The sequence below is a fragment of the Flexivirga aerilata genome, assembly GCF_013002715.1.
Lineage (GTDB): Bacteria > Actinomycetota > Actinomycetes > Actinomycetales > Dermatophilaceae > Flexivirga > Flexivirga aerilata.
Map to the genome: position 1 here is coordinate 110314 of NZ_JABENB010000003.1, position 55173 is coordinate 165486.

60 protein-coding genes and 2 tRNA genes (2 of these 62 cut by a window edge) are annotated in these 55173 nt (G+C 70.3%); 46 read left to right on the plus strand and 16 right to left on the minus strand.

Annotated features, from left to right (window positions below; genetic code table 11):
- The first annotated feature begins 11 nt into the window (after positions 1-11).
- A complete protein-coding gene (locus tag HJ588_RS19830; RefSeq protein WP_171157535.1) occupies positions 12-1154 on the plus strand; it encodes a protein kinase domain-containing protein in 1143 nt (380 codons plus the stop codon).
- Here the strand turns inward: HJ588_RS19830 and HJ588_RS16065 are convergent.
- On the minus strand, positions 1068-2363 hold the full coding sequence (locus tag HJ588_RS16065) for a DUF4184 family protein (protein ID WP_171157538.1): 1296 nt from the start codon (positions 2361-2363) through the stop codon (positions 1068-1070). The two genes, HJ588_RS19830 and HJ588_RS16065, sit on opposite strands and share 87 nt — an antisense overlap.
- 85 nt (positions 2364-2448) lie before the next feature.
- On the opposite strand from HJ588_RS16065, the gene thrS reads away from it, so the two are divergent.
- Positions 2449-4428, plus strand: coding sequence for a threonine--tRNA ligase (gene thrS, locus HJ588_RS16070; protein ID WP_246242729.1), 1980 nt, complete (start codon positions 2449-2451; stop codon positions 4426-4428).
- A 233-nt stretch (positions 4429-4661) separates the two neighbouring features.
- On the opposite strand, the gene HJ588_RS16075 is transcribed toward thrS, so the two are convergent.
- Both HJ588_RS16075 and HJ588_RS16080 read right to left on the minus strand, forming a co-directional pair.
- The gene (locus tag HJ588_RS16075) at positions 4662-5156 is read right to left on the minus strand and encodes a hypothetical protein (RefSeq protein ID WP_171157542.1); all 495 of its coding nucleotides are present in this window, start codon (positions 5154-5156) and stop codon (positions 4662-4664) included.
- 81 nt (positions 5157-5237) lie between these two features.
- Positions 5238-5654: a VOC family protein gene (locus tag HJ588_RS16080; RefSeq protein ID WP_171157544.1), complete on the minus strand. Its 417-nt coding sequence runs from the start codon at positions 5652-5654 to the stop codon at positions 5238-5240.
- Between the two features lie 80 nt (positions 5655-5734).
- On the opposite strand from HJ588_RS16080, the gene HJ588_RS16085 reads away from it, so the two are divergent.
- Positions 5735-6226, plus strand: coding sequence for a GNAT family N-acetyltransferase (locus HJ588_RS16085; protein ID WP_171157546.1), 492 nt, complete (start codon positions 5735-5737; stop codon positions 6224-6226).
- Here the strand turns inward: HJ588_RS16085 and HJ588_RS16090 are convergent.
- The gene (locus HJ588_RS16090; RefSeq protein ID WP_171157548.1) at positions 6219-6656 is read right to left on the minus strand and encodes a nitroreductase family deazaflavin-dependent oxidoreductase; all 438 of its coding nucleotides are present in this window, start codon (positions 6654-6656) and stop codon (positions 6219-6221) included. The genes HJ588_RS16085 and HJ588_RS16090 overlap by 8 nt on opposite strands.
- Before the next feature lie 62 nt (positions 6657-6718).
- Here HJ588_RS16090 and HJ588_RS16095 point away from each other — a divergent pair, with 62 nt between their 5' ends.
- The 6 genes from HJ588_RS16095 to pdxS all read left to right on the plus strand — a co-directional run bounded on the left by HJ588_RS16095 (position 6719) and on the right by pdxS (position 11640).
- A complete protein-coding gene (locus tag HJ588_RS16095; RefSeq protein ID WP_171157550.1) occupies positions 6719-7264 on the plus strand; it encodes an HIT family protein in 546 nt (181 codons plus the stop codon).
- 28 nt (positions 7265-7292) lie between these two features.
- Positions 7293-7916: a phosphatidylinositol phosphate synthase gene (gene pgsA / locus HJ588_RS16100; RefSeq protein ID WP_171157552.1), complete on the plus strand. Its 624-nt coding sequence runs from the start codon at positions 7293-7295 to the stop codon at positions 7914-7916.
- On the plus strand, positions 7913-8824 hold the full coding sequence (locus HJ588_RS16105) for a phosphatidylinositol mannoside acyltransferase (RefSeq protein WP_171157554.1): 912 nt from the start codon (positions 7913-7915) through the stop codon (positions 8822-8824). The genes pgsA and HJ588_RS16105 overlap by 4 nt, the downstream gene beginning before the upstream one ends.
- The gene (locus tag HJ588_RS16110) at positions 8821-9996 is read left to right on the plus strand and encodes a glycosyltransferase family 4 protein (RefSeq protein ID WP_171157556.1); all 1176 of its coding nucleotides are present in this window, start codon (positions 8821-8823) and stop codon (positions 9994-9996) included. Before HJ588_RS16105 ends, HJ588_RS16110 begins: the two co-directional genes overlap by 4 nt.
- Positions 9996-10571 carry a hypothetical protein gene (locus HJ588_RS16115; RefSeq protein WP_171157558.1) on the plus strand — a complete coding sequence of 192 codons (576 nt, stop codon included), beginning with the start codon at positions 9996-9998 and terminating at the stop codon, positions 10569-10571. Before HJ588_RS16110 ends, HJ588_RS16115 begins: the two co-directional genes overlap by 1 nt.
- A gap of 151 nt (positions 10572-10722) precedes the next feature.
- The gene (gene pdxS, locus HJ588_RS16120; protein WP_171157560.1) at positions 10723-11640 is read left to right on the plus strand and encodes a pyridoxal 5'-phosphate synthase lyase subunit PdxS; all 918 of its coding nucleotides are present in this window, start codon (positions 10723-10725) and stop codon (positions 11638-11640) included.
- 12 nt (positions 11641-11652) lie between these two features.
- Here the strand turns inward: pdxS and HJ588_RS16125 are convergent, their stop codons facing one another.
- From HJ588_RS16125 to HJ588_RS16140, 4 genes are all read right to left on the minus strand, one after another.
- Positions 11653-12603, minus strand: coding sequence for an LLM class F420-dependent oxidoreductase (locus tag HJ588_RS16125; RefSeq protein WP_171157562.1), 951 nt, complete (start codon positions 12601-12603; stop codon positions 11653-11655).
- Between the two features lie 11 nt (positions 12604-12614).
- Positions 12615-13142: a GNAT family N-acetyltransferase gene (locus HJ588_RS16130; RefSeq protein ID WP_171157565.1), complete on the minus strand. Its 528-nt coding sequence runs from the start codon at positions 13140-13142 to the stop codon at positions 12615-12617.
- Between the two features lie 55 nt (positions 13143-13197).
- On the minus strand, positions 13198-13884 hold the full coding sequence (locus HJ588_RS16135) for a hypothetical protein (protein ID WP_171157567.1): 687 nt from the start codon (positions 13882-13884) through the stop codon (positions 13198-13200).
- Between the two features lie 87 nt (positions 13885-13971).
- The gene (locus HJ588_RS16140; RefSeq protein ID WP_171157569.1) at positions 13972-14955 is read right to left on the minus strand and encodes an alpha/beta fold hydrolase; all 984 of its coding nucleotides are present in this window, start codon (positions 14953-14955) and stop codon (positions 13972-13974) included.
- Positions 14956-15057: 102 nt separating this feature from the next.
- On the opposite strand from HJ588_RS16140, the gene HJ588_RS16145 reads away from it, so the two are divergent.
- The 3 genes from HJ588_RS16145 to HJ588_RS19595 are packed head-to-tail and all read left to right on the plus strand — an operon-like array spanning position 15058 to position 16768.
- Positions 15058-15699: a TetR family transcriptional regulator gene (locus HJ588_RS16145; protein WP_171157571.1), complete on the plus strand. Its 642-nt coding sequence runs from the start codon at positions 15058-15060 to the stop codon at positions 15697-15699.
- Between the two features lie 35 nt (positions 15700-15734).
- Positions 15735-16016: a hypothetical protein gene (locus tag HJ588_RS16150; protein WP_171157573.1), complete on the plus strand. Its 282-nt coding sequence runs from the start codon at positions 15735-15737 to the stop codon at positions 16014-16016.
- Complete coding sequence (locus HJ588_RS19595) at positions 16013-16768, plus strand: VOC family protein (RefSeq protein ID WP_246242733.1); 756 nt, start codon at positions 16013-16015, stop codon at positions 16766-16768. The genes HJ588_RS16150 and HJ588_RS19595 overlap by 4 nt, the downstream gene beginning before the upstream one ends.
- Before the next feature lie 9 nt (positions 16769-16777).
- Here the strand turns inward: HJ588_RS19595 and HJ588_RS16165 are convergent, their stop codons facing one another.
- A complete protein-coding gene (locus tag HJ588_RS16165; protein WP_171157575.1) occupies positions 16778-17572 on the minus strand; it encodes a deoxyribonuclease IV in 795 nt (264 codons plus the stop codon).
- Positions 17573-17617: 45 nt separating this feature from the next.
- Between HJ588_RS16165 and HJ588_RS16170 the strand changes: the two genes are divergently transcribed.
- The 10 genes from HJ588_RS16170 to HJ588_RS16210 all read left to right on the plus strand — a co-directional run bounded on the left by HJ588_RS16170 (position 17618) and on the right by HJ588_RS16210 (position 26318).
- Complete coding sequence (locus tag HJ588_RS16170; protein ID WP_171157577.1) at positions 17618-18877, plus strand: sigma-54-dependent transcriptional regulator family protein; 1260 nt, start codon at positions 17618-17620, stop codon at positions 18875-18877.
- Positions 18878-18970: 93 nt separating this feature from the next.
- Positions 18971-20494, plus strand: coding sequence for an aldehyde dehydrogenase (gene adh / locus HJ588_RS16175; RefSeq protein ID WP_171158519.1), 1524 nt, complete (start codon positions 18971-18973; stop codon positions 20492-20494).
- Entirely contained in the window at positions 20494-20883 is a 390-nt protein-coding gene (locus HJ588_RS16180) for a DUF779 domain-containing protein (RefSeq protein WP_171157579.1), read from the plus strand. The genes adh and HJ588_RS16180 overlap by 1 nt, the downstream gene beginning before the upstream one ends.
- 62 nt (positions 20884-20945) lie before the next feature.
- Complete coding sequence (locus tag HJ588_RS16185) at positions 20946-22361, plus strand: sigma 54-interacting transcriptional regulator (RefSeq protein ID WP_171157582.1); 1416 nt, start codon at positions 20946-20948, stop codon at positions 22359-22361.
- 11 nt (positions 22362-22372) lie between these two features.
- Positions 22373-24373, plus strand: a complete 2001-nt coding sequence (locus tag HJ588_RS16190) for a VWA domain-containing protein (protein ID WP_171157584.1) — start codon at positions 22373-22375, stop codon at positions 24371-24373.
- Positions 24374-24376: 3 nt separating this feature from the next.
- On the plus strand, positions 24377-24562 hold the full coding sequence (locus tag HJ588_RS20070; RefSeq protein ID WP_343036761.1) for a hypothetical protein: 186 nt from the start codon (positions 24377-24379) through the stop codon (positions 24560-24562).
- Positions 24559-24867, plus strand: coding sequence for an SRPBCC family protein (locus HJ588_RS20075; protein ID WP_343036762.1), 309 nt, complete (start codon positions 24559-24561; stop codon positions 24865-24867). The genes HJ588_RS20070 and HJ588_RS20075 overlap by 4 nt, the downstream gene beginning before the upstream one ends.
- Positions 24868-24992: 125 nt before the next feature.
- On the plus strand, positions 24993-25430 hold the full coding sequence (locus HJ588_RS16200) for an SRPBCC family protein (protein WP_171157586.1): 438 nt from the start codon (positions 24993-24995) through the stop codon (positions 25428-25430).
- Positions 25427-25732: a metalloregulator ArsR/SmtB family transcription factor gene (locus tag HJ588_RS16205; protein WP_171157588.1), complete on the plus strand. Its 306-nt coding sequence runs from the start codon at positions 25427-25429 to the stop codon at positions 25730-25732. The genes HJ588_RS16200 and HJ588_RS16205 overlap by 4 nt, the downstream gene beginning before the upstream one ends.
- A gap of 115 nt (positions 25733-25847) precedes the next feature.
- The gene (locus HJ588_RS16210; protein ID WP_171157591.1) at positions 25848-26318 is read left to right on the plus strand and encodes a DoxX family protein; all 471 of its coding nucleotides are present in this window, start codon (positions 25848-25850) and stop codon (positions 26316-26318) included.
- 67 nt (positions 26319-26385) lie between these two features.
- Here HJ588_RS16210 and HJ588_RS16215 read toward each other — a convergent pair whose 3' ends face one another.
- Positions 26386-26961 (minus strand): phage tail tip lysozyme, encoded by a 576-nt coding sequence (locus HJ588_RS16215; protein WP_171157593.1) that lies wholly within the window; start codon positions 26959-26961, stop codon positions 26386-26388.
- Between the two features lie 212 nt (positions 26962-27173).
- Between HJ588_RS16215 and pdxT the strand changes: the two genes are divergently transcribed.
- The 11 genes from pdxT (at position 27174) to HJ588_RS16270 (ending at position 38492) form a co-directional block, all read left to right on the plus strand.
- A complete protein-coding gene (gene pdxT / locus HJ588_RS16220) occupies positions 27174-27785 on the plus strand; it encodes a pyridoxal 5'-phosphate synthase glutaminase subunit PdxT (protein WP_343036763.1) in 612 nt (203 codons plus the stop codon).
- A 77-nt stretch (positions 27786-27862) separates the two neighbouring features.
- Positions 27863-28633, plus strand: a complete 771-nt coding sequence (locus tag HJ588_RS16225) for a YebC/PmpR family DNA-binding transcriptional regulator (protein WP_171157598.1) — start codon at positions 27863-27865, stop codon at positions 28631-28633.
- A gap of 286 nt (positions 28634-28919) precedes the next feature.
- On the plus strand, positions 28920-29456 hold the full coding sequence (gene ruvC / locus HJ588_RS16230; protein WP_171157600.1) for a crossover junction endodeoxyribonuclease RuvC: 537 nt from the start codon (positions 28920-28922) through the stop codon (positions 29454-29456).
- On the plus strand, positions 29453-30049 hold the full coding sequence (gene ruvA / locus HJ588_RS16235) for a Holliday junction branch migration protein RuvA (RefSeq protein ID WP_171157602.1): 597 nt from the start codon (positions 29453-29455) through the stop codon (positions 30047-30049). The genes ruvC and ruvA overlap by 4 nt, the downstream gene beginning before the upstream one ends.
- A gap of 3 nt (positions 30050-30052) precedes the next feature.
- Entirely contained in the window at positions 30053-31141 is a 1089-nt protein-coding gene (ruvB, locus tag HJ588_RS16240; RefSeq protein ID WP_171157604.1) for a Holliday junction branch migration DNA helicase RuvB, read from the plus strand.
- Between the two features lie 166 nt (positions 31142-31307).
- The gene (gene yajC, locus HJ588_RS19075) at positions 31308-31742 is read left to right on the plus strand and encodes a preprotein translocase subunit YajC (protein ID WP_212756106.1); all 435 of its coding nucleotides are present in this window, start codon (positions 31308-31310) and stop codon (positions 31740-31742) included.
- A gap of 4 nt (positions 31743-31746) precedes the next feature.
- Positions 31747-33717 carry a protein translocase subunit SecD gene (gene secD / locus HJ588_RS16250; RefSeq protein WP_171157606.1) on the plus strand — a complete coding sequence of 657 codons (1971 nt, stop codon included), beginning with the start codon at positions 31747-31749 and terminating at the stop codon, positions 33715-33717.
- On the plus strand, positions 33717-34868 hold the full coding sequence (gene secF / locus HJ588_RS16255) for a protein translocase subunit SecF (protein ID WP_171157608.1): 1152 nt from the start codon (positions 33717-33719) through the stop codon (positions 34866-34868). Before secD ends, secF begins: the two co-directional genes overlap by 1 nt.
- An 8-nt stretch (positions 34869-34876) precedes the next feature.
- Entirely contained in the window at positions 34877-35401 is a 525-nt protein-coding gene (locus HJ588_RS16260; protein ID WP_171157611.1) for an adenine phosphoribosyltransferase, read from the plus strand.
- A 43-nt stretch (positions 35402-35444) separates the two neighbouring features.
- Entirely contained in the window at positions 35445-37766 is a 2322-nt protein-coding gene (locus HJ588_RS16265) for a RelA/SpoT family protein (RefSeq protein ID WP_171157613.1), read from the plus strand.
- Between the two features lie 297 nt (positions 37767-38063).
- Entirely contained in the window at positions 38064-38492 is a 429-nt protein-coding gene (locus HJ588_RS16270) for a hypothetical protein (protein ID WP_171157615.1), read from the plus strand.
- An 11-nt stretch (positions 38493-38503) separates the two neighbouring features.
- Here the strand turns inward: HJ588_RS16270 and HJ588_RS16275 are convergent, their stop codons facing one another.
- The 3 genes from HJ588_RS16275 to HJ588_RS16285 are packed head-to-tail and all read right to left on the minus strand — an operon-like array spanning position 38504 to position 42071.
- Positions 38504-39826 (minus strand): M18 family aminopeptidase, encoded by a 1323-nt coding sequence (locus tag HJ588_RS16275; protein WP_171157617.1) that lies wholly within the window; start codon positions 39824-39826, stop codon positions 38504-38506.
- Positions 39826-41358, minus strand: coding sequence for a DUF349 domain-containing protein (locus HJ588_RS16280; RefSeq protein ID WP_212756107.1), 1533 nt, complete (start codon positions 41356-41358; stop codon positions 39826-39828). The genes HJ588_RS16275 and HJ588_RS16280 overlap by 1 nt, the downstream gene beginning before the upstream one ends.
- On the minus strand, positions 41355-42071 hold the full coding sequence (locus HJ588_RS16285; protein ID WP_343036764.1) for a peptidylprolyl isomerase: 717 nt from the start codon (positions 42069-42071) through the stop codon (positions 41355-41357). Before HJ588_RS16285 ends, HJ588_RS16280 begins: the two co-directional genes overlap by 4 nt.
- A 94-nt stretch (positions 42072-42165) precedes the next feature.
- Between HJ588_RS16285 and HJ588_RS16290 the strand changes: the two genes are divergently transcribed.
- A complete protein-coding gene (locus HJ588_RS16290) occupies positions 42166-42861 on the plus strand; it encodes an MBL fold metallo-hydrolase (protein WP_171157619.1) in 696 nt (231 codons plus the stop codon).
- Between the two features lie 18 nt (positions 42862-42879).
- Positions 42880-44247: a histidine--tRNA ligase gene (gene hisS, locus HJ588_RS16295; protein ID WP_171157621.1), complete on the plus strand. Its 1368-nt coding sequence runs from the start codon at positions 42880-42882 to the stop codon at positions 44245-44247.
- Here hisS and HJ588_RS16300 read toward each other — a convergent pair.
- Positions 44136-44816: a hypothetical protein gene (locus tag HJ588_RS16300; RefSeq protein ID WP_171157623.1), complete on the minus strand. Its 681-nt coding sequence runs from the start codon at positions 44814-44816 to the stop codon at positions 44136-44138. The two genes, hisS and HJ588_RS16300, sit on opposite strands and share 112 nt — an antisense overlap.
- 81 nt (positions 44817-44897) lie before the next feature.
- Between HJ588_RS16300 and xerD the strand changes: the two genes are divergently transcribed.
- The 11 genes from xerD (at position 44898) to HJ588_RS16355 (ending at position 53742) form a co-directional block, all read left to right on the plus strand.
- Positions 44898-45797 (plus strand): site-specific tyrosine recombinase XerD, encoded by a 900-nt coding sequence (xerD, locus tag HJ588_RS16305; RefSeq protein ID WP_171158525.1) that lies wholly within the window; start codon positions 44898-44900, stop codon positions 45795-45797.
- Positions 45798-45954: 157 nt separating this feature from the next.
- The gene (locus HJ588_RS16310) at positions 45955-46809 is read left to right on the plus strand and encodes a ParA family protein (RefSeq protein ID WP_281358928.1); all 855 of its coding nucleotides are present in this window, start codon (positions 45955-45957) and stop codon (positions 46807-46809) included.
- Position 46810: 1 nt separating this feature from the next.
- Positions 46811-47773: a segregation and condensation protein A gene (locus HJ588_RS16315; protein ID WP_171157626.1), complete on the plus strand. Its 963-nt coding sequence runs from the start codon at positions 46811-46813 to the stop codon at positions 47771-47773.
- A complete protein-coding gene (gene scpB / locus HJ588_RS16320; RefSeq protein WP_171157629.1) occupies positions 47766-48476 on the plus strand; it encodes an SMC-Scp complex subunit ScpB in 711 nt (236 codons plus the stop codon). Before HJ588_RS16315 ends, scpB begins: the two co-directional genes overlap by 8 nt.
- Positions 48473-49357: a pseudouridine synthase gene (locus tag HJ588_RS16325; protein ID WP_171157631.1), complete on the plus strand. Its 885-nt coding sequence runs from the start codon at positions 48473-48475 to the stop codon at positions 49355-49357. The genes scpB and HJ588_RS16325 overlap by 4 nt, the downstream gene beginning before the upstream one ends.
- Positions 49354-50493, plus strand: coding sequence for a prephenate dehydrogenase (locus tag HJ588_RS16330; RefSeq protein ID WP_171157633.1), 1140 nt, complete (start codon positions 49354-49356; stop codon positions 50491-50493). Before HJ588_RS16325 ends, HJ588_RS16330 begins: the two co-directional genes overlap by 4 nt.
- Entirely contained in the window at positions 50486-51187 is a 702-nt protein-coding gene (cmk, locus tag HJ588_RS16335; RefSeq protein WP_171157635.1) for a (d)CMP kinase, read from the plus strand. Before HJ588_RS16330 ends, cmk begins: the two co-directional genes overlap by 8 nt.
- Positions 51153-51824 carry a 1-acyl-sn-glycerol-3-phosphate acyltransferase gene (locus HJ588_RS16340; protein ID WP_171157637.1) on the plus strand — a complete coding sequence of 224 codons (672 nt, stop codon included), beginning with the start codon at positions 51153-51155 and terminating at the stop codon, positions 51822-51824. The genes cmk and HJ588_RS16340 overlap by 35 nt, the downstream gene beginning before the upstream one ends.
- 197 nt (positions 51825-52021) lie before the next feature.
- Complete coding sequence (gene der / locus HJ588_RS16345; RefSeq protein WP_171157639.1) at positions 52022-53488, plus strand: ribosome biogenesis GTPase Der; 1467 nt, start codon at positions 52022-52024, stop codon at positions 53486-53488.
- 89 nt (positions 53489-53577) lie between these two features.
- Positions 53578-53648: transfer RNA gene (locus HJ588_RS16350), tRNA-Pro, on the plus strand.
- 20 nt (positions 53649-53668) lie between these two features.
- A tRNA-Pro gene (locus tag HJ588_RS16355) sits at positions 53669-53742 on the plus strand.
- A gap of 207 nt (positions 53743-53949) precedes the next feature.
- Here the strand turns inward: HJ588_RS16355 and HJ588_RS16360 are convergent.
- Positions 53950-55173, minus strand: the 3' portion of a protein-coding gene (locus HJ588_RS16360; RefSeq protein ID WP_051518614.1) for a tyrosine-type recombinase/integrase. Its footprint extends 6 nt past the window's final position; only the last 1224 of its 1230 coding nucleotides appear in the window; the start codon falls outside the window, past its right edge; the stop codon is at positions 53950-53952.
- On the minus strand, positions 55163-55173 hold the final stretch of the coding sequence (locus HJ588_RS16365; RefSeq protein WP_034718289.1) for a helix-turn-helix transcriptional regulator. Its footprint extends 205 nt past the window's final position; the window shows 11 of its 216 coding nt (coding positions 206-216); the start codon falls outside the window, past its right edge; the stop codon is at positions 55163-55165. Before HJ588_RS16365 ends, HJ588_RS16360 begins: the two co-directional genes overlap by 17 nt.

Genomic DNA, 55173 nt, shown 5'->3' on the forward strand with positions numbered 1-55173 from the left:
GGTGCGGCCCGGTGAGTCCTGGTGATGCCGAGCCGCGCATGGGTGCTCGATTCGGGCACTACACGCTGCGTGAGGTGATCGGCCGCGGCGGCATGGGGCAGGTCGCCCGGGCGACCGACACCCGGCTCGGGCGGGACGTGGCCCTCAAGGTGATGAACCTCGACGTCGCCACCCACGCCGACTACCGCGCCCGCTTCCAGCGCGAGGCCGAGATCGTCGCGCGGCTCACCGACCCGCACGTGATCCCGATCCACGGGTATGGCGAGATCGACGGCCGGCTCTACCTCGACATGCGCCTGGTCGAGGGCCGCAACCTGGCGCAGCTGCTCGCGATGGGGCAACTCGAGGTGTCCCGCGTGCTCGACATCCTCGGTCAGATCGCCGATGCGCTCGAGTCCGCCCATCGTGCGGGTCTGGTGCACCGCGACGTGAAACCCTCCAACATCCTGGTCGACCCGCGCGGGTTCACCTACCTGGTCGACTTCGGCATCGCGGCGACGCCGGGGGAGGGCGACGTCACCGGCGAGGGGGAGGTCGTCGGCAGTGCCGCCTACATGGCGCCCGAGCGCTTCGGGCAGTCGCCGCGGGCCGACGCGCGCAGCGACGTCTACTCACTCGCCTGCGTGCTCTACCAGGCGCTCACCGGCAGCAAGCCGTTCCCGGGGCCGGACACCGCCGCAGTCATCGCGGCGCACCTGCGCACCCCGCCGCCGCCGCTGCGGCGGCGCCGTCCCGACCTGCCGGTGGCGCTCGACCGCGTCGTCGCGCGGGGGATGGCCAAGCGACCGGCCGACCGGCCGGCGACCGCGGGGGAGCTGATGCGGGCGGCGAAGGCCGCGATGGCGGCACCTGCTCCTGCTCCTGCTCCTGTTACTGGTCCGCCCGCCCCGGGCGTCCCACCGGCTCGGCCGGTGCCGCGATCGGCTGCACCGCGACCGTCCGCACGGCCTGCTACTCCGGCCGCACGACCGCATCCGCCGCAGGCGGTGCGGATGCCGCAACCTGCCGGGCCGGCGCCGACCGCCGCATCGCCGGCAGCGTCGTCCGCCGCGTCCTCGGCGGCCCACTCACCGACGTCGACGCGTTGGTTGCTGCTCGGCGCGATCGCCGTCGTCGTCTTCATCGTGCTGCTCATCGCCCTGGTGCTCGGCTGACGCCTGCGGCAGCAGACTCTGCCGCCATACATAGAGGCAGAGGCCCACGGTGACGGCCAGGAGCATGACGTTGCGCACGACGAGCAGCCACACCGACAACGCGGCCGGCGGCGTCGCGATCATCGCGTTGTAGTGCACCGGGTAGAGCTGCTGGGTGGTGAGCGCGATGAGCAGCAGAGCCCCCATCAGCACGCGCGGGGCGAGCACCCGGGGCCAGGTGGCCAGCACGAGCGCCGCCGGCGGGGCGATCCACAGCAGATATTGCGGGCTGAACGTCTTGTCGGTGACCACGATCAGGCAGATCACCGCCAGGCAGAGCCAGGCGGTCAGCTCGGGGCGCTCGTGCCGGACCCGGAAGCAACGCCACCAGAGGAAGGCGATGACGAGGATCGCGACCCCGATCAGGGCGGTCGCGGTGTGCTGCGCGGCGGCGGTCCACGGGCCGTTGATCTCCCACGCGTTGTGCGCGTATTCCACCCGCCAGCGGTCCGGATGCCGCAGCCGGTCGAACATCAGCGGCGTGGCGACCAACGACTCGACCTGCAGGCCACGGTCGCGCTGCCACGTCAGCGGCGAGAGCGTGCGCTCGACACCTGCGAACACCATCGAGACGTCGACCAGCACCACGACCGTCAGCGCTGCCGCGGCGGCCGAGCGACGGAGCTGCTGCCCGCGGGTGGCGAGCATGGGCACCAGCACGATCGGCCACAGTTTGAAGGCGAACCCCAGCGCGGCGGAGATGCCGGCCCGGATCGGGGCACGGGCCGACAGGCCGATGGCGACGGCCGCGAAAACGCCTGGCAACAGATCGAAACGGAAGATCAGCAGCGGACCGAGGCACAGCCCGAAACCGATCCAGGCGAAGGCGCCGAGGTAGTCACGCGAGCGCCGGCCGAGGTGCACCAAGTAGGCGGTGAAGAGCAGGTCGACGAGCAGCATGGTGGCGACGAACAGCTGGCGGAAACGGTCGCCGTCGGTGCCGGCGATCAGGTGCATCGGCCACATCAGGGCGACGACCGGAGTGGGGTACTCGGTGAGCATCCGGGTGATGTCGTGCTGCTGCAGGACGTCGCTGAAATAGCCGATGTCGCCGTCGATGTCGGTCTCCCGGCGATGGATCAGCAGCAACGCGCCGCGGCTCGCCAGCCAGAGCACGGCGATCAGCCCCGCCATCCGCAGCTGCCCGGTGTCGCGCGATCGTTCCCCCATGCCGGGCAACCCTAATCGTCACCCACCGACTAGCCTGAGCCCGCTGCAATTCCCGCCCGCATCAGCTCCCCGAAGGAGAACACCCTTGTCCGCCGAGCAAGACTCGACCACCGCCGCTGGACAGCGGGTCGACACGCCGACGACCGGTACCGAGCTGTTCGGTGGCGACCGTCGCATCGTGGCGATGAGGGTCGACGGTGAGCTGCAGGATCTCTTCCGTGAGGTGCCCGCCGGTGCCAGCGTCGAGCCGGTGCCGGTCGACTCCCCGGACGGCGTCAATGTGTTGCGCCACTCGACCGCACACGTGCTCGCGCAGGCCGTGCAGCAGGTCAACCCGGACGCCAAGCTCGGGATCGGCCCGCCGATCACCGACGGTTTCTACTACGACTTCGACGTCGAGACGCCGTTCACCCCCGAGGACCTCAAGGCCCTCGAGAAGGCGATGCAGAAGATCATCAACGAGGGGCAGACCTTCCACCGGCGTGAGATCTCCGACGCCGACGCCCGGACCGAACTCGCCTCGGAACCCTACAAACTCGAGCTTATCGGGCTGAAGTCGAAGGCCGGCGAAGCCGCGGAGGGCGCCGACGCGGAGGTCGGCGAGGGCGGCCTCACCATCTACGACAACGTGCGCCGCGACGGCACCGTCGCCTGGGGCGACCTGTGCCGCGGGCCGCACCTGCCGTCGACCAAGCTGATCGGCAACGCGTTCAAGGTGATGCGGTCGGCCGCGGCATACTGGCGCGGCTCGGAGAAGAACCCGCAGCTGCAGCGGATCTACGGCACCGCGTGGCCGAGCAAGGAGGAGCTGAAGGCCTACCTCGACCGCCTGGCCGAGGCCGAGAAGCGCGACCACCGCAAGCTGGGTGCCGAGCTCGACCTGTTCAGCTTCCCCGAGGAGCTCGGGTCGGGGCTGCCGGTCTTCCACCCCAAGGGCGGGGTCATCAAGCGGGAGATGGAGGACTACGTCCGCCGCCGGCACATCGAGGAGGGCTTCCAGTATGTCGGCACCCCGCACATCTCCAAGGACGGCCTCTTCCACACCAGTGGACACCTGCCCTACTACGCCGAGACGATGTTCCCGGGCATGGAGCTGGAGGGCGCGCAATATCGCCTCAAGGCGATGAACTGCCCGATGCACAACCTCATCTATTCCTCGCGCGGCCGCTCCTACCGCGAACTGCCTTTGCGTTTCTTCGAATTCGGCTCGGTCTACCGCTACGAGAAGTCGGGCGTGGTGCACGGCCTCACCCGCGTGCGCGGTATGACGCAGGACGACTCGCACTCCTACGTCACCGCCGAGCAGGCACCCGGCGAGATCCGGCACCTGCTGGGCTTCGTGCTGTCGCTGCTGCGCGACTTCGGTCTCGACGACTTCTACCTGGAGCTGTCGACCCGCGACACCGAGGGCGACAAGAAGGACAAGTTCATCGGCACCGACGAGCAGTGGGAGACCGCGACCGCGATCCTGGAGCAGGTCGCCACCGAGTCCGGCCTGGAGCTGGTGCCCGACCCGGGCGGTGCGGCGTTCTACGGCCCGAAGATCTCGGTGCAGGCGCGCGACGCGATCGGGCGCACCTGGCAGATGTCGACCATCCAGTACGACTTCAACCAGCCGCACCGCTTCGGGCTGGAGTTCCAGGCCTCGGACGGCAGCCGGCAGGAGCCGGTGATGATCCACTCGGCGAAGTTCGGGTCCATCGAGCGCTTCCTCGGGGTGCTCGTCGAGCACTACGCGGGCGCCTTCCCGCCCTGGCTGTCGCCGGTGCAGGTCCTCGGGGTGCCGGTCGCGGAGGAGTTTGCGCCATACCTGCAGGACGTGTTGGACACCTTGCAGGAGAAGGGGATTCGCGTCGAGCTGGACGACTCCGACGACCGCTTCCCGAAGAAGATCCGCAACGCCAGCAAGTCCAAGGTGCCGTTCGTGCTGATCGCCGGCGACGAGGACCGCACGGCAGGCGCGGTGTCCTTCCGCTACCGCGACGGCTCGCAGCGCAACGGTGTGCCGGTCGCCGAGGCGGTCGAGGAGATCCAGGCCGCGATCGCCGACAAGCGACAGGTCTGACCCGGAACTCGCCCGCCGTGCCGTGAGTTGGAGCAGGTGCAGCCCCCACCGGACTCGAGGCCCTTGGGGGCTGCACCAGGTCTGCGCGAACTGCACCAACACGCAACAGTCCGGCATCTTCGGGCCCGTCGTCGCCCGGATCTCGGCGAGCCTCAGGGAGTCGTCGGCCTCGATTGCGATGCGTGCGACACCCAGCCTGGTGAGCGCGTCGTCAACCTGAGCGGACGCGAGGATCAGCCGCCGCTGGTGTAGTAGGTGATGTCCCAGTGGCTGCCCTCGTCGCAGTAGAGGTTGCCGGAGGCGGCCTTCCACTGCGGATAGCCGTCACCGCGCAGGCCGATGTAGGTGAACGAGTTCTTGATGTAGCTGTTGATGCAGGTGTTCTTGGAGATGTCGGCCTTGTAGCCGTTGTAGTGGCTGTAGGTGCCCGAGGCGTGACCGACCTCGGTGCCGCCGGTGACGTTGATCGCGCAGCCGCTCGCCCGCTTCAGGGTGATCAGGCCGCTCACCGTCGTCTGGTTGATCTGCTCGAACGAGGTGCAGCTGGAGTTGCTGCGGGTCGTGCAGCCACCGCTGGAGGACCAGGTGATGCCGGCCGATCGCAGCTGCGAGGCCGCGGACGACTGACTGAGTTTGGTGACGGCGGAGGCCGGTCCGGCCGAGATCGCAAGGGTCGCGGCGGCAAGGCCGGCGACCGCCGTCGCGTGCAGAATCGTGGGTGTGCGCATGCCCGGATTGAAGCAGTGCGTTGGTAAACGCCGGGTCGAGTGCAGTACAGGATTCGGCAAAGGTATGGCGCGTGCTCCCGATCAGCGCGGGCCGCTGATGTTCATCAGCCAGTTGACGCCGAACTTGTCGATCAGCATCCCGAACTCGTCGCCCCACGCCTGCTTCGACAGCGGCATCAGCACCTGGGCGTGGTCGGTGAGCTTCTCCCAGTAGCCGCGCAAGTCGTCGGCGCTGTCGCCGGACAGGCTGATGCCGCCGTTGGGCATCGGCTGCATCGCCTGCGGCACGTCGGAGGCCATCAGCGTGAAGCCGGCCGGTGTCTCCAGCTGCGAGTGCATGATCTTGTTCGCGTCGACCGGGTCGATCTTCTCGTCGTTCGGGTTGACCTGCTCGAAGGTCATCGCGGACACCTCGCCGCCGAAGACCGACTTGTAGAAGTCCATCGCCTCCCGGGCCTGGCCGGTGAAGTTGAGGTAGGGATTGAGGACTGCGCTCACGGATCTGCTCCTTCGCGGGATGGTCGTATGGCGAGGGTCTATCGCCATACGACCCACCGAACCATGGAAAACTCCCGCACGTGAGCCAAGTGGACCGGATCCGGATCGAACGTGCGCGCCCGAGGCGGGACGACGCGTTCGCGCTCGCCGCGATGACGTTGCGCTGGGACCTGGCGGGCGGCGCCCCGAACAGGCCGGGCTTCCTCGACGAGTTCGCCGATGCCTGGCTGGACGCCGCGGCGAGCAGGCCGGCGTGGATCGCCCGGCGACCGGACGGCAACCCGGTCGGCTTCGCGATCGGCGCGCTCGTCACCAGCCTGCCGAGCCTGCGCCGGCCGGCCGGCGGGTGGCTGCACCTCAGTGGCTTCTACGTCGACCCGGACCTGCGCGGTCAGGGCCTCGGGCAGCGGCTGATGGACCAGGTCGTCGCCTTCGCCCGGGAGCGTGGCCTCTCCCGGGTGCAGCTGAACGCGACCGACGAGGCGCGGGCGTTCTACCGCCGGGCGGGCTTCGGCGGCCCGCAGGACACGCTGATGCAGCTCGTCCTGTCAGGCCGCCTGCCGGCTACTTGACCGGCTCGATCACGAACACCGGAATCTGCCGGTCGGTCTTGGTCTGGTACTCCGCGTAGGGCGGGTATGCCGCGACTGCACGCTCCCACCACTCGTCCCGCTCGGCGCCGGTGATCTCGCGCGCCACCCCGTCGTGCTTGCTCGTGCCGTCCTGCACCTCAACCTCAGGGTGAGCCACGATGTTGTAGAACCAGGCCGGGTTCTCCGGCGCCCCGCCCTTGGAGGCGACCGCGGCATACGTCCCGTCGTGCTCGACCCGCATCAGCGGCACCCGGCGCAGCTTTCCGCTCTTGGCGCCGCGCATGGTGTAGACGACCACCGGCATACCCATCACGTCGACCGACTCGGTGGTGCCGGTCTCGTCGATCTTCGCCAGTTGGTCGGCGACCCAGCCGGTCTTCTCTTCTGCGTACTCGCCCTGCAACGGCATGTCGACTCCTTGTCGTCGGTTGGGGTAACTGTCGGTCGGGGCACCAGCCTACGATCGGGTCCATGTCGTCAGCGATCGAGCCGGAGACCGAATTCGCGCGCGTGCCCGACGGGTTCGAGCGCCTGTGGACTCCCCACCGGATGGCCTACATCCGCACCGAGAAGCCCGACGAGGACGACGACGTGGCCTGCCCGTTCTGCGCGGCGCAGACCAAGAGCGACGAGGACGCGCTCATCGTGCACCGGGGGGCGACCTGCTTCGTCATCCTCAACCTCTTCCCCTACAACCCCGGCCACCTGCTGGTCTGTCCCGACCGGCACGTGCCGGGATATCTCGACCTCACCGACGAGGAGACCGCCGAGTTCACCTTGCTCACCAAGCAGGCGATGCGGGCGGTCACCGCTGCGGCCGCGCCGCACGGCTTCAACCTCGGCATGAACCAGGGCGAGGTCGCCGGCGCGGGAGTCGCGGCGCACCTGCACCAGCACGTGGTGCCGCGGTGGGGCGGCGACGCCAACTTCCTGCCGATCGTGGCGCAGACCAAGGCGCTGCCCGAGCTGCTCGCCGACACCCGCGCGCGGCTCGCCGACGCCTGGCCGCAGGACTGACCCACGACGCCCAGTAATCTGAGCGCCGATGCTCAACCGATATGCGCGGGCCGCGATGGCCAAGATCATGACCCCGGTGGCGCGCCTGTTCCTGCGCCTCGGGATCAGCCCCGACGTCGTCACCATCGTCGGCACCCTCGGCGTCTGCGCGGGGGCGCTCGCGTTCTACCCGCGCGGTGAGTTCTTCTGGGGCACGGTTGTCATCACCTGCTTCATCTTCTCCGACACCCTCGACGGCAACATGGCCCGGATGTCCGGCCGCTCGAGCGTGTGGGGCGCCTACCTCGACTCGACCCTGGACCGCGTCGCCGACGCGGCGATCTTCGGGGCGCTCGTGCTCTGGTATGCCGGTGACGGGCAGAACCTCACGATGGCCGGGCTGGCGCTCGCCTGCCTGATCCTCGGCATGGTCGTGTCCTACTCCAAGGCGCGCGCCGAGGGCCTCGGTATGACGGCCAACGTCGGCATCGCCGAGCGCTCCGAACGTCTCGTCGCGGTGCTCGTCACGACCGGGCTCGTCGGCATCCCGTGGCTGCACCTGCCCACCGCGGTGCTCGGCGTGGTGCTCGCGCTGCTCGCGATCTTCAGTTTCATCACCGTGCTGCAGCGGATGCTCACCGTCCGGCGTCAGGCGCTGGACGCCGCGAAGTGAGCCCGCGCGACCGCGCGGAGACCCTCGCCTACCGCGCCGGCTGGTCGCTGGTGCAGCGGCTGCCCGCGCGGGCGGCATACGGAGTGTTCGACAAGGTCGCCGAGCGGATGCACCGGCGCGGCGGCAGGTCGGTCGAGCAGCTGCGCAGCAATTACGCGCGGGTGCGGCCCGAGCTGTCCGCGAGCGAGCTCGACGCGCTGGTCCTCGCCGGCCTGAAGTCCTACCTGCGCTACTGGTGCGACGCCTTCCGGCTGCCGCGCCAGACCCCGCAGACCCTCGATCGCGGCATCCGCCTGACCGGGTATGACGCGGAGGCGCGCGCGATCGTCGAGTGCGGCGAGCCACTGGTGCTCTTCCTCGGCCACCTCGGCAATTGGGACCACTGCGGCGCCTGGGCGACCCACTTCTTCGCGCCGGTGACCACGGTCGCGGAGCGGCTGAAGCCCGAGGCGGTCTTCGACGCATTCGTCGCGTTCCGCGAGTCGCTGGGCATGCGCATCCTGCCGCTGACCGGCGGACCGGACGTCTATCCGCAACTGCGAGAAGCGATTTCGCGTGGCGGCTTCGTGCCGCTGCTCTCCGACCGCGACCTGACGTCGCGCGGAGTCGCGGTCACGCTCTGCGGACACCCTGCGCGTGCCGCGGTCGGTCCGGCCCGGCTGGCGCTGGAGACCGGCGCGGCGCTCTTCCCGCTCGCGGTCACCTACGAGCGCGTGCCCGGCAGCGTCGAGCACCGGGTGGTCGCCCGGTTCGGCGCGCGCGTCGTGCCGCCGGTCGACGGCAGCGCCGCCGAGAAGGTCCGCCGGATGACCCAGCAGTGCGTCGACGACCTGGGGGAGACGATCCGCGAGCACACCGAGGACTGGCACATGATGCAGCGGGTCTTCACCGGGGACGCCGCGCGATGAGGATCGGCATCGTCAACCCCTACGCGCTCGACGTGCCGGGCGGGGTGCAACTGCACGTGCGCGACCTGGCCGAGCACTTCATCGCACAGGGGCACCACGTGCGGGTGCTCGCACCGGCCGACGAGGACGCCGCGCTGCCGGACTACGTCGACCCGGCCGGCCGGGCGATGCCGGTGCCCTACAACGGGTCGGTCGCCCGCCTGCTCTTCGGGCCGGTCACCGCCGCGCGGGTGGGGCGCTGGATCGACCGTGGCGCGTTCGACGTGCTGCACGTGCACGAACCCTTCTCGCCGAGCGTGTCGATGCTCGCGATGATGGCCGCCGAGGGGCCGGTCGTCGGCACCTTCCACTCCAGCACGCTGCGGTCGCGGGTGCTGCTCACCTTCATGCCGCTGCTCGAGCCGCACCTGGAGAAGCTGAGCGGCCGGATCGCGGTCTCCCGCGAGGCCCTCGGCACCATCCACCGGCACGAGGGCGCGGCCGACGCCGTGATCGTGCCCAACGGCGTCAACGTCGACCGCTTCGCGCAGGCGCCGGTCGCCGCGCAGTGGCAGGGCAGTGACGAGCGGCCGACGATCGCCTTCCTCGGCCGGCTGGAGGAGCCGCGCAAGGGGCTGGCCGTCCTGCTCGACGCGATGCCGTGGCTGCTCGCGGCCCGGCCCGGGCTGCGGCTGATCGTCGCCGGACCCGGCGACCCGGCCGAGGCGCTGCGTCATACCTCTGCGGAGGTGGTGGCCGCCTGCGAGTTCCTCGGCATGGTGAGCGATGTCGACAAGGCGCGGCTGCTGCGGTCGGTCGATGCGTATGTCGCGCCGAACGTCGGCGGGGAGAGCTTCGGGATCATCCTCGTGGAGGCCATGAGCGCGGGCGCGCCGGTGATCGCGAGCGACCTGCCGTCCTTCCGCGACGTCCTCGACGGTGGGCCGGCCGGCGTCACCTTCCGCACCGGCGATCCCGCCGACCTCGCGGCGACGGTGCTGGCGGTGCTCGGCGACCGCAGTCGCCGCGACGAGCTGAGCGCGCTGGGCGCGGTGCGCGCTCGCGACTTCGACTGGTCGCGGGTGGCGGCCGACGTGATGGACGTCTACGAGACGTGCCGCGCGGCGCACCCGGAGCCGGTGCACACCGCGTCGGCCAACCGGTCCCGACGGATGCTGCGAGGCCGCGGCTGATGCGGCTGTTCGCGTGGACGGCGTTCGTCGTCGCGGTGCTCGCGCTGCTGGCGTGGTATTTGTCCTACACCGCGGCGCGGCTGGATCGGCTGCACGCCCGGGTGGAGGGTTCGGTCGCCTCGCTGGACGCGCAGCTGGTGCGGCGGGCCGAGGTGGTGCGCGAACTCGCCGGCGCCGGCGTGCTCGACCCGGCGAGCGCGCTGCTGCTGGCCGACGCCGCCGGTGCGTCGCTCGATGCCTCGGACGCGGTGGACCTCAAGGAGGAGGTGCGCGAGGACGGCATCGGGGCCGCGCGAACCGCCACCGAGTCGGCGCTCACCCAGACGCTGCGGGCGACCCTGACCCCTGACGTCGTCGCGCAGTTGCGCGACGAGGAGGACGGGCTGCCCGAACTGCTCGACCTCCTGCGCTCGGCGGGGCAGCGGGTGGAGATCGCCCGGCGCTTCCACAACGAGGCCGTGCGCGAGGTGCGGCGGCTGCGCGCCCGTCCGCAGGTGCGCTTCCTCGGGCTCGCCGGCCACACCCTCCTGCCGACGCCGGTGGAGTTCGACGACCGGCTGCCGGACGGGGTCTGAGGCGGGCGGGGTCTGAGGTGGCCCGGGCGCACACCGCGACCGCACCCCTCGGCCAGAGTTGGCCATGGCCGGATGATGCCAGAACGCGCATCGTGGCAGGTTGCTGCCGTCATACGGGCTTAGGCTGGGGTGCGCAGTAGGACCGAACGAGATGGAGTGCACCGTGACCGAGCTCGCCCAGCAAGCCGCCCAGACCGGCACCGCCCGCGTGAAGCGCGGGATGGCCGAGATGTTGAAGGGCGGCGTGATCATGGACGTCGTCACGCCCGAGCAGGCGAAGATCGCCGAGGACGCCGGTGCGGTCGCGGTCATGGCCCTGGAGCGGGTGCCGGCCGACATCCGCGCGCAGGGCGGCGTCTCCCGGATGAGCGACCCCGACATGATCGACGGCATCATCGAGGCCGTCTCGATCCCGGTGATGGCCAAGGCGCGCATCGGCCACTTCGTCGAGGCGCAGGTGCTGCAGAGCCTCGGCGTCGACTACATCGACGAGTCGGAGGTGCTGACCCCTGCCGACTACGCCAACCACATCGACAAGTGGGAGTTCACCGTGCCCTTCGTGTGCGGTGCGACCAACCTGGGCGAGGCGTTGCGCCGGATCACCGAGGGCGCGGCGATGATCCGCTCCAAGGGCGAGGCCGGCACCGGCGACGTCTCCAACGCCACGACCCACATGCGCCAGATCCGGCAGGAGCTGCGCCGACTGCAGAGCCTGCCCGAGGACGAGCTGTATGTCGCGGCCAAGGAGTTGCAGGCGCCCTACGAACTCGTGCGCGAGGTCGCCGAGGCGGGCAAGCTGCCGGTCGTGCTCTTCACCGCCGGCGGCATCGCGACCCCGGCCGACGCCGCGATGATGATGCAGCTGGGCGCCGAGGGGGTCTTCGTCGGGTCGGGCATCTTCAAGTCGGGCAACCCGGAGCAGCGCGCCGAGGCGATCGTGAAGGCCACGACCTTCTACGACGACCCCGACGTGATCGCCAAGGTGTCCCGCGGGCTCGGCGAGGCGATGGTCGGCATCAACGTCGACGAGCCGGCTCGGTCGATCCAGTTCGCCGAGCGCGGCTGGTGAGGGCGCTCCGCCCTACCTGATCAGCGGCGCCAGCGTCTCGCCGAGCAACTGCACGCGGCCCGGGATGTGGCCGTTCGCAGGGGCGTTCACGGTGACGCCGTCGATGCCGGTGGCCAGCAGCTTCTCGTATGCCGCGGCCACCTCGTCCGGCGAGCCGACGATCGCCGAGCCGGGCCGGCTCGCCGCGCGCGGGTTGCGGGCGACGTAGTCGTCGAGCTCGCGCTGTGCCTCCTCGTGGGTCGGCGCGATGCACGCGGTGGTCTGGTAGCTCACCGTGATCTGCGACCGGTCCCGGCCGAGCGCGTCGCAGTGGCCGGCCAGTGCCTCGAGCTTGCGCGGTATGTCGTCGACCGCGCAGATGAGGTTGGACTCGTCGGCATACTGGGCCACCATCCGCAGCGTCTTGCGTTCGCCGGCGCCGCCGATCATCACCGGGATCGGCCGCAGCGGCGCGGGGGAGTTGAGCGCCTCCTTGACCTGGTAGTGCTTGCCGTCGAGCGTCGGCCGCTCGCCGCGCAGCATCGGCAGGATGATCTGCAGTGCCTCCTCGAGCTTCTCGAACCGGTCGGTGAAGGTGCCGAATTCGTAGCCGAGAGAGTCGTGCTCGAGTTCGAACCAGCCCGCGCCGATGCCGAGCTGAGCGCGGCCGCCGGAGACCACGTCGAGCGCCGTGACCTCCTTGGCGAGCAGCGTGGGATTGCGGTAGGTGTTGCCGGTGACCAGCGCCGACAGCCGCACCTGCTCGGTGTGCTGGGCGAGCGCCGACAGGAGCACGTAGCACTCGATCATCGGCTCGCCGGGCTCGCCGAGCATCGGCAGTTGGTAGAAGTGGTCCATCACCAGGACGGTGTCGAAGCCGCTGGAGTCGGCCTCCTTCGCCTGCTGCACGACCGTCGGGAACAGGCGGTCGGCGGGAATGTCGGGATAGCTGAAATTCGGGATCTGGTAACCGAGCTTCGTCATACCCGCGGACGCTACTCCCCGAAGCTGCGCGGCAAGATCATCAGGTGGATGGGCAGGTCCAGGTCGAGCTCGGGGTGCCAGGGCGCCTGCGTCGTCCCGATGATCTGCCAGCCGCGCTTCAGATAGAGGTTGACCGGGGTGTCGTGCGCGGCGACGACGTCCAGCACCGGGTAGCCGCCGGCCGCGGCATACTCCGTCGCGGTCGCCAGCAGGCGTGACCCGATGCCGCTCCCGGCGAGCGTCAGGTCGGCGAACAACGCTGAGATGCAACGGAGTTGGGAGATCTCGGCGTGATGCGCCGCCGCCCACGAGCGGCTGATCGGATCGTCCGACACGGTGGTCACCGACGCGTGCCCGACGGGTCGCCCGTCGACTTCGGCGGTCCACGACTGCACCTCGGTGCTGCGGCGCAGGAACGCGTCGGAGCCGCCCGGGAACGGCCAGACGAACGGGTAGCGGGTGGTCGGCTGGTCACGCTCGAGAAGAGCGCCGAGCGCCGGCAGGTCGGCGTCCTCGCGCCGCCGGATGATGATGTCCACGGGCGCGAGAGTATCCGTGGTCACGCCGACGGCAGCTCGCCGACCTGACAGACAGTCACCGAGGCTGCTCGGGTTCATCCAATGCGGTCGCATTCACTGCGTCTTCGGTGGCATCGAGGGCAGCCTGTTGCGCTCCACGAGCCGGTGCGATGTCCGTGGGTCCGGGTCCTTGCAGGCAGGCTGCGATGTCATCGCTCAGCAAGGCCGCGAGCAGGTCGGGTGCCTTGCCGTAGACGCCCTCTGCCCACAGGCCGGTCGAACTTGCGTTCGCGATCGGCACACCAACGCGCACGCAGATGCGGATGAGCAGGCTCTCAAGGTCAGCTGTTCGCCAGCCCGCGCCCACGGCGGCTGGGTCCTCGATGTAGTTGCCCGGCCTGGCCTTCCAACCGTTCTGCTCCATCAAGGTGGTGACCTGTGCGGCGTCGAACCCGACGGAGTCCGGATCACCGTTATCTGCTGGTTTCACTTGGTAATAGCGCGGTGTGGCGTTGTTGCGCTGCACCATGTAGACGAAGCCGGAGACCAGCTCATCGCTTGTGTGGACCGGTCCTCCGTTGACCCACGTGGCCTCGTTCGAGTGACGGGTGAGGCTGTCGGCCTTGCCGATATAGACGACGTTGTCCGTGGGGTCGGTGTAGACGTAGATGCGTGCGGCGTTCGGGTCGCCGGTCTCGGTCAGCGTGAAACCGACGCGTTGAGCCAACGCGACCAGGTCGCGGGCCGAAAGGGTTGCGGGCATGGACGCCTCCGCGACGACTCGATGATCCGGGAACCCGACCATACTCGCGGCGCGCCGGCCGAGGAGGCAGTCGGCGCCGACTCGTGCTCAGCCGGTGAGGGGTCGTGCCTTGCGGCCGGTCAGCGGCGTGACCGGCCGGCGGCCTGCCCGCGCGCGGTGGATGCGCCGGCCCGGGCCGTCGCGCAACAGCTCCCGCAGCCTCTCCTGGTCGTATGACGAGGGCTCCGTCGAAGCGATGAATCGCCTTACCAGACGCACGAATTCACCGGGATGGTCGCGATGCGGGAAGTGGCCGCTGTCCGGGATGACGGTCACGTCGGCGCCGGGGGCGAGGGCGGCGACGTTATGCGCGTGCTGGGCCGGGATCACCTGGTCGTCGGCGCCCCAGATGACCGCGAGCGGCATCTCCTCGGTGAGGTAGGCGCGGTCGGTCATCGTGACGATCTGGCCGTGCCAGTCGACGACCGCTCGCAGCACGTGGCGCACCGCGGCCCGCTGGTGGCTGTCTTTGAAGGAGTCGTAGATCGAGGCGATCTCGTCGATGTCGCGGGTGCCCGGCAACCGGCAGGCGTGCGCGAGCCGCAGCGCGGCGGTGTTGACGTGCCGGATGCCGGGGAGAGTCAGCGCGCCCATCACGTGGTGGAAACCGGGCGTCGTCACCGACCGGATGACCGGGCTCACCTCGGGGCCGAGGCCGCCGGGGGCAACCAGCACGAGGCGCTCGGTCGACTCCGGGTATTGGTAGGCGAACTGCATCGCCACCCCGCCGCCGAAGCTGTGGCCCACCACCGTGACTCGGTCGATCTCCAGCACCGACAGCAGGTCGCGCATGCCGTTGGCGAAACCGCCCAGGCTGTAGTCGGCCCGTGGCTTGGCCGACTGACCGTGGCCGAGCAGGTCGGGTGCGATCACCGTGTAGTCGCGGGCGAGTTGCCGGATGACCGGGTCCCAGGTGTGGTGGTCGCAGGCGACGCCGTGCAGCAACAGCAACACCGGCCCCGACCCGATCTTCACGTAGGCACGGCGATGTCCGTGCACGTCCGCGAAGCGGACCCGAGGCGAAACGGTCATAGTCGGGCATTCAATCACCTCGACGGGCCTCCAGCTACCGATTGGTAAGTCGCGTCGTCGTGGTGCGTCGGGCCGCCGGTGCGAGGTCAGTACGCTCGCCGGGTGCCGTCCGACAAGCCAGCCCCGCCGCGACTGACCCGGGAGGCGATCCTCGACGTCGCCGGGCGACTCGTCACCGTCGGCGGCGCGGACGCCCTCAGCATGCGCAAGCTCGCAGGGGAACTCGGGGTGTCGCCGATGGCGCTCTACCGTCATGTGCAGGACCGGGACGAGCTGCTCGTGGCCCTGCTCGACCGTGAGTTCGAGGCGGTGGTGTGGCCGCCTCTGCCGGATCCAGGTGCCGAGCGTGCCGTCCAGGTCATGCTCATGCTGCACCGCGAATTGGCTTCTCGGCCATGGGTTCTGGACGCGCTGACCCGCGGGGACCTGATGGCCCCGAGTGCAGCTCGCGCGACCGACGACGTGCTGGGCTCCCTGCGGGCCGCTGGGTGCTCGCCCCAGACCGCCGCGATCCGGTATGCCGCAGCGTGGCGACTGACGCTGGGCGCGCTGCTGGTGGACGCCCGGACCGCCTCGGCGGTCGCGGGGCTGACCCGCCCGACCGTGCAGGAGCAGGTGCGCCGCGACGCCGACCCGGAGACCTTTCCGGCCCTTGTCGAGTGCGGTGATGCGCTGCGGCAGCAGCGGCAGGATTTCGACGTCGAGCACGCATTGCGGTTGATCCTGGCGGCGCCACCGGAGTAGGTTTACGCGTACACAACGTGGGCGGAGGGGCGGAGATGGGCGATCCGTCGATCTACGAGGCAGCCGGTGGCCGGGACGTGATGCTCCGGATCGCCGCAGCGTGGCACGACCGCGCGATCGAGTGTTTCGCGGGCGCGTTGCACGACGCCGGCGTCGCCGCCAACCTCGAGATCTACGACGCGATGCTGTCCTACTGGGGCTGGGCGACCTGGTATCCGATGTATGCCTATCACGAGTCGCCGGCCGAAGTGCCGGCGAAGTTGCCCATGCCGCAATGGGATTGGGCTCAGACCGTCACCTTCCGGGAGTCGCAATGATCACGCCCTATCTCACCGTCAAGGACGCCCGCGCGGCGATCGACTGGTATCGGCAGGCCTTCGGGGCGCGAGTGTCGTTCGCGCCGATCGTCATGGATGACGGGCGCATCGGGCACGTGGAACTCACGATCGGTCAGGACGGTCGCTTCATGATGTCGGAGGAGTTCGCCTCGGCCGGCGTGGCTGCGCCGGACCCGGGGCGCGACAACGCTGTGTCGATGCACGTCGACACGACTGCCGTCGACGTGGTGGTGCGGCAGGCGGAATCCGTTGGGGCACAGATCGATCGGCGTCCGGAGGACACTCCGAACGGGCGGATCGCGGTGCTGCACGACCCGTTCGGTCATCGCTGGCTGTTCAACCAGGCGCCGGCGGACGCCGACCGGCCGGCGGCGCCCGCTCTGGCGCGCGACATCACCGTGAACCTGCCGGTGAGCTCACTCGACGGCGTCGACGAGTTCTACGGCGACTTCCTCGGCCTGACCGACGAGGGCTTCAATCTCGGCTGGGTGGTGCATCGCAGTGCTCCGCAGTCGGGTGCGCACGTGCAGCTGGTCACCAAGGACGCGACGGCCCCGGTGGACTCCGCGATCTCGGTGCACGTGAGCGACGTCGAGGCCGCGTATGCCGACGCGCAGCGCCGCGGCTATCGCATCGTGCATCCGCTCACCCACGAGGAGTGGGGCGTGCGCCGCTTCTTCGTGCAGGCGCCCGACGGCACCATCGTCAACGTGGTCGCCCACGCAGACTGAGGACGGCTCCTACAGCCGCTCGCGCAACCAGGTGAAGTCGGCCTCGTGCTCCGCGGCGCCGCCGGGGGTCTCGCACACCACCGGCGCGCCGGCGTCGCGCACCACGGCGACCAGTTCGTCCGGATCGACTTGACCCGCACCGAAATTCGCGTGCCGGTCGGCGCCGGAGTCGAACGCATCGCGGCTGTCGTTGGCGTGCACCAGGTCGATGCGGCCGGTGATCTCGTGCACCCGCTCGACCGCCTCCTTGAGCGGGATCCCGCCGGCCCAGGCGTGGCAGGTGTCGAGGCAGAAACCGACCTGCTCGAAGCCGTCGGCCTCGCGGATCGCTCGCCATACGCCCTCGATGCGATCCAGATGGCGGGCCATCGCGTTGTCGCCGCCGGCGGTGTTCTCGATGAGCAGCGGGATCTTGAGGTCGGTGGCCTCGATCGCCTTGCGCCAGTTGTCGAAGCCCTTCTCCGGGTCGTCCGACTTGTTCACATGCCCGCCGTGCACGATCAGCCCCTTCGCGCCGATCTGTGCCGCGGCGTCCATGTGCTGCTGTAGCAGCTTGCGGCTCGGGATGCGGATCCGGTTGTTCAGCGTCGCGACGTTGATGATGTAGGGCGCGTGCACGTAGAGGTCGACGCCCGCGGCCTCGGCGTCGGCGCGCAACCCGTCGGCGCCCCGGGCATAGGCGATTTCCGGGCCCTTGTAGCCCTGCGGGTCGCCGAGGAAGAACTGCACGACCGTCGTATGGCGGGCCGCCGCCTCCGCCAGCGGATCGGTCTGGTCGACGTGCGCACCGATGGAGATCGTCATGCGAACCAGGGTAGGCAGCCGGTCGGACAGCGTTACCGTGAGCACATGCCGACCGACCGGCCGACCCACGGTTTCGCCCCGCGCGATGTCGCGGAGGAGGCCCGCGCCGCCTTCCTCGAACACGGCGACCCCGCCGCGGTGCGGCCGGTGGTCTTCGAGTCGTGGGTGCGGTCGATGACCGACGGCCTCGACCCGGAGGCCGAGCTCGAGCAGGTGCCGTTGGCCGGCGACGACCTGAGCGCGCTGCGCGAGCGCCACCCGCTGGCGGAGTTGATGCCGCTGATCCGCTCCCTCCTCACCGAGAGCGCCGCCGAGGCCGGGCTGCTGGTGGCGGTGAGCGACGCCGCGGGGCGCCTGCTCTGGGTCGAGGGCGACGAGGCGTTGCGCGCGCGGGCCGAGGGCATGCTCTTCCTGCCGGGCGCCGACTGGGCCGAACGCGTCGTCGGCACCAACGCGCCCGGCACCGCACTGGCCACCGGCCGCCCCGTGCGCATCCGGGGTGCCGAGCACCTGGCCCGGCAGGTCACTCCGTGGAGTTGCTCGGCGGCGCCGATCCACGATCCCGACACCGGCGCGATGCTGGGCGCGCTGGACCTGACCGGCGGCGACGTCGCGGCCGGCCCGCAAAGCCTCGCGCTGGTCAGCGCGACCGTCGCGGCGGTGGAGGCGCAGCTGCGGCTGCAACGACTGAGCAGTGGACTCGCCGTCCCGCAGGACCTACAGCGACCGGCGCCGCACCGGCTCGACGTGCTCGGCGCCGGCCACGCCACGCTGGCCAGCGGCGACAGCGTCCGGCGCTTCGGGCTGCGGCACAGTGAGCTGCTGCTCCTGCTCGCCGAGACGCCCGGCGGCCTGACCGCCGATCAGCTGGCGATCGGGCTGAGCGACGACGACCGGCCCTCGGTGACCCTTCGTGCCGAGATCTCCCGGTTGCGCGGGCTGCTGCCGCCCGGTCTGCTCGCGTCGCGGCCCTACCGCTTCGCCGGTCAGCTGCGCACCGACGTGCAGGAGGTGCGCGACTGTCTCGATCGGGGTGACGTGGCCGCCGCGGTGAGCCGATATCGCGGTGCGGTGCTGCCCGACTCGGAGGCGCCCGGCGTCATACAACTGCGAGACCAGCTGCACGCCAGGATGCGCAATTCGGTGCTGGCACACGGGGATTCGGACCTCCTGCTGCGCTTCGCCGACACCGCGTTCGGGCGTGACGACCTGCAGTTGTGGGAGGCGGCAGAGCTGCTGATGGCTCCCGGATCACCCCGCCAGGAGTCGGTGAGCGAGCGGGTGCGCGGGCTGCGCGGAGTGTGATCCACGCAACGTTCGTGCAACGTGCCTGGACCTAGCGTCGAAGGATGCCGGCTGGCGATGCCGGCGGAGACGACCTTCATGGAGGACTTCGACATGGCCGTTTACGCACGCCCGGGCGAGCAGGGCAGCCCGACCGTCTACAAGCCGCGATATGACAACTGGATCGGCGGCGAGTGGGTGCCGCCGGTGTCCGGCAAATACTTCGAGAACCCGTCGCCGGTGACCGGTCAGGTCTTCACCGAGATCGCGCAGTCCACCGCCGAGGACGTCGAGAGGGCCCTCGACGCCGCCGAAGCCGCCGCACCCGCGTGGGGCAAGACGTCGGTCACCGAGCGCTCCAACATCCTGCTGCAGATCGCCGACCGCATCGAGCAGAACCTCGAGATGCTGGCCGTCGGCGAGACATGGGACAACGGCAAGCCGGTGCGCGAGACGCTCGCCGCGGACCTGCCGCTCGCGGTCGACCACTTCCGCTACTTCGCCGGCGCGATCCGCGCCCAGGAAGGGCACATCAGCCAGATCGACGAGGACACCGTCGCCTATCACTTCCACGAGCCGCTCGGCGTCGTCGGGCAGATCATCCCGTGGAACTTCCCGCTGCTGATGGCCACCTGGAAGCTCGCCCCGGCGCTGGCCGCCGGCAACGCGGTCGTGCTCAAGCCGGCCGAGCAGACGCCGGCCTCGATCATGCTGCTGGTCGAGCTCATCGCCGACCTGCTGCCGCCCGGCGTGCTCAACGTCGTCAACGGCTTCGGTGCCGAGGCCGGCAAGCCGCTCGCCTCGTCCCCGCGCATCCGCAAGATCGCCTTCACCGGAGAGACCACGACCGGCCGGCTGATCATGCAGTACGCCAGCGAGAACCTCATCCCGGTCACGCTCGAACTCGGCGGCAAGAGCCCCAACATCTTCTTCGACGACGTTGCGCTGGAACAGGATTCGTTCTACGACAAGGCGCTCGAAGGCTTCGCGATGTTCGCTCTCAATCAGGGCGAGGTCTGCACCTGCCCGAGCCGGGCGCTGATCCAGAAGGACATCTTCGAGCCGTTCCTCGCCGCCGGCACCGACCGGGTGAAGGCGATCGTGCAGGGCAACCCGCTCGACACCGAGACCATGGTCGGCGCGCAGGCCAGCAACGACCAGCTGGAGAAGATCCTGTCCTACATCGACATCGGCACCAAGGAGGGCGCACGCATCATCACCGGCGGTGAGCGGGTCGACCTCGGCGGCGACCTGTCGGGTGGTTACTACGTCGCGCCGACGATCTTCCAGGGCAACAACAAGATGCGCATCTTCCAGGAGGAGATCTTCGGCCCGGTCGTGTCGGTGACCGAGTTCGACGACTTCGACGACGCGCTGTCGATCGCCAACGACACGCTCTACGGGCTCGGTGCGGGAGTTTGGTCCCGGGACATCAACACCGCCTACCGGGCCGGCCGCGGCATACAGGCCGGCCGGGTGTGGACCAACTGCTACCACCAGTACCCGGCGCACGCCGCGTTCGGCGGCTACAAGTCGTCGGGCATCGGCCGCGAGAACCACGCGATGATGCTCGACCACTACCAGCAGACCAAGAACCTGCTGGTGTCCTACTCGCAGAACAAGCTCGGCTTCTTCTGATGGATGACGCCCCCACGACGGCCGCCGGCGACAGCGATGTCGCCGGCGGCGTCGCCATGACCGACGACGCCGCGGCGATGCTGCGCCGGCTGATCGGGGAGCACGGGCCGCTGATGTTCCACCAGTCCGGTGGGTGCTGCGACGGCTCCGCGCCGATGTGTTACCCGCAGGGCGACTTCAAGGTCGGCAGCCGCGACGTGCACCTGGGCGACCTCGACCCCGGTGACGGTGCCGCGGTCGTGCCGGTCTACATCTCCGGAGAGCAATACGAGGTATGGCGCCACACCCGCCTCACGATCGACCTGGTGCCGGGCCGCGGCTCCGGCTTCTCGGTGGAGGCGCCGACCGGCTACCGGTTCCTCACCCGTTCGGATGTCTGCGCGCCCTGACGTGACCGCCCCGATCCGGACTTGCCCTCCGGTTCTTGCATCGCAGGCGTAGCGTTGTAGACGTGAGCGTTTCGAACCCTTCGACACCTGCACCCACGATCACCACCCTCGGCGAATTGCGCGCCTCCGGCCATCGCCAGCGCGGCGTCCGCGCCGAGATCCGGGAGAACCTGCTCTCCGCACTCGCCGCCGGGCGGGACCCCTGGCCCGGCATCCAGGGCTTCGAGAGCACGGTGCTGCCGCAACTCGAACGCGCCCTGCTGGCCGGCCACGACGTCGTGCTGCTCGGCGAACGCGGCCAGGGCAAGACCCGCCTGCTGCGCACCATCGTCGGCCTGCTCGACGAGTGGACCCCGGTCATCGCCGGGTCCGAACTCGGCGAACACCCCTACGAACCCATCACTCCCGCGTCGCAGCGACGGGCGGCCGCACTCGGCGACGACCTGCCGATCGCGTGGCGGCACCGCGACGAGCGGTATGCCGAGAAGCTCGCCACCCCCGACACCTCGGTCGGCGACCTGGTCGGCGACGTCGACCCGATGAAGGTCGCAGAGGGCCGCAGCCTCGGCGACCCCGAGACGATCCACTTCGGGCTGATCCCGCGGGCCCACCGCGGCATCGTGGCCATCAACGAGCTGCCCGACCTCGCCGAGCGCATCCAGGTCGCGATGCTCAACGTGATGGAGGAGCGCGACATCCAGGTGCGCGGCTACACGCTGCGGCTGCCGCTGGACGTGCTCGTGCTGGCCAGCGCCAACCCGGAGGACTACACCAACCGCGGGCGGATCATCACCCCGCTGAAGGACCGCTTCGGGGCGCAGGTGCGCACCCACTACCCGCTGGAGGTGGAGGGCGAGGTCGCCGTCGTCGAGCAGGAGGCATCGCTGGAGGCGAAGGTGCCGTCATACCTGCTGGAGATCCTGGCGCGCTTCACCCGCGGGCTGCGCGAGTCCAACGCGGTCGACCAACGTTCAGGTGTGTCAGCGCGATTCGCGATCGCGGCCGCTGAGACGGTCGCCGCCGCGGCGCTGCACCGGGCGACCGTGCAGGGCGAGGACGAGGCGGTCGCGCGCATCATCGACCTCGAGACGGCCGTCGATGTGCTCGCCGGCAAGGTGGAGTTCGAGTCCGGTCACGAGGGACGCGAGCAGCCGATCCTGGAGCACCTGCTGCGCACCGCCACCGCGGAGACCGCGCGCCACCGTCTGCAGGGCATCGACCTGGGCCTGCTCGTGCAGGCCCTCGAGAGCGGTGCCCAGGTGACCACCGGTGAGCAGGTCACCGCGGGCGAACTGCTGCACGAGCTCCCGGTGCTCGGCGAGTCCGAGCTGTATGACGACATCGCCGACCGGCTGGAGGCGTCAACGCCGGGGGAGCGCGCGGCGGCGGTCGAACTCGCCCTCGAAGGTCTCTATCTAGCGCGCAAGGTCAGCAAGGAAACCGACGACGAGGGCAACGCGACGTACGGAGAGAGCTGAGGCGAAAAGCCGTGGCACGTAAGCAAACCCACCGTTCCCGTTATGGGCGGTATGCCGGGGGCCCCGACCCGCTGGCGCCTCCGGTCGACCTCGCCGAGGCACTCGACGCCATCGGCGAGGACGTGATGGCCGGCTACAGCCCGGAGCACGCGATGCAGGAGTTCCTGCGACGCGGTGGCCGGCAGCAGCAGGGGCTGGACGACCTGGCCCGGCAGGTTGCCGATAAGCGGCGTGAGCTGCTCGCCACGCACAACCTGGACGGCACCTTCGCCGACATCCGCAAGCTGCTGGACGAAGCCGTGCTCGCCGAACGCAAGCAGCTGGCAAGGGATCTCGACGACGACGCCCGGTTTGCGGAGATGCGGATCGAGAACCTCCCGCCCTCGACCGCGGCCGCGGTGAACGAACTGTCCGACTACCCGTTCCGCAGCAGTGAGGCCCGGGAGAAGTACGAGCAGATCAAGGACCTGCTCGGTCGGGAGATGCTCGACCAGCGGTTTGCCGGGATGAAGCAGGCGCTGGAGGGCGCGACCGACGAGGACCGGGCGCGCATCGGCGAGATGCTGAGCGACCTCAACGAGCTGCTGGAGTCGCACGCGCGGGGCGAGGACACCGACGAGCAGTTCGCCGACTTCATGGACAAGCACGGGGACTTCTTCCCCGAAAACCCTTCCAACATCGACGAATTGCTCGACTCCCTCGCCGAGCGGGCGGCGGCCGCGCAGCGGATGCTCAACTCGATGACGCCCGAGCAGCGGCAGGAGCTGATGGAGCTGTCGCAGCAGGCGTTCGGCTCACCCGAGTTGATGCAGCAGCTGGCTCAGCTCGACGCCAACCTGCAGGGCTTGCGTCCGGGTGAGGACTGGTCGGGCTCCGAGGAGTTCGGCGGCGAGCAGGGGATGGGCCTCGGCGACGGGACCGGCGTCATACAGGACCTCGCGCAGCTGGACCAGCTCTCCGAGCAACTCTCGCAGCAGTACACCGGTGCCCGGATGGACGACCTCGACCTCGACGCGCTGGCCCGGCAGCTCGGCGACGACGCCGCGGCGTCGGCGCGCACGCTCGCCGATCTGGAGCGGGCACTGCGCGATCGCGGTTACCTGACCAAGGACGCCGAGGGCGAGCTGAAGCTCTCGCCGCGGGCGATGCGCGAGCTCGGCAAGACGCTATTGCGTGACGTGGCAACGCGATTGAGCGGCCGGGCCGGTGCGCGCGACGCCCGGAAGGCCGGTGCGGCGGGGGAGCCGACCGGGTCGAGCCGGGAGTGGCAGTTCGGTGACACCGAGCCGTGGGACGTGACCCGCACGCTGACCAATGCCGCGATCCGTCGGGCCGGCGGGGACGACCGGCTCATCGCGATCGAGGACGTCGAAGTGCAGGAGACCGAGGCGCGCACGCAGGCCGCGGTCGCGCTGCTGGTCGACACGTCGTTCTCGATGGCGATGGACGGTCGCTGGGTGCCGATGAAGCGCACCGTGCTGGCGCTGCATCACTTGATACAGACGCGTTTTCGCGGGGACAGCCTCGAACTCATCGCCTTCGGGCGGCACGCGCAGACGATGGACATCGACACCCTCACGGCGCTCTCGGCCGAGTGGGACAAGGGCACCAACCTGCACCACGCGCTGCAGCTGGCCAACCGGCATTTCCGGCGGCACCCCAACGCGCAGCCGGTGCTGCTGATCGTCACCGACGGTGAGCCCACCTCGCACCTGGAGCCGGACGGCGAGGTGTGGTTCTCCTACCCGCCGCATCCGCTGACGATCGCCTACAGCGTCAAGGAGCTCGACAAGTCGACCCGCCTCGGCGCGCAGACGACGATCTTCCGGCTCGGCGAGGACCCCGGCCTCGCGCGGTTCGTCGATCAGCTCGCGCACCGCGCCGGCGGCCGGGTGATCGCGCCCGAGCTGGACGGGCTCGGAGCCGCGGTCGTCGACGGCTACCTCGGTAGCCGGGGCGGCTCGTCATACGGCGGTCTCGAGTGGGGCTGGCGCGGCGGCTGGGTCGGCTGACGTATGCCGCAGGTGACCGCCGACGCGTGGGTGCCGGTGACCCCGGACGTCGCCTTCGCGGTGAGTCAGACCACCGGCGAGGTGCGGCTGCGCTGGGACCCGTTCATCCGCAGCCAGCGGCTCTTCGACGCGGGGCGTCCCGGCGTCGGCGTGCACACGCTGACCAAGCCCGTGTCGGGCCGTCGATGATCAGCCGTTATGTCTCCTTCCGCCCGCCGACCAGCGTCGGCATGGCCATGGAGAAGGGACCGTGGTTCTTCGAATCCTTCGGTGGCGGTTGGCGATTCACGCCGCAGGAGCGTGACGGTCAGCAGGGCACGCTCGCCCGGTGGAAGTACACCTACGCGGTCCGCCCGGCCTGGTTGCGCCCGCTTGCGGAGCCGATCGGGCAGTGGCTGCTCGGCCGGGAGATCCGGCGCCGCATCGCTGCCTTTGCGCGCGCGTGTGCGGACCCGGTCGTGCTGGCGGCAGCTCGCGAGGGCGCCGACCGCTAGACACTTCGTGCGCTATGCCGCACGTTGTGTCCTGCCGAACGCGCAACTAGGCGGTTGCGTATTTGGGCGGACATGTGCAACCGTGGAGTTGCATCAATCGCCATACGCAACCTCTGGGAGCAGTCATGCAGGACGCGATCGAGGACCGGATCGACATCGACGCGACGCCCGCGGCGGTGTGGAAGCTGGTGAGTGAGCCGGGGTGGTGGATCAACGACGGCACCTATCGCGAGCACCTCATCGAGGAGCGGGACGGCATGGTGATCGTCACCGACCCGGGGCACGGCGTCTTCCCGCTGGTGATCGCCGACTCCGACGAGCCGCGCTACATCGCCTTCCGCTGGCTGGAGCGCGACGGTGCGGTGAGGGCGGACGGTCCCGGCACGCTCACCGAGTTCTGGCTCGACGAGCGCCCCGGCGGGGTCACGCTGCGGGTGCGCGAGAGCGGCTTCGCCTCGCTGGACAAGCCGGAGGCGGACCTGCTGGCCCACCTCGCCGACAACACCTCCGGCTGGCGGCAGGAGCTCGACGTCGCACGCCGTCACGTCGAGGCGAACGCGTGAGCGCCGCGCCGGTGTTCGCCGCGCTGGGCGACCAGCGGCGGCTGGAGCTGCTCGAGCGGCTGACCGAGGAGCCGGCCACCGCGACCCTGCTCGCCGCACCGCTCGCGATCTCGCGCCAGGCGGTGGTCAAACACCTGCAGGTCCTGCAGGACGCGGGCCTGGTGCGCTCGAGCAGGCACGGCCGCGACGTCGTGTATGACGTGGACGCCGCCGGCCTGCAGCAACCGCAGGACTGGCTGGCCGCGCACCGCGCAGCCTGGAACCGCCGGTTGCGCGACCTCAAGGCACGCGCCGAGCAGTAGCTGGCACGCAGTGCCATTTTCTGCGATGCAGAACACACGCGAGATCGGAACGACTCCCGCGGCGTCGGCCGTTGCGTGGACTGAACCGTCAACAACACACCGAAGGACGCCTCCGATGCGCTTGCTGAGTTCATATCCCCGACCCGTCCGCGACGTCGCCCTCCTCGTGGGGCGCGTGCTGCTCGGCGTCATCTTCGTCGCCCACGGGTGGCAGAAGCTCAACACCAACGGCATGGACGCAACCGCGAAAGGCTTTGCGGACATGGGGATTCCGGCGCCCACCGCCTCCGCCTGGTTTGCCGCGCTCGTCGAACTCGGCGGCGGTGCGCTGCTGATCCTCGGCGCGTTCACCGCCGTGGCCGGCACGCTCCTCGCGGTCAACATGGCGGGCGCGGCGTGGTTCGCGCACGTCGACAACGGGCTCTTCCTGCCGTCCGGCTGGGAGTTCGTCGCCGCGCTCGGGGCGGGCGCGCTCGCCTTCGCCGCGCGTGGCGCCGGCCGGCTCAGTGTCGACCAGCTGCTGGGCGGATCGGCGAGCCGGACCGACCGGCAGCCCCGCCGCAGCAGGGCCGCGGCGGAGCTATGACGCCGACGGCCGGGGCGCCGATGCCGTGACGCCGGCGGCCGGGACCCCGGCCGCCGGCCCCAGCCGGTCAGACGTGCCGGTTGTAGACCTGCTGGGCGTAGGTGACCCGCTTGTCCGTCATACAGGTGCCGCAGCCCTCGAACCGGTCCTGGAAGGCGACGACCGCGCCCCGCAGAGTCGTGCTGTTCTTCAGCTGCGCGAGACCGTAGTAGCTGTAGGTCGTCAGTTCGTACCAGGTGAACTTCAACTGCGCGTTGAGGTTCCAGCGCGAGACGCCGCCGGCCTTGTTGGCGGCGTACCAGACCATGTTGTCGCGCGAGTAGCGGTCCCACCGGCCGCCGACCGACCACTGGGCGATGCCGCGGCCCGCGCCACCGGCCTGCTGGGCGGTCGGGTTGACGCCCGACTCCTGGGTCAGGTTGCCGACGATGCCGGCCGCCTGCCGCTTGGTCAGCCCCTTGGCGACGAAGAAGTTGAAGGCGATGTCCTGGTTGGCGGTCGAGATCGCGAGCGCCGCCACGGACGCGTTCGGGCTCATGCCCACCGAGTTGACGTGCGTGTCGGCAGCGAGTGCCGGCGTCGCCGCGGTCGCCGCCGCGACGAGGGTCGCGCAGCCGATCGTGAGTCGTCGGGTCAGGTGCATGTCGTGCGCTCCTTCTTCGGGGGAAGTTCCGGGGAAATTTTCGGGGAAATGACGTTCGGGGTTCGGGGACGGGCCATGAGCTCCGGGGAGCTCCGGGTATGACGGGACCACACCCTGCCGGTCGGCGCTGCGAATCGGCTACCCCAATCGGCGAATTCGTCGCAGCGGACTCGCAGCGGGCCGGCCGCCGGCGGTGTGCCACCCTTGCCCGCGTGGAACCGTTGATCGGAGTGCTCGCTGTCCAGGGCGACGTGCGCGAGCACGTGCGCGCGCTGGAGGCGGCCGGGGCGCGGACCCGCACCGTGCGCCGCCCCGGCGAGCTCGACGCGCTGGACGGCATCGTGCTGCCCGGCGGGGAGTCGACCACGATGGACAAGCTGCTGCGGGCGTTCGAGCTGCGCGACCCGCTGCGGGCCGCCATCGGGGCGGGGCTGCCGGCATACGGCTCCTGTGCGGGGATGATCCTGCTCGCCGACCGGGTGCTCGACGCGACGTCCGGCCAGCAGACGCTCGGCGGCCTCGACGTGACGGTGCGGCGCAACGCCTTCGGCCGGCAGGTCGACTCGTTCGAGGAGGACCTCGACATGCCCGCGGTGACCGGCGACGGCGCCCCGGTGCGCGCGGTCTTCATCCGGGCCCCGTGGGTCGAGGCGGTCGGGCAGGGCGTCGACGTGCTCGGCACGGTTGCCACCGGGCCGGCGGCCGGACGCATCGTCGCGGTGCGGCAGGGAAGTCTGCTCGCGACGTCGTTCCATCCCGAAGTCACCGGCGACGGGCGGGTGCACGAATACTTCGCCCGGATGGTGCGTTCCAGCAGCAGCTAGGATCGCAGGTCGGACGAGCCGACGTGCGGCCTGCGGACCGAGCTGAAGCAGCAAGTACGGCACTAGAAGAGGGATGTATGAGCGGTCACTCCAAGTGGGCGACAACCAAGCACAAGAAGGCAGCGATCGACGCGAAGCGTGGCAAGCTCTTCGCCAAGCTGATCAAGAACATCGAGGTCGCGGCCCGCTCCGGCGGCGGCGACCCGGCGGGCAACCCGACGCTGTTCGACGCCATCCAGAAGGCCAAGAAGTCGAGTGTCCCCAACGACAACATCGACCGCGCGGTCAAGCGTGGCTCCGGCGCGGAGTCCGGTGGCGCCGACTACCAGGCGCTGACCTACGAGGGCTACGCGCCCGGCGGGGTCGCGCTGCTCATCGAGTGCCTCACCGACAACAAGAACCGCGCCGTCGCCGAGGTGCGCACCGCGCTGTCCAAGAACGGCGGGTCGATGGGCGAATCCGGCTCCGTCGCCTTCATGTTCAACCGCAAGGGCGTCGTCATCGTGCCCAAGAAGCAGCCGAGCGGCGAGGCGACCGAGGACGGCCTGCTCGAGATCGTGCTCGACTCCGGCGCCGAGGAGGTCAACGACCTCGGCGAGTCCTTCGAGGTGGTCTCGGAGGCGACCGACCTGGTCGCGGTGCGTGAATCGCTGCAGGCGGCCGGCGTCGACTACGACTCCGCCGACTCCTCCTGGCTGCCGAGCGTCGAGGTGCCGCTGGACAAGGACGGCGCCAAGAAGATGTTCCGCATCATCGAGGCGCTCGAGGACAGCGACGACGTGCAGAACGTCTACGCCAACGGCGACGTCTCCGACGCGGTCCTCGCCGAGCTCGACAACGAGGACTGATCGGCGGGCGGCGTCCGGCCCTCGCCGCGCCTGCGCGAGCTGTGCCGACCCACGCGGCCGGCATTTCTCGACCCTCGGCGTACCAACACGCCGTGCGAGCCGCGATATTCGGCGCGTCGGTATGCCGAGGGTCGACTTTTGCGGGGGCCGCGGGCCGGGGCGACCGGAGCTGGGGCCGCGCGCGACGCGCCGCCCCCGCCTTCGTGGGTATGACGCAGGCTCCGCCTAAGCTGGACGCGCCGAACATATGTCGGACCCCGCCGTCCCGAAGGAGATCGCCCCGCCCATGCGCGTGCTCGGAGTCGACCCCGGCCTGACCCGGTGCGGGTTGGGCGTTGTCGAAGGCGGGATCGGCAAGCCGCTGCGCATGATCGCGGTCGGTGTCGTGCGCACGCCGGTCACCGACGACCCGGCCGAGCGGCTGCTCAGCCTGCAGACCGAGATCGACGAGTGGATGGAGCGGCACGAGCCCGAGTCCGTCGCGGTCGAGCGGGTCTTCGCCAAGGCCAACATCAAGGGGATCATGGGCACCGCGCAGGCCTCCGCCATACCCATGCTCGCGGCTGCGCGGCGCGGGCTGCCGCTCGCGCTGCACACACCGAGTGAGGTCAAGGCATCGGTGACCGGCAACGGTCGCGCCGACAAGGCCCAGGTCACCGCGATGGTCACCCGCATCCTGCGACTGCAGACCGCGCCCAAACCGGCCGACGCGGCCGACGCGCTCGCGATCGCCATCTGCCAGGTATGGCGCGGCGGCGCGCAGGACCGGATCGCCGCCGCCGTGGCCCGGCAGCAGACGGCACTCCAGGCGGCCCGCCGATGATCGCCAACCTGCGCGGCCCGGTGCTGCACGTCGGCCTCGACCAGGTCGTCGTCGACGTCGGGGGAGTGGGCTACCTGGTGCACACCACGCCCGCCACCGCGGCCGCCCTGCGCACCGGCCAGGAGGCGGACCTGTCGACCAGCCTGGTGGTGCGCGAGGACGCGCTGACGCTCTACGGCTTCGGCGGCACCGACGAGCGTGACCTCTTCGAGCTGGTGCAGACCGTCAGCGGCGTCGGCCCGCGAATTGCCTTGGCAATGCTCGCTGTTGCCGCCCCCGACGAGATCAGGTCGGCGATCGCCGAGGGCGACATCCCGCGGCTGGTCAAGACGCCTGGCGTCGGCAAGAAGGGCGCCGAGCGCATCGTGCTCGAACTCAAGGACAAGGTCGGGCCCGTCGTCGCCTCGAGCGCGCCCGAGGCACCGGCCGCGCCGGCCTCGACCCAGCACGGACAGGTCAGCGAGGCGCTCGTCGGTCTCGGCTGGTCGGCCAAACAGGCCGACGACGCGGTCGCCAAGGTCGCCGCCGCCGACCCGGAGCTCACCGAGGTGTCCGCGCTGCTCAAGGCCGCGCTGCGCGAGCTGGGGCGCTGACCCGTGACCGACGGCTACGACGACGAGTCCTACGATGCGACCGCGCGCATCGTCGACCCCGGCGGGGACGAGGAGGAGCGCCGCATCGAGGCCGCGCTGCGGCCCAAGAAGCTGGCCGACTTCCCTGGGCAGCCACGGGTGCGCGACCAGCTCGGGCTGGTGCTCGAGGCCGCCCGGCGCCGCCAGAAGCCGCCGGACCACGTGCTGCTCTCCGGGCCGCCCGGTCTCGGCAAGACCTCGCTGGCGATGATCATCGCCGCCGAGCTGGAGCAGCCGATCCGCATCACCAGCGGTCCCGCCATCCAGCACGCCGGCGACCTGGCCGCGATCCTGTCGTCGCTCGCCGAGGGCGAGGTGCTCTTCCTCGACGAGATCCACCGGATGGCGCGGCCCGCGGAGGAGATGCTCTACCTGGCGATGGAGGACTTCCGCGTCGACGTGATCGTCGGCAAGGGACCGGGGGCCACCGCCATACCTCTCGAACTGCCACCGTTCACCGTGGTCGGCGCGACCACCCGGGCCGGTCTGCTGCCGGCGCCGCTGCGCGACCGGTTCGGCTTCACCGGGCACCTGGACTTCTACGACCCGGCCGACCTCGCGCAGATCGTCACCCGCAATGCCGGGCTGCTCGGCATCGAGACCACTCCGCAGGGGGTGGACGAGATCGCCGGTCGTTCGCGCGGCACGCCCCGCATCGCCAACCGGCTGCTGCGCCGGGTGCGCGACTACGCCCAGGTGCACGGGGCGGGCGTGCTCGATCGGGGCGCCGCACGAGCCGCGCTCGATCTCTTCGACGTCGACGAGCAGGGGCTGGACCGGCTCGACCGGGCCGTGCTGGAGGCGCTGTGCCGTCGGTTTGGCGGCGGGCCGGTGGGCCTGTCGACGCTCGCGGTCGCGGTCGGCGAGGAGCCGGACACCGTCGAAACCGTCTCCGAGCCCTACCTGGTGCGCGAGGGCTACCTTGTGCGCACCCCGCGCGGCCGCGCCGCGTCGGCCGCCGCCTGGGCACACCTCGGACTCACCCCGCCACCCGACACAACGGGTATGCCGCAGCTTCCGATCGACGAGGGCGGTGGTCGCTTCGGCGACTGACGAGCGCCCCGCCCTGCGGAACCTCCGGGCGGCTGGCCCTCGTTGGACTCACGTGCGTCACCGGCGAGGCACGTCATACCCAGGGCGGACCTCGCATTAGACTCACCGGTCGGCTGTCATCGCGGGCAGTCACCGCACACCTCGACCACCAAGGACTGACACCTCGATGGGCACCCTGCTCTTCCTCATACCTCTCGTGCTGCTCGCGTGGCTCTTCTGGCAGCAACGCCGCCGGCAGCAGCAGATGGCGAAGGCCCAGTCCGAGATCACGATCGGCAGCGAGGTGAGCACCACCTCCGGCCTGCTCGGCACCCTCGTGGCGATGGACGACGAGATCGGCACGATCGAGGTGTCCCCGGGCGTGCAGCTGCGCTTCGACCGCCGCGCGATCGTGCCCCGCACCCAGTTGCGGCCCGGTGCCACCGGCGCCGCTGTCACGACGGAGCCGGTGGAGGACCAGCCGGCGGCAGGTCAGGGCACGACCGACCTGAGCAAGACCAACCCGAGCAAGCCCGACCCGAGCAAGCCCGACCTGAGCAAGCCGGAGGCGTCGCCGAGCGAGCCGGACCGGCGCGACGACAACCCCGAGACGAAGGCGTAACTAGGTGGCAACCCGAGCACGTCGTTCCCCGGGCGGGTCACCGCGCCGGATCCTGGTCATCCTGCTGTTGCTGGTGATCGCGCTGTTCGCCGGGATAGCCGGCACCACCGCCTGGGCCTCACCGAAGGGCAAGTGGACCCCGCTGCTCGGCCTCGACCTCGAGGGCGGCCGGCAGATCACCCTGCAGCCGATCGTCGGCAAGGATCAGCAGGTCAACAAGGGTCAGGTCAACCAGGCCGTCGACATCATCCGCAACCGGGTCAACGGCAACGGCGTCTCCGAGGCGCAGGTCAGCACCCTCGGCAGCAACCTGATCGTCGTCTCGCTGCCGGGCAACCCGAGCGAAGAGACACTCAACTCCCTCGCGCAGTCCTCGCAGCTGGCGTTCCGCGCGGTCATCACCTCCGAGCCCGTGCAGCAGCCGGCGCCGGCCCCGAGCCCGTCCGGGAGCGCCACGCCCTCGGGCAGCGCGACCCCGTCCGGCAGTGCCACGCCGTCCGGCAGCGCGACCCGCTCCGGCAGCCAGAGCGCCGCGCCCTCGGGCTCGGCGTCCTCCGGCGCCAACGACGTGCTCCCGCAGGCTTTCAAGGCCGAGACCAACTCGCCGTCGCCGAGCGCGACGCCGAGCGGCTCGGCGTCGGCCAAGCCGTCTGCCTCGCCCAGTGGTTCGGCCACCCCGACGCCGCCGGTGCAGCGCCAGCTGCCCGGGGCCGGTCAGCAGCCGACGTCGGCCAGCGACACCGCCTGGGCCAGCAAGACCGTTGACGACGTCTGGGTCACCAACAACCTGGTGCCGTCCGGCACGACCTACCAGCAGCTCTACGAGAAGTTCCCGTGCACGGCGGCGGCCGCCAAGGGTGGCCCGAGCCTGGAGCAGTGGCGCGAGGTCGCGGCCCGGGCTCCACTGGACCAGCCGGATGTCATGTGCTCCCAGGACGGTGCCCAGAAGTACCTGATGGGTCCGTCGGAGGTGTCCGGTCGGGAGCTGACCAACGCGACCTACGGCCAGACCACCAACCAGCAGGGTCAGCAGACCGGCCAGGTCGCGGTCAACCTGAGCTTCAACGACAAGGGCAAGAGCACCTTCGCCGACGTCACCAAGCGGCTGATGACCTTCCAGCAGAACACGCCGCAGAACACCTTCGCGATCACCGTCGACGGTCAGGTCATCTCCAGCCCGAGCGTGAACTCGCCGATCACCGACGGCAACGCGCAGATCACCGGCAGCTTCACCAACGCCACCGCCAAGACACTCGCCAACCAGCTGAAGTTCGGCGCCCTGCCGTTCTCGTTCAAGGAGCTGACCTCCAGCCAGGTCAGCCCCGAGGTCGGCAGTGACCAGTTGCAGAAGGCGCTCATCGCCGGGCTCATCGGTCTCGCGCTCGTGGTGGTCTACTCACTGCTGCAATACCGCGCACTCGGCTTCGTCACGGTGCTGTCGCTGATTGTCGCGGGCGTGCTCAGTTACGGCCTGGTCACCCTGCTCGGCACGACCAGCGGCTTCCGGCTCACGATGGCCGGCGTCACCGGCCTGATCGTGTCGATCGGCATCACCGCCGACAGCTTCATCGTCTACTTCGAACGCGTCCGCGACGAGGTCAGATCCGGCAGACCGCTGCGCGCCGCGGTCGAGACCGGTTGGAACCGCGCCCGGCGCACGATCATCATCTCGGACGCGGTCAACTTCCTCGCCTCCGCCGTGCTCTACGTGCTCAGCGAGGACAACGTGAAGGCGTTCGCCTTCACCCTCGGCCTGTCGACAATCGTCGACCTCGTGGTCGTCATGATGTTCACCCACCCGGTGCTCACCCTGCTGGCCCGCACCACGTTCTTCGGCGGCGGCCACAAGTGGTCCGGCTTCGACCCGGATCGCCTCGGCGCCCGTGGTGTGACGTATGCCGGGCGCGGCCGCGTCACCATCGCCGACCGGAAGGCGGCGGCCGGCACGGCCGCCGCTCAGGGAGGAAACGCCTGATGCCCAGCTTCGCCCAGTTCGGTAACGACCTCTACACCGGTCGCCGGCAGATCGACTTCATCGGCCGGCGCCGCACCTGGTACCTCATCACCGCCGTGCTGCTGGTCATCGCCGCCGTCGGGCTCTTCGGCCGCGGGCTCAACTTCAGCCTGGAGTTCGAGGGCGGCTCGCAGGTGCAGGTCGCCAAGGTGAGCAACACCAGCAACTTCGACGCGCGTGCGCACGACGCCATACGCAGCGCCGTCGGCAACGCCGACAACCTGCAGGTGACCAAGGCCGGCCCGAGCACGATCAAGGTCGAGACCAAGAAGCTCGGCAACGGCTCGTCGGCCGACACCGACAAGGTGGCGACCGCGCTCGCCAAGGAGTTCAACACCAAGGACTCCGACGTCACCACGCAGTTCATCGGGCCGTCGTGGGGTGACACCGTCACCAAGAAGGCCATCCAGGCGCTGATCGTCTTCCTGCTGCTGCTCGCGCTGTTGCTCGCGATCTACTTCCGCACCTGGACGATGGCGGCGGCCGCGCTGGTCGCGCTGGTGCACGACCTGTTCTTCACCGTCGGCATCTACGCGCTCACCGGCATCGAGATCTCGCCGGCGACGATGATCGGCTTCCTCACCATCCTCGGCTACTCGATCTACGACACCGTCGTGGTGTTCGACAAGGTCCGCGAGAACACCGACGAGGCGATCAAGACCGGCAACCGCACCTACGCCCAGGCGGCCAACTACGCGGTCAACCAGACGCTGGTGCGGTCGATCAACACCTCGGTGGTGGCGCTGCTGCCGATCACCGCGATCCTGGTCGTCGGCATCTTCCTGCTCGGCCCGGGGACGCTGCTCGACCTGGCGCTGGCGCTGTTCTTCGGCATCGCGGTCGGCACCTACTCCTCGATCTTCATCGCGACCCCGCTGCTGGTGTCGCTGCGGCACCGTGAGTCGTCGATCAAGGAGCTGGACAAGCGGGCGCACGCCTTCCAGTCCAGCCAGGCGAGCGTGCTGGAGAAGTCCGGCACGACCGAGCACACCCCCGGCGAATCCGCTTCCGGCGTGGTCGAACCCGAGCGTGCGAAGGCCGCGGCCGCCGCGCTGGCGACCAAGACCCGGCGCCGGGAGATCCACCCGCTCGCCAAACGCGACGAGGACTGAGGCAGCACGTGGCCACAGCCGCCGAGGTGCTTGGCACCCACACCCGCGAGGTGCCCGACTTCCCGACGCCGGGAGTCGTCTTCAAGGACCTGAGCCCGCTCTTTCGCGACCCGGAGGCGTTCGCCACGGTGCTGGCCGACATCGGCGACCGGTGGCGCGGCAAGGTCGACGTCGTCGCCGGCATCGAGGCGCGCGGCTTCATCATCGGCGCACCGCTGGCGCAGGCGATGGGCGTCGGGTTCGTGCCGATCCGCAAGGCCGGCAAGCTGCCGGGGGAGACGCACACCCGCTCCTACGACCTGGAGTACGGCGAGGCGACCATCGAGGTCGCGGCCGATGCGTTCGTGCCCGGCTGCACGGTGCTGCTCGTCGACGACGTGCTGGCGACCGGCGGAACCGCCGCCGCAGCAGCGGAACTCATCGAGCGGGCCGGTGCGCGGGTGACCGCGCTGGAGGTGCTGCTGGAGCTGTCGTTCCTGCACGGCCGGGAGAGGTTGCCCGGGCGTGAGCTGCACGCCATACAGGTCGACTGACGGGGTGCCACGGCGGCCCGGCCGCCGCGACTAGACTCGGTGCATGAGTCAGGACGAACGCGTCGGCGGGGCAAGCTCTTCGGCCTCCCGGGTGCGGGCCAGACTCGTCCGGTTCGGGGCGCCGCGCCCGGCCACCAACCGTGAGCTGGAGCCGCTGCTCGCCACCGTGCGGGCCACCCACCCGAAGGCCGATCTCGGCATCATCGACCGCGCCTACACGGTCGCCGAGGAGGCGCATCGCGGGCAGTTGCGCAAGAGCGGCGACCCCTACATCACCCACCCGCTCGCGGTGGCGACCATCCTCGCCGAGCTCGGCATGACGCCGCCGACGCTCGCCGCGGCCCTGCTGCACGACACCGTGGAGGACACGTCATACGGCCTGGCGCAGTTGCGGCAGGAGTTCGGCGACGAGATCGCGATGCTGGTCGACGGCGTCACCAAGCTCGACAAGGTGACCTACGGCGACGCCGCCCAGGCCGAGACCGTCCGCAAGATGGTCATCGCGATGGCCCGCGACATCCGGGTGCTGGTGATCAAGCTCGCCGACCGGCTGCACAACGCCCGCACCTGGCGCTACGTGTCGGCCGAGTCCGCGCAGCGCAAGGCCACCGAGACGCTCGAGATCTACGCGCCGCTCGCGCACCGGCTCGGCATGAACACCATCAAGTGGGAGCTGGAGGACCTGTCCTTCGCGACCCTCTATCCCAAGGTGTATGACGAGATCGCCCGCCTGGTCGCCGACCGTGCGCCGGCCCGCGAGGAGTATCTGCGGCAGGTGCGCGAGCAGGTCACCGCCGACCTGCGCGCGGCGAAGATCAAGGCGACGGTCACCGGCCGGCCGAAGCACTACTACTCCGTCTACCAGAAGATGATCGTCCGCGGCCGCGACTTCGAGGACATCTACGACCTGGTGGCGGTGCGGGTGCTGGTGGAGTCGGTGCGCGACTGCTACGCGGTGCTCGGCACCCTGCACACGCGATGGAGCCCGCTGCCCGGGCGGTTCAAGGACTACATCGCGATGCCGAAGTTCAACATGTACCAGTCGCTGCACACGACGGTCATCGGTCCCGGCGGCAAGCCGGTGGAGATCCAGATCCGCACCTTCGCGATGCACCGCCGCGCCGAATACGGTGTCGCGGCGCACTGGAAGTACAAGGAGGACGCCAAGAAGGTCGCCGGCGACACCGGCAGCGACGCCGGGCCGGTCAACGACATGTCCTGGCTGCGGCAGCTGCTGGACTGGCAGCGCGAGACCGCCGACCCGGGGGAGTTCCTGGAGTCCCTGCGCTTCGACGTCGGCTCGCGCGAGGTCTACGTCTTCACCCCCAAGGGCTCGGTCATCGGTCTGCCGGCGGGGTCGACGCCGGTCGACTTCGCCTACGCGGTGCACACCGAGGTCGGGCACCACACGATCGGCGGCCGGGTCAACGGCCGCCTGGTGCCGCTGGAGTCGCCGCTGGAGAACGGCGACGTCGTCGAGATCCTCACCTCGAAGGCCGACGGCGCCGGGCCGAGCCGCGATTGGCTGACCTTCGTCAAGAGCCCGCGCGCCCGCAACAAGATCCGCCAGTGGTTCTCCAAGGAGCGCCGCGAGGAGGCGATCGAGAACGGCAAGGACGCCCTCGCCCGCACGATCCGCAAGAAGGGCATGGGCATCCAGCGGCTGATGTCGCACGAGACCCTGACGTCGGTCGCCGAGCAGCTGAAGTATCGCGACATCGACGCCTTGTATGCCGCCGTCGGCGACGGCCACGTGTCGCCGGAACACGTTGTCAAACAACTGGTTTCGATGCTCGGCGGCGAGGACGGCACGACCGAGGACCTCGCCGAGGCGACCAACCCGATGGGCCGCAACCGGCGCGCGTCGGCGAGCGATCCCGGCGTCACCGTGGTCGGCACCGACGACGTGTGGGTCAAGCTCGCGCGGTGCTGCACCCCGGTGCCCGGCGACGACATCATCGGCTTCGTGACGACCGGCAACGGCGTGTCGGTGCACCGCCGTGACTGCACCAACGCCGAGCAGCTGCTGGCCCAGCCCGAGCGGCTGCTCAACGTCGCGTGGGCGCCGTCGGCGGCATCGGTCTTCCTGGTGCAGCTGCAAGTCGAGGCGCTGGACCGCAACGCGCTGCTCTCCGATGTGACCCGGGTGCTGTCCGAGCAGCACGTCAACATCCTCTCGGCGTCGGTGCAGACCACCCGCAACCGGGTGGCTATCTCGAAGTTCACCTTCGAGATGGGCGACCCCAGCCACCTCGACCACGTGATCAAGGCGGTCCGCAAGATCGACGGCGTCTTCGACGTCTACCGGATCACCGGCTCCGGTCACCGCCGCGACGAGCCGCAGCGCGCCGCCGCCGACAACTGAGCAGGCCCGCGCGTGGTCGCGGGTGTGTGTGGGCGCGTGCAGCCGCGCGTGCAGAAGTCGCGACGGTTGCGCCGTACGCACGCGAATCCGGCTGGGGGCGTGCAGAAGTCGCGACGGTCGCGCCGTACGCACGCGCAACCGGCGGGCAGCCGCTGGTCTCGTAAGCGACCGTGATGTCAGCCGCACTCCCGCTTACGAGATGCGCTCCGGCGGGCAGAAGTCGCGACGGTTGCGCCGTACGCACGCCTGTGGACAACTTCTGCGGGCGTATGACGCGCCGGTGCATCCTCTGGAGGCATGACAACTTCGTTCAAGGGCAAGCCGATTCGCACGGACGCCGACCTGCTGGCCAGGTGGCAGGAGCTGATGGGGGAGGGCGGTTTCGGCCGGCGCAGTCTCTGGCTGATCTTCCTCAACGCGCGCGGTAGACAGGCCGATCTGGTGATGCCGGTCGACGAGGTCCCGATACGACCCGACCCGCAGGAGGTCGCGGGGATCGCCCGGTTCATCGGGATGATGCGCGACGAGGTGGGTGTCGCCGAGGTGCCGTTGCTGCTGTCGCGGCCGGGCCCGTCGAAGATCACCGAGAGCGACCGCCGGTGGGCGATCGCCCTCACGGATGCGATGCGCGACCTGCGCCCGCGCTGGCCGATCCACCTCGCGACCAAGGACCGCGTGCAGGTCTTCGCGCCGGACGACCTCGTCGCGCTCGACCCGGGCGCGTGACCCCGAACCGGTCAGGCGGGGGCGAGGAACGCGGTGAGCGCGTCGGCGTACATCCGCTGGTCGTCGGTGCCGACGAGTTCACGCACCGAGTGCATCGACAGCGTCGGCGCGCCGAAGTCCACCGTGGTGACGCCGGTGAGCGCCGAGGTGATCGGGCCGACCGTCGACCCGGACGGCAGGTCCGAGCGCACCACGAAACTCTGCATCGGCACCCCCGCCTGCTCGCAGGCCAGTGAAAACGCTGCAGCACCAACCGAATCCGTGGCGTAGCGCAGATTGTTGTTCACCTTGAGCACCGGGCCGCCGTTCATCGCGATGCGGTGCTGCGGCTCGTGCCGGTCGGCATAGTTGGGGTGGGTCGCGTGCGCCATGTCGCCCGACGCCACCACGCTCCCGGCCAGCGCGCGATGCAGGTCCTCGCGGTCGCCGCCGAGCTGGCGGGTGATCCGCTCCAGCACCGTCATCAGGAACGCCGACTGTGCGCCGCGCTCGGACACCGAGCCGATCTCCTCGTGGTCGAAGAGCGCGAGCACCTGGGTGGCCGGGTCGCCCGGGCCGTCGTCGGTGGCCCGGATCAGCGCGCGAGTGCCGGCATACGACGTGGCGAGATTGTCCATCCGCGCCCCGGCGATGAGTTCTCCGTCGCGGCCGAACAACGCGGCCGGCTGCAGATCGAAGGTCATGGCGTCCCAGGCGACGACGTCCTGCGCCGGGACGTCGAGCAGGCCGGCGACGAAGGCCCGGAAGTCGCCAGGAGCGTCGCCGATGCCCCAGTGCGGCACCAGGTGCTGCTGGGGGTTGAACTGCTCCCCGTCGCGCGCCGACCGGTCCAGATGTATGGCGAGCCGGGAGATCCGCAGGATCGGGTCATCGGCCACGAAGAGACGTTCCTCGGTCCCCGACGCGCCGCGCACCGCGGCGCGGCCGGCCACGCCCAGGTCACGGTCCAGCCAGCTCGGCGCGATGAGCCCGCCGTAGGGCTCCACGCCGAGCAGCTGCCAGCCGGCGCGGGTCAGGTCCGGCTGCGGCTTGATCCGGAAGTTGGGGGAGTCGGTGTGCGCGCCGACCACCCGCAGGCGCGTGGCCGGGCCGTCGGCGTGCTCGGTCGACCAGGCGATCAGCGAACCTGCGCGCACCACGAACCAGCGCCCGGGCTCTGCCGGCCACTCGTCGCGTTCGGCGAGTGCGGTGAAGCCGGCCGCCGTCAGTTGCCTGGCGGTCTCGGCGCAGGCGTGGAAGGGCGTCGGGCTGGCGCCGAGGTAGTCGACCAGTCCTGCGGCGACCGACGTGGCAGCGTCCTGGTCGGTGTGGGCGGCGTCCGGAGCGGGCACCATCAACGGCCGGAGTCCTGCAGGCCGCCGCGGGCCTGCTCCAGCCAGGCCTGGCGGGCCTTGAGCGACTCCTGCAACTCCTTGACCGCCTTGTCGTTGCCCTTCTCCCGGGCTTGCGCGAGCTCGGTCTCCAGGTCGGCCACCGCCTTCTCCAACTGGTCGACCATCGACTGCGCGCGAGCGGCGAGCTCGGGGTCGGTCTTCTTCCACTTGGAGTCGTCGGCCTCGCGGACGGCGGTCTCGACCCGGCGCATCGCCTTCTCGATGCGGTCCATGTCCTTGCGCGGCACCTTGCCGGCGGCGTCCCACTTGTCCTGGATCTTGTGGAGCGCGGCCTTGGTCGCGCCGACGTTCTTGACCGGCAGCAGCGCCTGGGCCTCCTTGAGCAGCTCCTCCTTGACGGCCAGGTTGGCCTCGAACTCCTTGTTCTCGACGGCGGCGACCTCGTCCTTGGCGTTGAAGAACGCGTCCTGGGCGGCCTTGAAGCGCGCCCACAGCTTGTCGTCGTCCGCGCGGGAGGCGCGCCCGGCCTGCTTCCACTCGCCCATCAGCCGCTTGAAGGCCGAAGCGGTCGAGCCCCACTCCTTGGAGGTGGACAGCCGCTCGGCCTCCGCGATCAGCCGCTCCTTGCGCTGCTTGACCGCGGCGTGCTCCTCGTCGAGGCGGGCGAAGTGCGACCGCCGCGTCTTGTCGAAGCCGTTGCGGGCGGCGCTGAACCGCTGCCACAGGGCATTCTCGGTCGGCTTGTCGAGCTTGGCGCCGGAGCGCTGCAGGTTCTTCCACTCATCGAGCAGGGCCCGCATCCGCGCGGTGCTCTGCTTCCACTGCACCTTCTCCACCGGCTGCGCGGCGATCTGCTCGGCCTCGGCCACGACCGCCTCGCGCTGCTCCGCGGCGGCAGCCCGCGCGGTGGCGCGAGCCTCACCCTCAACTTGAGCCTTCGCCTTCAGGGCGGTGGCGATCTGCTCGACGGTTGCGTCCAGCTGGGCCAGGTCGCCGACGACATGTGCGGAGCCGATCTGCTCGCGCAGCGCCCGCAGCCCCTCGTGGCCGTCGTGGACCGACAGGTCGGTCTGCACCACCCGCTGCAACAGCAGGTTGGCCGACGCGGCCAGCTCGTCGTACTTGCGGGCGAAGTAGGCGAGCGCCTCCTCGTGCGTGGCGTCGGGGTAGGAGCCGACCTCACGCTCGCCATCCGGGGTGCGCACGAAGACCGTGCCGTCCTCGGCGACGCGGCCGAAGGACGCGGAGTTGGTCGCCGCCGTGGGTGCGGCCGGCGCGGCAGGCACCGCCGGTGCGGCCGGCGGGTGCGGCTTGATGGACGCCGGCGACGGCGGGGCCGGGCGCGGGGCCGCCGGTGCGGCGGGCTGGTCGGTCGCAGGAGTCGCCGGCTCGGACGCTGCGGCCGGCGTCACCTCGGGCTCGGCGGCAGGCTGCTCGGGCTGCTCGGGCGCAGGAATCGCCTGCTCCGGCGCGTCGGGGGTGGGCTCGGTGGAGTTCTCGGGAGTCGAGTTCTCGGGTGACATGGTGTTCATGCCTTCTTCTCGGTGACGGTGACCTTGATGATGCTGACCGGCTGCTTCGGCGGACCGTCGCCTGACGGGTTCTCGGTGCCGGCCTTCGCCACAGCTTGCACGATGTCGAGGCCGCCGGTCACCTTGCCGAAGATCGAATAGCCGCCGCCCTCGGTCGGCAGCTGGGTGTCGGCGTACACGATGAAGAACTGTCCGCCGTTGGAGTTCGGGTCCTGCGTGCGCGCCATCGCCACGCTCCCGGCCGGGTAGAGGCCCGTCGCCGGGGCGTTCTCGATGCCGAAGCCGTAACCGGGGGTCCCGTTGCCGGTCCCGGTCGGGTCGCCGCACTGCAGCACGAAGATGCCGGAGGTCGTGACCCGGTGGCAGGGGCTGTCGTTCCAGTACCTGCCCGCCAGCTGCACGAACGACGCGACCGTCTGCGGGGCCTTGGAACCGTCGAGCTCGAAGGTGATCACCCCGCAGTTGGTCACCACCTTCGCCACGAACGTCTTTCCGGCGGCGGTGGCCTTGTCCGGCAGTGAGTACGTCGGCGGGTCGCTCTGCGGCGTCGGCGGCGTGGTGCAGGTGATGCCGCTCACGGCCTCCGCGGATGCCAGGCCGAGGGACGCGCTCTGCCGGTTGGGGTTGGGGCTGCTGGAGCCGCAGGCCGTCAGCGTGGTGACGGCAACCAGGCAGCAGGCGCCGAGGACCGAGCGGGTCCGGGTCAGACGCACAGGTGGTTCTCCTTGTCGCGGGCGTATGGCGCAGGGCGCGCCATACGCAAACGCGCTCAGTCTAGTGAGGCCGCAAACCGATACGCTCGCCTGCGTGCTGACCGTGTCGTTCCCCGCCGAAGCGTTCGCGACCAACTGCTACGTGCTCGCCCCCGGCCCCGGCGAGGAATGCGTCGTGGTCGACCCCGGCATCGGTGTGCTCGACACCCTCGGAGAGGTGCTGCGCGAGCACCGGCTGAAGCCGGCGGCGGTGCTGCTCACCCACGGGCACATCGACCACGTCTACTCGGTGACCCCTGTCTGCGGTGGTCAGCTCGGCGCCTACATCCACGCCGACGACCGCTACCGGTTGCGCGACCCGCTGACCTCGCTCGGCCCGGAGCTGATCTCGATGTTCGAGCAGCAGTTCGGCCGGGCCGCGACCTGGACCGAGCCGTCCGACATCATCGAGGTGCACGACCGCGAGCAGCTCGATCTGGCGGGGCTGCGGTTCGGCATACGACATGCGCCCGGGCATACCGAGGGGTCGGTGATGTTCGACCTCGACCAGGTGCCCGACGGGTTGCCCGACGAGGCGGCGGTGTCCCGCACGACCCTGTCCGGGGACGTGCTCTTCGCCGGGTCGATCGGCCGCACCGACCTGCCCGGAGGTGACCACGCGGCGATGCTCAGGTCGCTGAAGGACGTCGTCCTGCCCCTGCCCGACGACACCCTGGTGCTGCCCGGCCACGGCCCCGGCACCACGATGGCGCGCGAACGCGCCACCAATCCCTACCTGCAGAACCTTTAAGGACGATTTCTTCACACCATGGCAAGCAAAGTGACCCCCATCAGCGGGTTCCAGGAGTGGCTGCCCACCGAACGCATCGCCGAGCTGATCGTGCTCGACACGATCCGCGAGGTCTTCGAGCTGCACGGCTTCGCGTCGATCAACACCCGCGCGATGGAGCCGGTCGACCGGCTGACCGGACAGGGGGAGGACGCCGACAAGGAGATCTACGGCGTACGCCGGCTCGCCGCCGGTCCCGACGACACCGGCGACGTCTCGCTCGGTCTGCACTTCGACATGACCGTGCCGTTCGCGCGCTACGTGCTGGAAAACGCCGGCAAGCTGACCTTCCCCTTCCGGCGCTACCAGATCCAGCCCGCCTGGCGCGGGGAGCGGCCCCAGCGCGGCCGCTACCGGGAGTTCATCCAGGCCGACGTCGACATCATCGACGAGGGCCGGCTGCCCGACCACTTCGAGGGCGAGCTGCTGCTCGTCGTCGCGGACGTCTTCTCCCGGCTGCCGATCGGGGACTACCAGATCCACGTCAACGACCGGAAGATCTGCGAGGGCTTCTACCTCGGCCTCGGCATCGAGGACGTGACCGGCACACTGCGCATCGTCGACAAGCTCGACAAGATCGGCGCCGACGGTGTGCAGAAGCTGCTCCTCGACGCCGGATGTACGCCGAAGCAGACCGACCAATGCCTGGCGCTCGCCGAAATCCGTTCCGAGGACACCGGATTCGTCGAGCAGGTGCGAGCGCTCGGGGTGCAGCACGAGCTGCTCGACGAGGGCTTGGCCAAGCTCGCGGCGGTCATCGAGGTCGCCAACGAGCACGCCCCGGGCGTGGTCGTCGCCGACCTGCGCATCGCCCGTGGTCTCGACTACTACACCGGCACCGTCTACGAGACGATGCTCACCCGCGACCCGGGTTACGGCTCCATCTGCTCCGGCGGCCGCTATGACGCCCTCGCCACCGACGGCAAGCGCACCTTCCCCGGTGTGGGCATCTCGATCGGCGTCTCCCGGTTGCTCGGCAAGCTGATCACCGAGGAGGGCCTCACCGCGTCGCGAGAGACGCCGGTCGCCGTGCTGGTCGCGGTGACCGACGAGGACTCGCGGCCGGAGTCGATGCGGGTCGCGACCGCACTGCGCTCCCGCGGCATCCCGACCCTGGTCGCGCCGAAGGCGACGAAGTTCGGCAAGCAGATCCAGTTTGCCGACCGCCGGGGCATCCCGTTCGTGTGGTTCCCGGGCGAGGACGGCGACGAGGTGAAGGACATCCGCAGCGGCGATCAGGTGCCCGCGGACCGCGCGACCTGGGACCCGCCGGCCGGGGACTTGCGCCCGTCGCTGGTCGTGCCCGACGTGTCGTCGTCGGGCCGTAAACCCAACGACCGCAAGTAGTTTCGGACGAGCGCGTCGGTGACCTCCGGGTTACCGGCGCGCCGGCCGGCCGCCAGGTCCGGGCCGATCGCGGCGAGCGCGCCGGACGGCAGCCGGCCGAGTGCGTCCAGCGCGACCACATCGCGTCCGCCGGGCAGCCGCAGCAGCGCGATCGACCGTCCTGCACGCCGCGCGTAGCCGACCCGCACCACCGCCCAGCCGACGATCGCGACCAGCACTGGCACGAGCGCGATCTCGACACCGATGGCGGCGCCCACTCGGCCGAGATTGTCGGCGAGCTGCTGCCCGGCGTGCTGCAACTGGGTGCCGGCGTCGGCGGCCTGGTCGACCGGACGCCGCACCCGCCCGCCGACGACCGGCGCCTTGGCGAGGATCCCCGCCGCCTCGTGCAGGTGGGTCGAGATCTGCCGCCCGCCGCCCTCCACCTTGCGTGCACCGGACGCCGACGCGCCGATCTGCCGGTGGGCGAGCGCGCCGAGCCAGACCCACGTGGCCACCCAGCCGATCGTCAGCAGGTCGAAGCCGAGCTGCCGGCACCGGCGGAGGCCGGCGTCGGCATACCACTTCATGTCGTTTCCCCCGAGTCCACGCAGCAGGGACGCGACCGGCGAGAATGGCGTTCCGTGAGCACCACTCCGCTGCACCGTGCGATGCGTGGCTGGCTCGACCACCTGCGGGTCGAGCGCGGCGCGTCGCAGCACACGCTGCGGGCCTACGAGCGCGACCTGCGGCGGTATGCCGAGCACCTCGTCGCCCAGGGCGTCACGTCGCCGGAGCAGGTGCGCGAGTCACAGGTCAGCGACTTCCTGGCGACGCTGCGCGAGGGCGACGCCGATCACCCGCCGCTCGCCGCGTCGTCCGCCGCCCGAACCCTGGTGGCAGTGCGCGGGTTTCACAAGTTCCTCACGATGGAGGGCGACACCCCGCAGGACGTGGCGTCGGCGGTCGCGCCCCCGAAGCCACCCCGCCGGCTGCCGAAGGCGATCCCGCTCGACCAGGTGGAACGACTGCTCGAGGCGGCAAGCGTCGGCGACACCCCGGCGTCGTTGCGCGACCGCGCGCTGCTCGAACTCCTCTACGGCATCGGCGCCCGGGTCAGCGAGGCCGTCGGCCTCGACGTCGACGACCTCGACTTCGACCACCACAGCGTGCGAGTGCTCGGCAAGGGCAACAAGGAGCGGGTGCTGCCGCTCGGGCGCTATGCGGAGGAGTCGCTCTCGTCATACCTGACCAGGGCGCGGCCGGCGCTCGCCGTCCGCGGCACCGGCACCCCGGCGCTCTTCCTCAATCTGCGGGGCGGCCGGCTCTCCCGGCAGTCGGCGTGGAGCATCATCCAGGCGGCGGCCAAGCGGGCCGACCTCAGCGGGCACCTCAGCCCCCACACCCTGCGGCACTCCTTCGCCACCCACCTGCTCGACCGTGGCGCCGACGTGCGCGTGGTGCAGGAGCTGCTCGGGCACGCGTCGGTCACGACCACCCAGATCTACACGATGGTCTCGGTGCAGCAGCTGCGTGAGGTGTTCGCCAGCTCACACCCGCGAGCACACTGAAAGCTCCACCGGCACCTGCCACCGGACCGTGCACCGGACGTCGCACCGGCCTGCCGTCGGCCCTCGACTGCGCCTCGCCGCCCAAGCCCGGGCTCGATGTAATAAGTTGGGCCGCGATCGCCGAGAGGCCGAACGACGTCATACCGGGAGTGCAACTTTGAGTCCGAAGGAGCAGATCGGCCCCACCGGCCGTCCGCTGCCGACCTTTCCCGCACCCAAGGAGCTCCGCAGCCACGGGCCTGCGCGCATCATCGCGATGTGCAACCAGAAGGGCGGCGTCGGCAAGACCACCAGCACCATCAACCTGGGCGCCGCGCTCGCCGAGTACGGCCGCAAGGTGCTGCTGGTCGACTTCGACCCGCAGGGCGCCCTGTCGGTCGGTCTCGGCATCCGCGCCCACGAGCTCGACACCACGATCTACAACCTGCTCGTCTCGCGCGGCACCGACATCCACGACGTCATCCAGCACACCGCGACCCCCGACCTCGACGTGCTGCCGGCCAACATCGACCTGTCCGCGGCCGAGGTGCAACTCGTCGGCGAGGTCGCGCGCGAGATGGTGCTCGCGCGCGTGCTGCGCCCGGTCGCCGACGAGTACGACGTCATCCTCATCGACTGCCAGCCCTCGCTCGGCCTGCTCACGGTCAACGCGCTGACCGCGTCGCACGGCGTGATCATCCCGCTGGAGTGCGAGTTCTTCGCCATGCGCGGCGTCGCGCTGCTCGTCGAGACGATCGACAAGGTGACCGACCGGCTCAACCCGCGCCTGGAGATCGACGGCATCCTCGCCACCATGTATGACGGCCGCACCCTGCACAGCCGGGACGTGGTGCGGTCGGTCGTCGACCACTTCGGCGACAAGGTCTTCCACACCACGATCAGCCGCACGGTGAAGTTCCCCGACGCCACGCTCGCCGCGGAGCCGATCACCACCTACGCCTCCCACCACGGCGCGGCCGAGGCCTACCGACAGCTCGCGCGAGAGCTGATCGCGCGCGGCGACGCGGCCTGAGATGGACACCACCGAGCGGGCCGAGCCCGAGGTGGTGCCGGCGGAGGCGGACGCCCCGGACTCGTCCGGGTCCGAGCCGGTCGTCCCCGGCGGCGTCCTCACCCGGCGTGCCGCATCCGCCCCCTTCGAGGTGCACCTGGACATCTTCTCCGGGCCGTTCGAGCTGCTGCTGGGGCTGATCTCCAAGCACAAGCTCGACGTCACCGAGATCGCCCTCGCCAAGGTGACCGACGAGTTCATCGCCCACATCCGCAAGGCGCAGGAGACCTCCACCGACTGGGACCTGGGCCAGGCCTCGGAGTTCGTGCTGATCGCGGCCACCCTGCTGGACATCAAGGCGGCCCGCCTGCTGCCCGACATGCGGGCCGACGACGAGGACGACCTGGCGCTGATCGAGGCCCGCGACCTGCTCTTCGCGCGGCTGCTGCAATACCGCGCCTTCAAGGAGGTGTCGGCGTCGCTCGCCCAGCAGATGGAGACCGCCGGGCGCATGACGGCGCGGCAGGCCGGGCTGGAGGAACGCTTCGCCAAGCTGCTGCCGGAGCTGATCATCAACGTGACGCCCGAACAGCTCGCACGCATCGCCGCGCAGGCGATGACACCGCGACCCGAGCCGTCGGTCGGGCTCACCCACCTGCACGCCCCGGCGGTGAGTGTGCGCGAGCAGGCCGCGATTGTCATCGCCGAGCTGCGTGACCGCGGGCAGGCCAGCTTCCGGTCGCTGGTCGCCGATGCCGAGTCGACGCTGGTGATCGTCGCGCGCTTCCTGGCGCTGCTCGAGCTCTACAAGGAAGCGGCGGTCAGCATGGAGCAGGAAGAAGCGCTGGGGGAGTTGACCGTTCGCTGGACGGGCGACGACGCGCAGGACGTGCAGGTGAGCGACGAGTTCGACGAGCAGGACCGGCCGGAGGCCGAGCGCAACGATGCCGCCTCCGCCGCGACGGGAGATGAGGACGATGACTGACGACACACCCGAAGACGGTGTCCGGCAGGACGACAGTGCGCAGCCGGACGCGCCCGGGCCCGAAGCGCCGGACGACCTCGAGCCGGACGCTCCCGACGCACCCGACTCACCCGAGGCGGCCGAGGAGCCGGTCTTCGACATCCACGAGCTGCCCGGCGGCGCGCGCAGCGCGATCGAGGCGGTGCTGATGGTCGTCGATCAGCCGGTGACCGCCGACGAGCTCGCCACCGCGCTGGAGCTGCCGGTGGACGAGGTCACCGCGATCATCGAGGGGCTGGAAGACGAATACGCCCAGCAGGAGCGCGGATTCACGCTGCGCTGCATCAACGAGGCGTGGCGGGTCTACAGCCGCCCGGCCTATGCGCCGGCGGTGGAGAAGTTCCTGCTCGACGGCCGCCAGGCCAAGCTCACCCAGGCATCCCTGGAGACGCTCGCCGTGATCGCCTACCGGCAGCCGATCTCGCGGGCCCGGGTGAGCGCGGTCCGCGGCGTCAACGTCGACGGCGTGATCCGCACGCTGGTGACCCGCGGCCTGATCGCCGAGATCGGCGCCGAGGGCGAACAAGGGGCGATGCTCTACGGCACCACGCCCTATTTCCTGCAGCGGCTCGGCCTCAGCTCGCTGGACGAGCTGCCGCCGCTGGCGCCATACCTGCCTGATGCGGATGTGGTGGACGAACTGATCGAGCAGGGGCACGGATGAGCGGCAGCAATCGAGGCAAGAGCAACGGCGGTCCGCGCGGCGGTGGTCGCGGACGACCCGGCGGCGCACGCCGTGGATCGGGGACCCGGGCGCAGCGCCCGAACCGCGTTGCGCCGCAGGCGAGTTCGGCCAAACCCGACATCGATGTGCACGACCCCGACGGCGTCCGGTTGCAGAAGCTGCTCGCGGCGGCGGGTGTAGGCAGCCGGCGGGTCTGCGAGGACCTGATCTCCCAGGGCCGGGTCGAGGTCGACGGTCAGGTGGTGCGTGAGCTCGGCGTGCGCATCGACCCGCTCCGGCAGAGCGTGCACGTCGACGGCGAACGGGTGCAGCTGGACGAGTCGCGTGTCTACCTGGCCTTCAACAAGCCGCTCGGCATCGTCTCGACGATGCACGACGAGCTCGGGCGTCCGTCGGTCGGCGACTACCTCGAGCAGCGCAAGGACCGGCTGTTCCATGTCGGCCGGCTCGACCAGGACACCGAGGGCTTGCTGCTGCTCACCAACGACGGAGAGCTCGCCAACCGGTTGCAGCACCCGTCATACGGGGTGCCTAAGACGTATGTCGCGATGATCCCCGGCCCGGTGCCGCGGGCGCTCGGCAAGCAGCTGCGCGACGGCGTCGAGCTGGAGGACGGCAAGGCCGCCGTCGACTCGTTCAAGGTCGTCGACTCCACGCCGGGCTGGGCACTGGTCGAGGTCGTGCTGCACGAGGGGCGCAAGCACATCGTCCGGCGCATGCTCGAGGCGGTCGGTCACCCGGTGGAGTCGCTCACCCGCACCGACGTCGGGCCGGTGCGGCTCGGTGACCTGCGGCCGGGCAAGATGCGGCCGCTCACCAAGCAGGAGGTCGCCGGACTCTACAAGGCGGCCGGGCTGTGAGCGCCGACCGAGGCGAGGACACGAGCGAGGAACGAGGCGCGTCAAAGGGCGTCACGACCGTTCGGGTCGTCGGCACGGGGTTGATCGGTTCGTCGATCGGCCTTGCCTTGTCCGGTAAGGGGATTCGGGTGCTGCTCAGTGACCCGTCGCCCACCGCGCAGGCGCTGGCACGTGACCTCGGTGCGGGTGCGATCGACGACGGTGAGGAGCCCGATGTCGTCTTCGTCGCCGCGCCGCCGGACGTCGCCGCCCCGGTGGTCGCCGATGAACTCGGGCGCTGGCCGCGCGCGGTCGTCGCCGACGTCGCCTCGGTCAAACAGCGGATCGCCGACGACGTGCGCGAGCTCGTCGGGTCCGAGCACCTGCGCCGTTATGTCGGCAGCCACCCCATGGCCGGCCGCGAACGATCCGGCGCGGTCGCCGCGCAGGTCGACCTCTTCGAGGGCCGCACCTGGGTGGTCTGCCCGCAACCGGAGAGCGAGGCCGGGGCGGTGGCCGTCATACAGGATCTCGCCGCGCGCACCGGCGCCGCGGTGGTGACGATGCCGGCCGACGAGCACGACGCCGCGGTGGCGGTCGTGTCGCATCTGCCGCAGGTGGCCGCGTCGCTCGTGGCAGCGCAGCTGCGAGAGGTGCCGGACGACGCAATCGCATTGGCAGGACCGGGGATTCGGGACGTGACTCGCATCGCCGCCAGTGACCCGATGCTGTGGACCCAGATCCTCGCCGGCAATGCCGCGGCGGTCGCTCCGGTGCTGCGCCGGGTCGCCGACCAGCTCGTGGCGGTCGTGGAGTCGATCGACGCGCTGGCCGTCGCGGACCCGCCCGCGGGCGGCAGCCGCGGAGCGGTGGCGCACCTCATCGCCGACGGACAGCTCGGACACGCGCGCATCCCCGGCAAACACGGTGCGGCGCCTGCGACCTACGCCACAGTGATCGTGCCGATCCCGGACGAGCCGGGTGCATTCGCCAGACTGTTCAACGACGTCGGGGATGCGGGGATCAACCTCGAGGACCTGCGCATGGAGCACGGCGTCGGCGCACCGGTCGGCCTGGTTGAGCTGTCGGTGCTGCCCGGTGTGGTGGACCGGTTGCGAGATGTGTTGGAGCACAAGGGATGGAGCGTTCATGAGTAAGCCCCTCGTCGTTGCGATCGACGGGCCGTCCGGCACCGGGAAGTCGAGCGTGTCCAAGGCGGTCGCCAAGCAACTGGGACTGGCCTACCTCGACACGGGTGCGATGTACCGCGCGCTGGCGTGGTCCTGCCTCGACGTCGCCATCGACTTCGACGACGGCTCCGCGGTCGCCGAGCACAGCCGGACCTTCGACCTGCGGATGGGCATGGACCCGGCGGCTCCGACGGTCGCGGTCGGCACCCGGCGCATCGACCGGGAGATCCGCGAAGACGCTGTCACGTCAGTGGTTTCGCGTGTTGCGACCAACCTCGACGTGCGCGCCGACATGCTCACCCGGCAGCGCGCGCTCATCGCCGAGGGCGTGCAGCACAGCGGGGGAGTCGTCGCCGAGGGTCGTGACATCACCACGGTCGTCGCGCCCGACGCCGACGTGCGCATCCTGATGACCGCCAGCGAAGAAGCCCGTATGGCGCGCCGGTCGCGGCAGCTGCGGGTGTCGGCGGAGTCCACCCGCTCCCAGATCATCGACCGCGACCGCACCGACTCGACCGTCTCGCAGTTCACCACCGCGGCCGACGGGGTGGTGACGGTCGACACCTCCCACATCGACTTCCGGCAGTCGGTCGCCGCCGTGCTCCACGTGGTCAAGGAGGCAGTCGGTGGCGACGTCGACCTATCGACCCCGGCTGGTTGACGCGGCCCGCCGGTTCGGTTGGTTGCTCGCCCACGGGCTCTACCGCGTGCGGGTGCTGCATGCCGACCGGATGCCGCGGTCGGGTGCCGTGGTCGCGGTGTCCAATCACGTCGGATTTGTCGACGGCCCACTGGTTTTCATCTTCGCGCCTCGTCCGCTGCGCTTCCTGGTGAAGCGCTCCTACTTCTCCTCGGCCTGGGGCCTTTTGCTGCGCGCCACCGGGCAGATCCCGATCCACCAGAACAGTGCCGACCGGGCCGCCCTCGCCACCGCCCGCGAGGTGCTCGCGGGCGGTGGCGGGGTCGGCATCTTCCCCGAGGGCACGCGTGGCGCCGGTGCGGTCGAGACCGCGCAGCAGGGTGCGGCGTGGCTGGCGCAGCAGACCGGCGCGCTGCTCGTGCCGGTCGCGGTCCTGGGCACTGCCGGCACGGGGGAGAAGGACTCCTGGCCCAAGCTGCGGTCGCAGGTGCGACTGGTGATCGGCGAGGCGTTCGCACTGAGCGAAAGCCCCGGCATACCCGGTCGGGAGCGGTTGCGGCTGGCGACCGAGGAGCTGCGGAAGCGCCTCGCCGCGCATGTGGCCGCCGCGCAGGAGGAGACCGGCCTGCTGCTGCCGGATCAGTCGCCGCGCAGCTGACGCAGCAATCTGTGCCCCTCCGGAAGGTTCCCTCGCAGCGTCGGACTTGACGACAAACGAGCGCCTCCGGATCTTGCGCCTCAACGACGCGTCCGCGTGACCCCGCGATGGGTCCATAGGCCGCGCGGGGCCCGGATGCTGAGGGTGCACAGTCGCCCGATTGTTCGATCCGGGCGTGGGTCCGGGATGATGGTGTAATGACCGATCCCACCCACCCCGATGCGGACGCATCCGACGCCACCGTTGAGCGCGCACTGCGCGTCGGACTCGACGACTTCGAGCTCAGCGACGAGGACCGCGCGCTGCTCGACGCCGACGGCGCCGACTCCGACGAGGAAGGTGAGGCAGGCGGCCGTCCGGTCGTCGCGATCATCGGCCGTCCCAACGTCGGCAAGTCGACCCTGGTCAACCGTGTGATCGGCCGCCGCGAGGCCGTCGTCGAGGACGTGCCCGGTGTGACCCGTGACCGCGTCGCCTACGACGCGGAGTGGTCCGGGCGCGACTTCACCCTCGTCGACACCGGCGGCTGGGAGGTGGACGCCAGCGGCATCCACCTGCGGGTGGCCGAACAAGCAGAGGTGGCAATCGAACTCGCCGACGCGGTGCTCTTCGTGGTCGACGCCACGGTCGGTGCCACCGACACCGACGAGGCCGTGGTCAAACTGCTCCGCCGTTCGAAGAAGCCGGTGGTGCTGGTCGCCAACAAGGTGGACGACCAGCGCATCGAGGCCGAGGCCGCAGCGCTGTGGTCGTTCGGGCTCGGGCAGCCGTGGCCGGTGTCGGCACTGCACGGCCGGGGCACCGGCGACGCGCTCGACGCACTGCTCGAGGTGCTGCCCGAGAAGTCGGCGGTGGCGGCATACCAGCGTGGCGGGCCACGTCGGGTCGCCCTGGTGGGGCGCCCCAACGTCGGCAAGTCGTCACTGCTGAACAAGCTCGCCGGCGAGGACCGCGTCGTCGTCGACAACGTGGCGGGGACCACCCGTGACCCGGTCGACGAGCTCATCGAGCTCGGTGGCCAGACGTGGCGATTCGTCGACACCGCAGGCATCCGGCGGCGCGTCCACATGACGCGAGGAGCGGACTTCTACGCCTCGCTGCGCACTCAGGCGGCGATCGAAAAGGCAGAGGTGGCAGTCGTGCTCATCGATGCCGAGGACAACATCGCCGAGCAGGACATCCGTGTCGTGCAGCAGGTGATCGACGCCGGGCGGGCACTGGTCCTGGCGTTCAACAAGTGGGACCTGCTCGACGAGGAGCGCCGGCACTACCTGGAGCGGGAGATCGAGCGTGACCTCGCGATGGTCAGCTGGGCGCCGCGGGTCAACGTGTCCGCGCGCACCGGCCGCCACCTGGAGCGGTTGGTGCCGGCACTGGAGGTGGCGCTCGACTCGTGGGACCAGCGCATCCCGACCGGCAAGCTCAACTCCTTCCTCGGTGAGGTGGTGGCCGCGCATCCGCACCCGGTCCGCAGCGGCAAGCAGCCACGCATCCTCTTCGCCACGCAGGTCTCGACCCGCCCGCCGCGCTTCGTGATCTTCGCCTCCGGCTTCATCGAGGCGGGTTACCGGCGCTTCCTGGAGCGCCGGCTGCGCGAACAGTTCGGCTTCGAGGGCACCCCGATCGAGTTGTCGGTGCGGGTGCGCGAGAAGCGCCGCCGGTAGCCGGCCCGCGCCGGGCGTCGGGCACCCGGCCGGCCGATTGGGTGAGGAGGGTGCCCGTGCGATATCGTTTCCGTCGCCCTCCGGGGCATCGGGCTGTGGCGCAGTTTGGTAGCGCACCTGACTGGGGGTCAAGGGGTTTACCCCGCTCTGGTCGGCCCGAACAACTGAAAATCCATGCCACGGGCTGTGGCGCAGCTTGGTAGCGCACCTGACTGGGGGTCAGGGGGTCGCAGGTTCAAATCCTGTCAGCCCGACGTAAAAGCCCAGGTGAGAGTAGGTTTCTCGCCTGGGCTTCATCATGTCCGGGGGTCGTTTTCCGTGGTCCCCCTCTGGTCCCCCCGGCACGGTTGGAGATGACCGCCTGTGTGCGAGCGGCCCGCCTCGGCCCGCTTTCCTGTGGATAAGGGGACCAAAAGGGGACCAGAACGCCTCCGACAGCACTCCCGCGGCGTCGAAACGCATCACAGGCTCCTGGTCGCCGGTCCGCTGCGCCGGGCGTGCTTGCGTTGCCCGGCGGCGGAGAGGAAGGCGTTGGCCTGCTCGGCGGCGGAGGCGAGATGCCGGTCGTCGGGGTGGAGGTAGCCGCGGGTGGTTTCCATTGAGGCGTGCCCGAGTATGTCTTGCAGAACGTGCAGCGGGATGCCGGCGTCGGCCATCCAGGTCGCCCCGGTGTGGCGCAGGCCGTGCCGGGTGAGGTCGGGCAGTCCGAGCTTCGCGACGATGCCGTCCCAGTTGGTGGCGTCGCGGACGGTCGCGGTGGTGAGGTAGCCGCCCTTCGGGCCGACCAGCAACGAGTCCTCGGGCTGCTTGCCGTTGGTAAGGCGTTCCAGCACGGGCCGCAGCGGTTCCAGGATCGGCACGCGGCGTTCTTTGCGGCTCTTGGTCGGCTTGGTGACCAGGCCGCCTTTGCCGGGGAAGACCTGCCGGCGGATCACGACGAGGTTCTTGTCGAAGTCGACGTCCCCGACCTGTAGCCCGGACACCTCCGAGGACCGTGCGGCGAGCAGCGCGGCGAGCATCACGAAGTCGCTGTAGGACTGGTGCACCTTGCCGCAGGCCCTGGCGAGCCGGTTGAGGGTCTTCATGTCCGGGATCGCGTGCGCCCGCGGAGAGGCCTGCTCAGCGGACTGGCCGCGGAAGGCGTTGCGGTTCAGGCTCCGCTTGGCGCGATTCTTCGCCGGGTTGATCGTCAGCAACCCGTCGCGCACCGCCTCATCGAGCACTCTCACGAGCGGGGCGATGGTGTTCTTGATCGTGGACGCCCCGTGGCGTTGTTCCCATTCGTCGATGGTGCGGTCGATGATCCCGGCGGTGATCTGAGTGACGGGCAGGTGTCCGAGCGCGGGCAGCACTCGCAGCTTCAACCCGTAGCCGTAGGTCTCGCCGGTGGAGGTCGGGTCCAGGCCGCGCGCCCACCTGTCCCCGATGGAGGTGACGAACTCCAGCAACGTCATGGACACGTCCATGCCCTTGGTCGATGAGTTGCGGAGCTGGTCGAAGAAGGCGTGTGCGGCTGCTTCGTCCCGCACTATCTCCGAGCGGATGACACGCCGCTTGGTGGTCGGGTCGGTCCACCGGGCGCGGGCACGGATGCCGTAGGAGCGCCGCTCCATGTCCGTGGAGACCTTCACCCCGATCGGCGGGACCGGCTTGGGGACGGCGGTCGGCTGGGGCTCAGCTCTCCT

Excerpts from the sequence above, each read along its gene's own strand:
- HJ588_RS16065 (WP_171157538.1), bottom strand. The coding sequence starts at position 2,363 with ATGGGGGAACGATCGCGCGACACCGGGCAGCTGCGGATGGCGGGGCTG.
- HJ588_RS16075 (WP_171157542.1), bottom strand. The coding sequence starts at position 5,156 with ATGCGCACACCCACGATTCTGCACGCGACGGCGGTCGCCGGCCTTGCC.
- HJ588_RS16090 (WP_171157548.1), bottom strand. The coding sequence starts at position 6,656 with ATGCCGTTGCAGGGCGAGTACGCAGAAGAGAAGACCGGCTGGGTCGCC.
- HJ588_RS16095 (WP_171157550.1), top strand. The coding sequence starts at position 6,719 with ATGTCGTCAGCGATCGAGCCGGAGACCGAATTCGCGCGCGTGCCCGAC.
- pgsA (WP_171157552.1), top strand. The coding sequence starts at position 7,293 with ATGCTCAACCGATATGCGCGGGCCGCGATGGCCAAGATCATGACCCCG.
- HJ588_RS16110 (WP_171157556.1), top strand. The coding sequence starts at position 8,821 with ATGAGGATCGGCATCGTCAACCCCTACGCGCTCGACGTGCCGGGCGGG.
- HJ588_RS16115 (WP_171157558.1), top strand. The coding sequence starts at position 9,996 with ATGCGGCTGTTCGCGTGGACGGCGTTCGTCGTCGCGGTGCTCGCGCTG.
- pdxS (WP_171157560.1), top strand. The coding sequence starts at position 10,723 with ATGGAGTGCACCGTGACCGAGCTCGCCCAGCAAGCCGCCCAGACCGGC.
- HJ588_RS16125 (WP_171157562.1), bottom strand. The coding sequence starts at position 12,603 with ATGACGAAGCTCGGTTACCAGATCCCGAATTTCAGCTATCCCGACATT.
- HJ588_RS16135 (WP_171157567.1), bottom strand. The coding sequence starts at position 13,884 with ATGCCCGCAACCCTTTCGGCCCGCGACCTGGTCGCGTTGGCTCAACGC.
- HJ588_RS16140 (WP_171157569.1), bottom strand. The coding sequence starts at position 14,955 with ATGACCGTTTCGCCTCGGGTCCGCTTCGCGGACGTGCACGGACATCGC.
- HJ588_RS16150 (WP_171157573.1), top strand. The coding sequence starts at position 15,735 with ATGGGCGATCCGTCGATCTACGAGGCAGCCGGTGGCCGGGACGTGATG.
- HJ588_RS19595 (WP_246242733.1), top strand. The coding sequence starts at position 16,013 with ATGATCACGCCCTATCTCACCGTCAAGGACGCCCGCGCGGCGATCGAC.
- HJ588_RS16165 (WP_171157575.1), bottom strand. The coding sequence starts at position 17,572 with ATGACGATCTCCATCGGTGCGCACGTCGACCAGACCGATCCGCTGGCG.
- HJ588_RS16170 (WP_171157577.1), top strand. The coding sequence starts at position 17,618 with ATGCCGACCGACCGGCCGACCCACGGTTTCGCCCCGCGCGATGTCGCG.
- adh (WP_171158519.1), top strand. The coding sequence starts at position 18,971 with ATGGCCGTTTACGCACGCCCGGGCGAGCAGGGCAGCCCGACCGTCTAC.
- HJ588_RS16180 (WP_171157579.1), top strand. The coding sequence starts at position 20,494 with ATGGATGACGCCCCCACGACGGCCGCCGGCGACAGCGATGTCGCCGGC.
- HJ588_RS20070 (WP_343036761.1), top strand. The coding sequence starts at position 24,377 with ATGCCGCAGGTGACCGCCGACGCGTGGGTGCCGGTGACCCCGGACGTC.
- HJ588_RS20075 (WP_343036762.1), top strand. The coding sequence starts at position 24,559 with ATGATCAGCCGTTATGTCTCCTTCCGCCCGCCGACCAGCGTCGGCATG.
- HJ588_RS16200 (WP_171157586.1), top strand. The coding sequence starts at position 24,993 with ATGCAGGACGCGATCGAGGACCGGATCGACATCGACGCGACGCCCGCG.
- HJ588_RS16210 (WP_171157591.1), top strand. The coding sequence starts at position 25,848 with ATGCGCTTGCTGAGTTCATATCCCCGACCCGTCCGCGACGTCGCCCTC.
- HJ588_RS16215 (WP_171157593.1), bottom strand. The coding sequence starts at position 26,961 with ATGCACCTGACCCGACGACTCACGATCGGCTGCGCGACCCTCGTCGCG.
- HJ588_RS16225 (WP_171157598.1), top strand. The coding sequence starts at position 27,863 with ATGAGCGGTCACTCCAAGTGGGCGACAACCAAGCACAAGAAGGCAGCG.
- ruvC (WP_171157600.1), top strand. The coding sequence starts at position 28,920 with ATGCGCGTGCTCGGAGTCGACCCCGGCCTGACCCGGTGCGGGTTGGGC.
- ruvA (WP_171157602.1), top strand. The coding sequence starts at position 29,453 with ATGATCGCCAACCTGCGCGGCCCGGTGCTGCACGTCGGCCTCGACCAG.
- yajC (WP_212756106.1), top strand. The coding sequence starts at position 31,308 with ATGGGCACCCTGCTCTTCCTCATACCTCTCGTGCTGCTCGCGTGGCTC.
- secF (WP_171157608.1), top strand. The coding sequence starts at position 33,717 with ATGCCCAGCTTCGCCCAGTTCGGTAACGACCTCTACACCGGTCGCCGG.
- HJ588_RS16265 (WP_171157613.1), top strand. The coding sequence starts at position 35,445 with ATGAGTCAGGACGAACGCGTCGGCGGGGCAAGCTCTTCGGCCTCCCGG.
- HJ588_RS16270 (WP_171157615.1), top strand. The coding sequence starts at position 38,064 with ATGACAACTTCGTTCAAGGGCAAGCCGATTCGCACGGACGCCGACCTG.
- HJ588_RS16275 (WP_171157617.1), bottom strand. The coding sequence starts at position 39,826 with ATGGTGCCCGCTCCGGACGCCGCCCACACCGACCAGGACGCTGCCACG.
- HJ588_RS16280 (WP_212756107.1), bottom strand. The coding sequence starts at position 41,358 with ATGAACACCATGTCACCCGAGAACTCGACTCCCGAGAACTCCACCGAG.
- hisS (WP_171157621.1), top strand. The coding sequence starts at position 42,880 with ATGGCAAGCAAAGTGACCCCCATCAGCGGGTTCCAGGAGTGGCTGCCC.
- HJ588_RS16300 (WP_171157623.1), bottom strand. The coding sequence starts at position 44,816 with ATGAAGTGGTATGCCGACGCCGGCCTCCGCCGGTGCCGGCAGCTCGGC.
- xerD (WP_171158525.1), top strand. The coding sequence starts at position 44,898 with ATGCGTGGCTGGCTCGACCACCTGCGGGTCGAGCGCGGCGCGTCGCAG.
- HJ588_RS16315 (WP_171157626.1), top strand. The coding sequence starts at position 46,811 with ATGGACACCACCGAGCGGGCCGAGCCCGAGGTGGTGCCGGCGGAGGCG.
- scpB (WP_171157629.1), top strand. The coding sequence starts at position 47,766 with ATGACTGACGACACACCCGAAGACGGTGTCCGGCAGGACGACAGTGCG.
- HJ588_RS16325 (WP_171157631.1), top strand. The coding sequence starts at position 48,473 with ATGAGCGGCAGCAATCGAGGCAAGAGCAACGGCGGTCCGCGCGGCGGT.
- cmk (WP_171157635.1), top strand. The coding sequence starts at position 50,486 with ATGAGTAAGCCCCTCGTCGTTGCGATCGACGGGCCGTCCGGCACCGGG.
- der (WP_171157639.1), top strand. The coding sequence starts at position 52,022 with ATGACCGATCCCACCCACCCCGATGCGGACGCATCCGACGCCACCGTT.